46 protein-coding genes (2 of these 46 only partly in view) are annotated in these 57,671 nt (G+C 59.5%); 11 read left to right on the top strand and 35 right to left on the bottom strand.

The window, feature by feature from the left end; translation table 11 throughout:
• A protein-coding gene (locus tag ACP7AJ_RS16990; protein WP_426061387.1) for a 2-oxoglutarate dehydrogenase E1 component crosses the window boundary here: on the bottom strand, window positions 1-1,281 show its start. 1,656 nt of this gene lie to the left of the window's left edge; 1,281 of the gene's 2,937 nt are visible here — the first part of the coding sequence; the start codon lies at window positions 1,279-1,281; its stop codon lies beyond the left edge, outside the window.
• 443 nt (window positions 1,282-1,724) lie between these two features.
• Here ACP7AJ_RS16990 and ACP7AJ_RS16985 point away from each other — a divergent pair, with 443 nt between their 5' ends.
• Window positions 1,725-2,276, top strand: coding sequence for a hypothetical protein (locus tag ACP7AJ_RS16985; protein WP_426061386.1), 552 nt, complete (start codon window positions 1,725-1,727; stop codon window positions 2,274-2,276).
• Between the two features lie 98 nt (window positions 2,277-2,374).
• Here the strand turns inward: ACP7AJ_RS16985 and ACP7AJ_RS16980 are convergent, their stop codons facing one another.
• The 4 genes from ACP7AJ_RS16980 to ACP7AJ_RS16965 form a co-directional block, all read right to left on the bottom strand.
• Window positions 2,375-3,562, bottom strand: coding sequence for an SMP-30/gluconolactonase/LRE family protein (locus ACP7AJ_RS16980; RefSeq protein WP_426061385.1), 1,188 nt, complete (start codon window positions 3,560-3,562; stop codon window positions 2,375-2,377).
• A gap of 276 nt (window positions 3,563-3,838) precedes the next feature.
• On the bottom strand, window positions 3,839-4,912 hold the full coding sequence (locus ACP7AJ_RS16975; protein ID WP_426061384.1) for an SHOCT domain-containing protein: 1,074 nt from the start codon (window positions 4,910-4,912) through the stop codon (window positions 3,839-3,841).
• A 25-nt stretch (window positions 4,913-4,937) separates the two neighbouring features.
• Window positions 4,938-5,666: a hypothetical protein gene (locus ACP7AJ_RS16970; protein ID WP_426061383.1), complete on the bottom strand. Its 729-nt coding sequence runs from the start codon at window positions 5,664-5,666 to the stop codon at window positions 4,938-4,940.
• Window positions 5,667-5,693: 27 nt separating this feature from the next.
• Entirely contained in the window at window positions 5,694-5,948 is a 255-nt protein-coding gene (locus ACP7AJ_RS16965; protein ID WP_426061382.1) for a hypothetical protein, read from the bottom strand.
• 133 nt (window positions 5,949-6,081) lie between these two features.
• Between ACP7AJ_RS16965 and ACP7AJ_RS16960 the strand changes: the two genes are divergently transcribed.
• From ACP7AJ_RS16960 to ACP7AJ_RS16945, 4 genes are all read left to right on the top strand, one after another.
• Window positions 6,082-6,270, top strand: a complete 189-nt coding sequence (locus ACP7AJ_RS16960) for a hypothetical protein (RefSeq protein ID WP_426061381.1) — start codon at window positions 6,082-6,084, stop codon at window positions 6,268-6,270.
• A gap of 140 nt (window positions 6,271-6,410) precedes the next feature.
• Window positions 6,411-8,474: a prolyl oligopeptidase family serine peptidase gene (locus tag ACP7AJ_RS16955; RefSeq protein ID WP_426061380.1), complete on the top strand. Its 2,064-nt coding sequence runs from the start codon at window positions 6,411-6,413 to the stop codon at window positions 8,472-8,474.
• Window positions 8,475-8,819: 345 nt separating this feature from the next.
• Complete coding sequence (locus ACP7AJ_RS16950; protein WP_426061379.1) at window positions 8,820-11,570, top strand: S8 family peptidase; 2,751 nt, start codon at window positions 8,820-8,822, stop codon at window positions 11,568-11,570.
• Window positions 11,571-11,803: 233 nt separating this feature from the next.
• Window positions 11,804-13,744 carry a sensor histidine kinase gene (locus ACP7AJ_RS16945; protein ID WP_426061378.1) on the top strand — a complete coding sequence of 647 codons (1,941 nt, stop codon included), beginning with the start codon at window positions 11,804-11,806 and terminating at the stop codon, window positions 13,742-13,744.
• A gap of 40 nt (window positions 13,745-13,784) precedes the next feature.
• On the opposite strand, the gene ACP7AJ_RS16940 is transcribed toward ACP7AJ_RS16945, so the two are convergent.
• The 5 genes from ACP7AJ_RS16940 to ACP7AJ_RS16920 all read right to left on the bottom strand — a co-directional run bounded on the left by ACP7AJ_RS16940 (window position 13,785) and on the right by ACP7AJ_RS16920 (window position 20,348).
• A complete protein-coding gene (locus ACP7AJ_RS16940; protein WP_426061377.1) occupies window positions 13,785-15,938 on the bottom strand; it encodes an FUSC family membrane protein in 2,154 nt (717 codons plus the stop codon).
• A gap of 160 nt (window positions 15,939-16,098) precedes the next feature.
• A complete protein-coding gene (locus ACP7AJ_RS16935; protein WP_426061376.1) occupies window positions 16,099-16,971 on the bottom strand; it encodes a cyanophycinase in 873 nt (290 codons plus the stop codon).
• Window positions 16,972-17,014: 43 nt separating this feature from the next.
• Window positions 17,015-18,589: an FAD-dependent oxidoreductase gene (locus tag ACP7AJ_RS16930; RefSeq protein WP_426061375.1), complete on the bottom strand. Its 1,575-nt coding sequence runs from the start codon at window positions 18,587-18,589 to the stop codon at window positions 17,015-17,017.
• A gap of 172 nt (window positions 18,590-18,761) precedes the next feature.
• Window positions 18,762-19,685: a bestrophin family protein gene (locus tag ACP7AJ_RS16925; RefSeq protein WP_426061374.1), complete on the bottom strand. Its 924-nt coding sequence runs from the start codon at window positions 19,683-19,685 to the stop codon at window positions 18,762-18,764.
• Window positions 19,686-19,934: 249 nt separating this feature from the next.
• Window positions 19,935-20,348 carry a RidA family protein gene (locus ACP7AJ_RS16920; protein WP_426061373.1) on the bottom strand — a complete coding sequence of 138 codons (414 nt, stop codon included), beginning with the start codon at window positions 20,346-20,348 and terminating at the stop codon, window positions 19,935-19,937.
• Between the two features lie 182 nt (window positions 20,349-20,530).
• Between ACP7AJ_RS16920 and ACP7AJ_RS16915 the strand changes: the two genes are divergently transcribed.
• From ACP7AJ_RS16915 to ACP7AJ_RS16900, 4 genes are all read left to right on the top strand, one after another.
• Window positions 20,531-21,352 carry an energy transducer TonB gene (locus ACP7AJ_RS16915; protein WP_426061372.1) on the top strand — a complete coding sequence of 274 codons (822 nt, stop codon included), beginning with the start codon at window positions 20,531-20,533 and terminating at the stop codon, window positions 21,350-21,352.
• Between the two features lie 219 nt (window positions 21,353-21,571).
• The gene (locus ACP7AJ_RS16910; RefSeq protein ID WP_426061371.1) at window positions 21,572-23,077 is read left to right on the top strand and encodes a DNA integrity scanning protein DisA nucleotide-binding domain protein; all 1,506 of its coding nucleotides are present in this window, start codon (window positions 21,572-21,574) and stop codon (window positions 23,075-23,077) included.
• 95 nt (window positions 23,078-23,172) lie between these two features.
• Entirely contained in the window at window positions 23,173-24,261 is a 1,089-nt protein-coding gene (locus tag ACP7AJ_RS16905; RefSeq protein WP_426061370.1) for an alpha/beta fold hydrolase, read from the top strand.
• A 163-nt stretch (window positions 24,262-24,424) separates the two neighbouring features.
• Entirely contained in the window at window positions 24,425-27,646 is a 3,222-nt protein-coding gene (locus ACP7AJ_RS16900; protein ID WP_426061369.1) for a VPS10 domain-containing protein, read from the top strand.
• Window positions 27,647-27,733: 87 nt separating this feature from the next.
• Here ACP7AJ_RS16900 and ACP7AJ_RS16895 read toward each other — a convergent pair whose 3' ends face one another.
• The 7 genes from ACP7AJ_RS16895 to ACP7AJ_RS16865 all read right to left on the bottom strand — a co-directional run bounded on the left by ACP7AJ_RS16895 (window position 27,734) and on the right by ACP7AJ_RS16865 (window position 34,350).
• Window positions 27,734-29,335 (bottom strand): amidase, encoded by a 1,602-nt coding sequence (locus ACP7AJ_RS16895; protein ID WP_426061368.1) that lies wholly within the window; start codon window positions 29,333-29,335, stop codon window positions 27,734-27,736.
• A gap of 129 nt (window positions 29,336-29,464) precedes the next feature.
• A complete protein-coding gene (locus ACP7AJ_RS16890) occupies window positions 29,465-29,968 on the bottom strand; it encodes a DUF4442 domain-containing protein (RefSeq protein WP_426061367.1) in 504 nt (167 codons plus the stop codon).
• A gap of 393 nt (window positions 29,969-30,361) precedes the next feature.
• Complete coding sequence (locus tag ACP7AJ_RS16885; protein WP_426061366.1) at window positions 30,362-30,811, bottom strand: PPC domain-containing DNA-binding protein; 450 nt, start codon at window positions 30,809-30,811, stop codon at window positions 30,362-30,364.
• A gap of 192 nt (window positions 30,812-31,003) precedes the next feature.
• A complete protein-coding gene (locus ACP7AJ_RS16880; protein ID WP_426061365.1) occupies window positions 31,004-31,552 on the bottom strand; it encodes a hypothetical protein in 549 nt (182 codons plus the stop codon).
• A gap of 71 nt (window positions 31,553-31,623) precedes the next feature.
• Window positions 31,624-32,850: a hypothetical protein gene (locus tag ACP7AJ_RS16875; protein ID WP_426061364.1), complete on the bottom strand. Its 1,227-nt coding sequence runs from the start codon at window positions 32,848-32,850 to the stop codon at window positions 31,624-31,626.
• Between the two features lie 17 nt (window positions 32,851-32,867).
• Window positions 32,868-33,647: a hypothetical protein gene (locus ACP7AJ_RS16870; protein WP_426061363.1), complete on the bottom strand. Its 780-nt coding sequence runs from the start codon at window positions 33,645-33,647 to the stop codon at window positions 32,868-32,870.
• 124 nt (window positions 33,648-33,771) lie between these two features.
• Window positions 33,772-34,350: an RNA polymerase sigma factor gene (locus ACP7AJ_RS16865; protein WP_426061361.1), complete on the bottom strand. Its 579-nt coding sequence runs from the start codon at window positions 34,348-34,350 to the stop codon at window positions 33,772-33,774.
• Window positions 34,351-34,495: 145 nt separating this feature from the next.
• On the opposite strand from ACP7AJ_RS16865, the gene ACP7AJ_RS16860 reads away from it, so the two are divergent.
• Entirely contained in the window at window positions 34,496-34,669 is a 174-nt protein-coding gene (locus ACP7AJ_RS16860) for a hypothetical protein (protein ID WP_426061360.1), read from the top strand.
• A 413-nt stretch (window positions 34,670-35,082) separates the two neighbouring features.
• Here ACP7AJ_RS16860 and ACP7AJ_RS16855 read toward each other — a convergent pair whose 3' ends face one another.
• From ACP7AJ_RS16855 to deoC, 8 genes are all read right to left on the bottom strand, one after another.
• Window positions 35,083-36,690: an aldehyde dehydrogenase family protein gene (locus ACP7AJ_RS16855; RefSeq protein ID WP_426061359.1), complete on the bottom strand. Its 1,608-nt coding sequence runs from the start codon at window positions 36,688-36,690 to the stop codon at window positions 35,083-35,085.
• A 134-nt stretch (window positions 36,691-36,824) separates the two neighbouring features.
• Entirely contained in the window at window positions 36,825-37,280 is a 456-nt protein-coding gene (locus ACP7AJ_RS16850; RefSeq protein WP_426061358.1) for a hypothetical protein, read from the bottom strand.
• Window positions 37,281-37,500: 220 nt separating this feature from the next.
• The gene (locus ACP7AJ_RS16845) at window positions 37,501-39,003 is read right to left on the bottom strand and encodes a S1C family serine protease (RefSeq protein WP_426061356.1); all 1,503 of its coding nucleotides are present in this window, start codon (window positions 39,001-39,003) and stop codon (window positions 37,501-37,503) included.
• A gap of 235 nt (window positions 39,004-39,238) precedes the next feature.
• The gene (locus ACP7AJ_RS16840; RefSeq protein WP_426061355.1) at window positions 39,239-39,760 is read right to left on the bottom strand and encodes an Hsp20/alpha crystallin family protein; all 522 of its coding nucleotides are present in this window, start codon (window positions 39,758-39,760) and stop codon (window positions 39,239-39,241) included.
• Between the two features lie 241 nt (window positions 39,761-40,001).
• On the bottom strand, window positions 40,002-40,841 hold the full coding sequence (locus tag ACP7AJ_RS16835; protein ID WP_426061354.1) for a hypothetical protein: 840 nt from the start codon (window positions 40,839-40,841) through the stop codon (window positions 40,002-40,004).
• 38 nt (window positions 40,842-40,879) lie between these two features.
• Window positions 40,880-42,067 carry a M20 metallopeptidase family protein gene (locus ACP7AJ_RS16830; protein ID WP_426061353.1) on the bottom strand — a complete coding sequence of 396 codons (1,188 nt, stop codon included), beginning with the start codon at window positions 42,065-42,067 and terminating at the stop codon, window positions 40,880-40,882.
• A 60-nt stretch (window positions 42,068-42,127) separates the two neighbouring features.
• A complete protein-coding gene (locus tag ACP7AJ_RS16825) occupies window positions 42,128-42,694 on the bottom strand; it encodes a sporulation protein (protein WP_426061352.1) in 567 nt (188 codons plus the stop codon).
• Window positions 42,675-43,343 (bottom strand): deoxyribose-phosphate aldolase, encoded by a 669-nt coding sequence (deoC, locus tag ACP7AJ_RS16820; RefSeq protein WP_426061351.1) that lies wholly within the window; start codon window positions 43,341-43,343, stop codon window positions 42,675-42,677. Before deoC ends, ACP7AJ_RS16825 begins: the two co-directional genes overlap by 20 nt.
• A 124-nt stretch (window positions 43,344-43,467) precedes the next feature.
• Here deoC and ACP7AJ_RS16815 point away from each other — a divergent pair, with 124 nt between their 5' ends.
• A complete protein-coding gene (locus ACP7AJ_RS16815) occupies window positions 43,468-43,908 on the top strand; it encodes a hypothetical protein (protein WP_426061350.1) in 441 nt (146 codons plus the stop codon).
• A gap of 182 nt (window positions 43,909-44,090) precedes the next feature.
• On the opposite strand, the gene ACP7AJ_RS16810 is transcribed toward ACP7AJ_RS16815, so the two are convergent.
• From ACP7AJ_RS16810 to dapF, 10 genes are all read right to left on the bottom strand, one after another.
• Complete coding sequence (locus ACP7AJ_RS16810) at window positions 44,091-45,983, bottom strand: T9SS type A sorting domain-containing protein (protein WP_426061349.1); 1,893 nt, start codon at window positions 45,981-45,983, stop codon at window positions 44,091-44,093.
• Window positions 45,983-49,393 carry a preprotein translocase subunit SecA gene (gene secA / locus ACP7AJ_RS16805; protein ID WP_426061348.1) on the bottom strand — a complete coding sequence of 1,137 codons (3,411 nt, stop codon included), beginning with the start codon at window positions 49,391-49,393 and terminating at the stop codon, window positions 45,983-45,985. Before secA ends, ACP7AJ_RS16810 begins: the two co-directional genes overlap by 1 nt.
• A 159-nt stretch (window positions 49,394-49,552) precedes the next feature.
• Entirely contained in the window at window positions 49,553-50,485 is a 933-nt protein-coding gene (locus tag ACP7AJ_RS16800) for an SDR family oxidoreductase (protein WP_426061347.1), read from the bottom strand.
• Window positions 50,439-51,824, bottom strand: a complete 1,386-nt coding sequence (locus ACP7AJ_RS16795) for a family 1 glycosylhydrolase (protein ID WP_426061346.1) — start codon at window positions 51,822-51,824, stop codon at window positions 50,439-50,441. The genes ACP7AJ_RS16800 and ACP7AJ_RS16795 overlap by 47 nt, the downstream gene beginning before the upstream one ends.
• Before the next feature lie 102 nt (window positions 51,825-51,926).
• On the bottom strand, window positions 51,927-52,817 hold the full coding sequence (locus tag ACP7AJ_RS16790; protein ID WP_426061345.1) for an SDR family oxidoreductase: 891 nt from the start codon (window positions 52,815-52,817) through the stop codon (window positions 51,927-51,929).
• On the bottom strand, window positions 52,807-54,171 hold the full coding sequence (locus ACP7AJ_RS16785) for a glycoside hydrolase (RefSeq protein ID WP_426061344.1): 1,365 nt from the start codon (window positions 54,169-54,171) through the stop codon (window positions 52,807-52,809). Before ACP7AJ_RS16785 ends, ACP7AJ_RS16790 begins: the two co-directional genes overlap by 11 nt.
• Before the next feature lie 122 nt (window positions 54,172-54,293).
• Entirely contained in the window at window positions 54,294-55,472 is a 1,179-nt protein-coding gene (gene glf / locus ACP7AJ_RS16780) for a UDP-galactopyranose mutase (RefSeq protein ID WP_426061343.1), read from the bottom strand.
• A gap of 47 nt (window positions 55,473-55,519) precedes the next feature.
• The gene (locus ACP7AJ_RS16775; protein ID WP_426061342.1) at window positions 55,520-56,815 is read right to left on the bottom strand and encodes a glycosyltransferase family 1 protein; all 1,296 of its coding nucleotides are present in this window, start codon (window positions 56,813-56,815) and stop codon (window positions 55,520-55,522) included.
• Window positions 56,816-57,008: 193 nt separating this feature from the next.
• Window positions 57,009-57,524 carry a GNAT family N-acetyltransferase gene (locus tag ACP7AJ_RS16770; protein ID WP_426061341.1) on the bottom strand — a complete coding sequence of 172 codons (516 nt, stop codon included), beginning with the start codon at window positions 57,522-57,524 and terminating at the stop codon, window positions 57,009-57,011.
• Between the two features lie 52 nt (window positions 57,525-57,576).
• Window positions 57,577-57,671, bottom strand: partial view of a diaminopimelate epimerase gene (gene dapF, locus ACP7AJ_RS16765; RefSeq protein WP_426061340.1) — the 3' end only. 706 nt of this gene lie beyond the right edge of the window; the window shows 95 of its 801 coding nt (coding positions 707-801); its start codon lies beyond the right edge, outside the window; the stop codon is at window positions 57,577-57,579.

Raw genomic sequence — 57,671 nt, 5'->3', positions numbered from 1 at the left:
GTCTTCAAAGTCGGTGGTGAAACCAACCTGGTTGTTAATCACAAAGTGGATGGTGCCGCCCGTCTTGTAGCCTTCCAACAACGACATCTGAGTCAGCTCGTAGCCGATGCCCTGACCGGCTACCGCGGCGTCGCCGTGAATGAGAATGGGCAGGATTTTGCGGAAGTCGTCGCCGTACTGGTGCTCAATCTTGGCTCGCACGAAGCCTTCTACCACGGGGTTCACCGCCTCGAGGTGCGAGGGGTTGGGCGCCAGCTTCAGATTCACTTTCTGGCCGCCGCTGGCTTCTACCTCCGAGCTGTAGCCCATGTGGTACTTCACGTCGCCGTCGCCCATGGTGAGGTCGGGCACAGCGGTACCTTCAAACTCCGAGAAAATCTGCTCGTAGGTCTTGCCCATGATGTTGGCCAGCACGTTCAGACGGCCGCGGTGGGCCATGCCAATCATCACTTCTTCCACACCCAGCTCGGCACCTTTGCCAATGATGGCATCGAGGGCGGGAATAGTGGTTTCGCCGCCTTCCAGCGAGAAACGCTTCTGACCCAAGAATTTGGTATGCAAGAAGTTTTCGAAAACGACGGCCTCGTTGAGCTTCTTCAGGATGCGCTTTTTGTACTCCACGCCGGGATTGAACGACAGCGACGCCTGCTCCACCTTCTCGCGGAACCAGTCCAGCACCTGCGGGTCGCGGATGTACATGTACTCGAAGCCGATGGGGCCGGTGTAAATTTTCTCCAGCGCCGCCAGAATGTCGCGCAACGTGGCCTGGGTGCCCAAGCCCAGCACTTCGCCGTTCTTAAAAACGGTGTCCAAATCGGATTCGCCAAGGCCGAAATCACCGAGGTCGAGGCGGGGCTTACGGTCTTTGCGCTCGCGCACCGGATTGGTTTTGGCACGCAGGTGGCCGCGGCTGCGGTAGGCGTGGATGAGGTTCCTTACAGCGGTTTCCTTGTCATTGGCTACTACCCCGCTGCCGCTGATATTGCTTGGCGCGTTGTTAGTGGACGCATCCGTTTGCAGCACGCCGTACCCGTCGGCCTGGTCGCCGGTAGCGGCAGTCGACTTGGGCGCCGCGGCCGCACCATTTGAGGAGGTGCCGTTGGTGGCGCTACCGTTGCCGGGTACCAGCGGTGCACCTTCCGGGAATTGCTGGGAGAAATCGAAGCCTTCAAAAAACTTGCGCCAGCCAAAGTCAACCGACTCCGGGTTTTGCTGATAGGCTTGGTATAAGGTTTCAATGGCCGCCGCGTCGGCGTTGGCTATATACGAGTATGCGTCCATGAGAAATTCAACTTAGGTAAGGCTGCGTAAAAGTAGGGCGCTTAAAATTCAGGCAAAAACCTGAATTCGACTACGCGAATTCATCTGCTTTTCAACACAATAATAATCACTGCTTTTATAAGGCCTGTTGGGCTTGGCTGGCCAATTTATCAAAAAATGGGGGATGGCTGGGTATTGCTTACTCAGGTTGGCCTGAGATAATGTAAGCGCTGGCATTTAAACAACGGCACCAATCATGGCAAACTCCTGTATAACCTCGTTTCGTTCTATAAACTTTTGGCTAAGAAGGCGTGATAGGGCACGTCAGGCGCACTCAATTTGGATAATTTATTTTCAGCAAACTTATCTATCTGCCTAATCGTTAACACTTTTCCCCGAAATACAAACCCAGGGGACGCCGATACTGCCAGGCGAGGAATGGCGGACGAACGAAACCCTTTTAAATGAGTAGTGTACGGTTATTTCTAGACATCCTTTTAGCAGCCTCCGCATTAACAGCCCCTCTTTTCTCCTCGTCACCAGCCGATAACAGCACTAAAGCCGCCGGACTGGTTAAGTTTATTTCGCCGCTAGAAGTAAGCCGCCCCGCCGAGCGTCGGGTGGTGAAAGCAAAAGCCAAGTTTAAAAAGTCAAAAAAATACGTTAGCCAAAGCCTGACTTATCGGGTGACGGCCACGATTTATGAAGCTGTGCCGGGCCAAACGGACAGCGAGCCGTTCATCACGGCCGACAATTCGCGGATTAAGCCGCACTACGGGACCAAACAGCGCTGGATGGCATTGTCGCGCGATTTGCTAAAGCCCTGGGGCGGAGAATTCGAATACGGAGACACGGTGCGCGTCACCGGAATAAACGCAAAGCTGGATGGCGTCTACACCATCCATGACACTATGAACAAGCGGCACCGCCACTGCATGGATATCTTGGCTCACACCAGCGAGAACCTAGACATTTTTACCAAGGGCGTAAAAATTCAGAAGGTGACCTACCAATAGGTAGCCTGCGCTAATAGTTCTGCCCCTTATTCTACCCCAATAAAAAAGCCCCGCCAGTTGAAGGCGCGGCTTTTTTTGTGCTTATAAAAACGGGTCACCTACTTTGGCAGAGCCATTTTAAAGATGCGGAACGGTGGCCGGGGCTGGCCCACGCCCTTGTTCCAGCTGGGCATTTTGTGAATGGCCGAGTTGGCCACATACAAGTTACCGTCGGCGGTGAAGCTGTAGGTATCGGGCCACTGCAGGCGCGGGTCTTTCACGAGGGTTTCAATCTTGCCATCGGGCGTGCGCCGAACCAGCGCGCTCTGCTCGAAGGAAGTGAGGTAGACGTTGTTGGCCGCGTCGATTTCCATGCCATCGGTAGCCGGAATTGTGCCCAGGTTCTCTACCTGCTGCCCAAGCTGGGCAGCGCTGAGGGAAGCATCGCGCAGGGCCGCCGTTTTGATGCGGTAGAGCGTGTGGCCCGTGAGCGGGCAGTAATAGAGGTAGTTGTTGTCGGTGCTCAGGGCAATGCCGTCGGCGTGGAACTGAGCAGGCTTGCCCTGGGGGTCAACCATGGAGTGGCCTTCTGCTTTTAACACCAAGCCTTTTTCGGCCTTGGTAGACGGGTGGGAGTCGAGCAGGCGGCGCGACTTGTTGGTCTTCAAATCGACCACGACCAGGGCGCCGGTGCCAGACTCGGTGAGGTAGGCGTAGTTGTTCTGCAGGTCGATGCGCACATCGTTGAGGTAGGACTTGCGCGGGGCCACGCTCTCGGGAAACGGAACGGTGAGCAGCACACGGCGCGTTTTGGGGTCGGTTTTCACCAGTTTGGGGCCGCCGGGCACAGTGCCTTTGATGCCGGGCGAAGCAGGGTCGAGCACCCACACCATGCCCGATTTATCGGTGTGCACGGTTTGGGGGCATATCCAGTGCTTCTGGGGCTCGTTCTTCACCGAGTCGGTCCAGGTGCACCAGTTGGCATCTGGGTAGGGCGTGAGGGTATTGTTGGGGCCAACTTCGGCAATGGGGTACAAGGGGTTGTGGTCCCAGCGCGGGAAGCAGGCGAACACTTGGCCGCCGGGCGCCACGGCTACGCCCACCATTTGGGGGCCCGTAAACTCGGCCACTACTTGCAAGGGCGAGTTGGCGGGCGCTTTGTCGAACCTAGCATCCGTCGAATCGGGCCCGGCGGCCACGGCGATGCTTTGCGAATTGTTGTTGGGCGACGAGCAGCTGCCCAGCGTCATGCTGGCGGCAGCCAAGCCCACCAACAAGGCAGGCGGTAGAAGGTGAAAGAAAGCCATGAATAGCAGATGGATTGATGGAAAGAAAAAACCTCAGCCGCAGGGGCTGAGGTTTAGCATACGGCCTTGGGTTAGGGACGTTGAAAAGCGCTGACACAAATACATTAGCTTATGTGTAAAGCCGCGGTTTGCTGGGGTAAGAGTACGATGTAGAGACGCGACACTTCGCGTCTCGGCGATAAACGATGCAACAGCGGATAGCCCCAAACGGCGCGGACGCCGAGATGCGAAGTATCGCGTCTCTACATCGTTTTGAGTGAGCTAATTTCTTGTGCTTTATGGGGTATCTGTTGAGTCGGATGCTGCGGGAGCAGCTGGGGCCACGGCCACTGTATCCCGCCTTGGCGGTGCGGGCCGCCGCTGCACCGGCGGTGCGGGATTGGTTGGCATCACGCGGATGGTTTCGGGTTCGGCCACTGCTGCCGGAGTCAGCGGGTCAGCCTGCGGGCCTGTTTCAATGGAGGTGGCCACCGAGTCGGCAGCGGTTCGGCTTGTGCTGGACAAACGCTCGGACGGTGGCCGGTTGAGGGACAGGTACACCACTAAACCTAACAAGGCCAACAACCCTCCAATGGATAGAATAAGAGCTAGCGGACTGCGGGCCTTTGGCCTTTCCGACTCAGGAAACTCGTTTTCTGTCCAGCTTTCCTCGTCAGCCAGGGGTGCGGCATTAGGTAAAGGTGCGGGGGGAACATGCGGCGGCACCCTATTCACTTCGGGGGAGCGAGGCGGAACTGAGCCAACCGGCGTAGGGGGCGCCACGGGATTGAGAGGAGGAGAAAGCGGCCGGTTGCCAGTGGGCGCCTTATTGAGCGACTCTACAATCAGTTGAGATAGCGGCGTGGGTGTCGGCACAGAGGGGCCGGCCACCGGAGGCCGGGGGGAAGCAGGCGGATTTTGGCCCTCCTGCCCCGTTGGGGACGGGCCGCCAAGATTGGGCGAGCGCAGCTCCGTTATTATCTGCTGCTCGGGCCGGGCCGCGGGCGGTTCGAAAGGACGGGGCACCGGCGGTTCATAGCCAGATGGAGCCGGGGTAACTGGCGTGGGCGGAACCGAAGCAGACGAAAGCGGGGGAAAGGGCGATGAGGCAGGCACCACCGGAGTGGGCGGCACGGTCGTAAATGGTGACGGAGCAGGGGGCGCCGGTTCGGGTTCGGGCGGGGTACTTGGTGGTGAACTGGGAGCAGGCGGCGTTGGGGCAGTCGACGACGACGTAGACGGTGGAGTCGTCTGGTCGGCGAACACCAACCGCTTTTTCAGGGCCTCAAACTCGGTGGGCGTGAGGGCCCCGGCATCCAGCATCTCCTTGAGTTGGCGCAGGGTATCGAGGGGCGAAGATGGGTTTTCCATAGCCTGAGTACGGCGCGCGCTCCGGCTAGTTCTTACGGTCGAGCGCGGAAAGGCGGTCGCGGCGGCGCTGCAGCTGTATGCGGTTCAAATCGAGCACCTGACCGTTTTTGATGAGCGAAACCGAATCGGAGCGTATTTGCTGAAGATTATCGGCGTTTTTCTTCAGCAATTCCTCGATTTTGGCCAGGTTGGAAGTGGTATTGTTCTGGAGGTAAACCCGGTTCTTTTCGAGCTTCTCTTTTTCCTTCTCGGCAGTTTTCACGCCCTTTTCGGCTTCGGCAATCTGGTCGCGGTAGGCCTTGAGGCGGGCGGCGGTGGCAAAAGTCTGGGCCATCACCCGCATGGCGTTGTACTCGGTTGCGGTTTTGTCGGGGTCGAAAAAGGTGTTGTCGTCGAAGCCACCGAATACGGCCACCTCCGAGGTAGAGTCCGACGGGGCCACCACGGTGGCGTAAAGGTCTACCAGCTTCCCGGAGATGGAGTTGGCTGGTATTTGGCGGGCAACGAGGGCCTCGCTTTTGCTCAGGCCGAGCAAGCCGCCGTTCTTGAACTTGACGTTGTAATTCTTCTTCATCCAGTCCTGAAAGAACTCCCGCACGTCGGACGCTTTGCCGTCGACCTGCACCTTGAGGGCGGCGCGGGCCTTGCGGTCATAATTCACCTCGCTAGCGCGCACGTCGTAGAGCTGGGCCGAGGCTGGAGCTATGGTGAGCAGGCCCACCAGGGCCAGCATCAGAGCGAAGATTTTATGCATCGAAAAAGGATGTAGTAGTGGAGGAGCCTAGCGCAACTCCTGGCGGTCGAAGGCGGCCTGCAAATCGGTGCGCATGTCCTGGAAGCGCGCAATGGCCGCGGCCAGAAACTCCTCGTCCAGCAGCTCGCGCACTTCGGCGTCGGTACCGGTGAGCAGGTCCAGCTCCGCAACTTTATAAGTCTGCTCGAGGCTGCCCTGCTCTAGCTTGAGCAGGAACTTGCCGTTCCAGGCCAGGAGCGTGATTTTGACGGCGGGATGGGGAATGTCGGCGACGTGGCGCATAAGAGACTTTTTAAAGGCCAGAAGCGGGGCGAAGGTAGTAAGCTCCACCTAACTCCTCCCCTGCGGCCCGCGTAAAAATACGAGGGCCTGATGCCTCAGGCCCTCTTTCTTCCATCCTTTATCAGCAACTGCCATGCCCCAGGGAGATAAATCGAAATACACCGACAAGCAGAAGCGCCAGGCCGAGCACATTGAAGAAGGCTACGAAAAAAGAGGCGTACCCCAGGAAGAAGCCGAAGCTCGAGCGTGGGCTACGGTGAATAAAAACGACGGCGGCGGAAAACTTCCCGGCGGTGGGGGCCGTAAAAAAGCAAGCAAGTAAGATATGTTGCGCCTATGCGCTAGCCAGTGGCTATAACCCACAAAGAGAAGCCCCGCCAACTGAGTTGGTGGGGCTTCTCTTTTGCTCTCTATCGCGAATTACGGGCCCGCTGTACCTTGCGGCCCAATTAATTCCTGGTAATGAACAAACACTTTCTCACCGCTCTGGCCTTGCTGCCGTTGGCAGCAGCGGCCCAAAATCCCACCACTGTTCTCACCCCCGAAAAGCTGTGGCAACTGGGGCGCCTGGGCGAAATGCAGGTATCGCCCGACGGTAAAACCGTAGCTTATACTGTGACCCGCTACAGCCTGGCCGATAATAAAGGCAACGCCGACATCTACACCGTGCCGGTGGCCGGCGGCACCGCTAAAAAGCTGACCGACACGCCCAGCTCAGAAAACACCCTGAACTGGCGCCCCGATGGCAAGCTTACTTTCCTATCTGGCGAGAGCGGTACCGACCAGCTGTATGTGATGAACGCTGACGGCAGCGGCAAGCAGCAGCTCAGCAGCTTCCCCGACGAGGGGCTGGGCAACCTGAAGTACGCGCCCAAGGGCAACTTCATTCTCTACACCCAGGACGTGAAGGTGACGCCCGACACCAAGGACCTGTTTCCGGACCTGCCCAAGGCCGACGCCAAAATCATCGACGACCTGAACTACCGCCACTGGACCTCGTGGGACGACCACAAGGCTAGCCACGTTTTCTTCCAGCCCATTGGCAGCGACGGCAAGCCCCAGGGCTACGGCAAGGATATCATGGCCGGTGAGAAGTTCGACGCGCCCCTGATGCCCAGCGGCGGCGCCGAGCAGTTGGCCTTTGCGCCCGACGGCTACCGCATTGCCTATACCAGCCGCAAGCTCACGGGCAAGGCCGAAGCCGAAAGCACCAACTCCGACATCTACCTCTATGACGTGCGTACCGGCAAAACCGAAAACCTGAGCGAGGGCCTGCCGAGCTACGACACCGAGCCAGTGTTCTCGCCCGACGGCAGCAAAATCACTTGGCTGAGCATGGCCAAGCCGGGCTTTGAAGCCGACCGAAACGCCATTATCGTGCACGATTTCGCCACCAAAAAGCGGCAGGACGCCACCACCGGCTCGGAGTTGAGCGGGGCCAACGTGCGCTGGAGCGCCGATGGCAAAAGCCTCTACTTCGTATCGGTAGTGGCCGGGGCCGAGCAACTGTACGAAGTACCTGCCAAGGGCGGCAAAATTCGCCAAATCACGAAGGGCGCGCAGAACTACAACGCATTTGAGCTGGCCGGCAAAAACACTGCCGTAGCCAACCGCACTACCCTCAGCGCCTTTGCCGACATGGTGCGCATCGACTTGAAAACCGGCAGGGAAACCCCGCTTACAACCATCAACCAGGCCGACCTGGCCGGCATAAAAATGGGCAAGGTGGAAGACCGCCGCGTCACCACCACCGACGGCAAGCAGATGCAGGTATTCGTCATCTACCCGCCCGACTTTGACCCCGCCAAGAAGTACCCCACCCTGCTCTACTGCCAGGGCGGCCCCCAAAGCCCCATCACCCAAAGCCAGAGCTACCGCTGGAATTTCCAGCTGATGGCGGCCAACGGCTACATAGTGGTGGCACCCAACCGGCGCGGCCTGCCCGGCTTCGGCCGGGAGTGGAACGACCAGATTAGCGGCGACTGGGGCGGGCAGCCCATTCGCGACTACCTCTCAGCCATCGACAAAATCAGCGAGGAGCCTTACGTGGACAAAGACCGCCGCGGCTGCGTCGGCGCGTCCTACGGCGGCTATTCGGTATACTTCCTGGCCGGCAAGCACGAAGGCCGCTTCAAAACCTTCATTGCCCACGCGGGCCTCTACAACCTCACCAGCTGGTACCCCAGCACCGAGGAAATGTTCTTTGCCAAGCACGACATGGGCGGCACGCCCTGGGACGCCACGCCGCACAAGTCCTACACCGACTTCAACCCGCAATTATTTGCCAAAAACTGGGATACGCCCATGCTGGTCATTCACGGCGGCAAGGACTTCCGGGTGCCCGAGGGCCAGGGCATGGAAGCTTTCGGTACGGCGCAGCTGCGCGGCATTCCGAGCCGTTTTCTGTACTTCCCCAACGAAGGCCACTGGATACTGAAGCCACAAAACGCCGTGCTCTGGCAGCGGGTATTTTTCGACTGGCTGGGCCGCACGCTCAAGCCGGATGGTGGGAAGGCAGCGGAATAAACGCTGGCTTTAGCTAATAACAAAAAGCCCTTTCCACTATTGGGAAGGGTTTTTTGTTATGTGATTATACAAAAAAGTTTTATGAATTTTCGAATTGAGTCAGTAGTTGTTTAAAGACAAAGGGATTATGAATTGGCCACTTAGCCACAATTATTAAATCATTGTCTTACAAGTAATTGACACTATGTAAACCCACGTTCGAAAACAATAGATATAGATTTGTTTTTCGCAACAAAACAAGCTAAAACATAAAAATCTTATAATAATGCCGAAATCCACATCCCTGTTTACCCCGTAAATTGAGTCGTGTTTCACCATTCTCATAATACACGCTTCCCACGTTCTATGAAGAAAACCTTACTTCTGGCAATGCTCTTGACGAGCGGTGCCGGGGCCGCCACTCAGGCCCAAACACTTATCGACCCAGCCCTACAAACGGCGCTCACCACGAGCCCCGGGGTTCACCAGGTTATTGTTACTTTCGAAGGCACGGGAGCTCCTTCGGCCGCTGCGCTGCAAACGCTCCGCACACTTGGTATCACGGCTGGCGTTACGCTGCGAGAATTGCCCATCGCTGGTGTACTGGCCACCAACGCCCAGATTGCCCAGCTAGCCAACGACCCCAGCGTAGTTTCGCTGTTCCTCAACCGCTCGCTAAGTCTCGAAAACGAAGGCGCTACTGCCCTCACCGGGGCCCAGCGCGTGCGCAACGAAGCCAGCTTCACGCAGCGCAACGGCGGCTTGCCGGTTGCCGGCACCGGCATTGGCGTAGTAGTGAACGACAGTGGTGTCGACGGCACCCACCCCGACCTGAAGCTGGGCGCCAACCTTAAGCAAAACGTGTTGGGCACCACCAACCTGAACGCGCAGGACTCGATGCTGCCCGTTACCTACCTCGAAGACATTGCCAACACCGACAACAGCGGTGGCCACGGCACGCACGTGGCCGGCATTACGGGCGCTACCGGCGCGGCTTCCAATGGCAAGTACGCCGGTGTGGCACCCGGCGCGGGCATTGTGGGCTACGGCACCGGGGCCGGCCTGTTCATACTGGACGTAATCGGCGCGTTTGACTACGCCTTGGTGAACCAGTTCCGCTACAACATCCGCGTTATCACCAACTCGTTTGGCACCACCAGCGACATTGGCACCGACGTAGACCCCCGCGACCCCATCACCATGTCGACCAAGCGCTGCGTCGACCGCAACATTGTGGTGGTGTTCTCGGCCGGCAACTCAGGCTCGGGCTCGGGCACCATCACCGGCAAATACAAGAAAGCCCCCTGGGTTATTTCGGTGGCCAACTCTGATAAGGCTGGCGTGCTGGCTCCATCGTCGTCGCGTGGCCGCAAGGGCGTGGGTGGCACTTTCTCTACGGACGGGCAGACCTTCACCTGGCGCGATGAGCCCACGGTAACGGCTCCCGGCACCGATATTATCTCGGCCCGCGCCGTGTCGCCCATTGGCGCTCTGAGCACCCAGCAGGACATCAACTCGGGCATGGACCCCGCCCACCTGCCCTACTACACCCACCTCACCGGCACTTCCATGGCCGCGCCGCACGTAGCCGGCGTAGTGGCCCTGATGCTGGACGCCAACCCCGCGCTGACGCCTTTCCAAGTGAAAGCCATCATTGAAGAAACCGCCACTAACCTGCCCAACCGCGAGTCGTGGGAAGTGGGCCGCGGCATGGTGAATGCCTACGCCGCCGTGGACCGCGCCTTCCGCGCTGCACCCGGCTACGGAGCCTTCTCCAACGCCACCCGCGTGTTCAACAGCAGCGTGAACACCAGCACGGTGCGCAGCACCTTCTCTATTGACTTCAACCCCCTGACCACGGCCACCAATTCGCGCACCTTCTCGGTGCCTAGCGGTACCTCGTCGATGGAAGTAAACTGCAAAGTTGAAGGCCTGCTGGGCGAAACCGGCAACCCCATCAACCTCGTGCTCCTCTCGCCTACCGGCCGCCGCTTCGCTTCGGGCATCTCGGTGCTGTTTGCCATCAGCCCTGGCCGCGCCGTGGCCGTGGTATCGCCCGAGCCCGGCACTTGGACCGTGCGCCTCGACGGCCTGAACGGAGTTGCCTTCCCCGAAAAGGTGAACGGCAACATTGCCCTGAACCAAGCTACCGGCACCACCGGCCTGACCGACATTGCCGGCCACCCGGCCGAAGGCTCCATCAAGTTGGCCGTGAGCAAGCGCCTCGTCGATGGTCTGCCCTCCGGCTATGCTCCCGACCGCGACCTGACCCGCATTCAGCTGGCCGACTACCTAATGATGGGCCAGGCTATCCGCCAGTTCCTGCCCCTGGACGGCTCCATCTCCTTTGGCGATGTGAAGACCAGCGACCGCCTGTTGGCCGAATCGGTAACGGCCCAGGGCGCCGCCCTGCGCGACCGCGTCCAAAACAAGAACGGTGTGATGCTGCCCACTTCGGCTGGGGTATTTTCTCCCAACGCCGCCGTAACGCGGGCCAGCCTGGCCTACTCGCTGGTGCAAAGCCTGGGCCTGCAAAACAAAGCCCTCAGCAGCACCGACCCGGTAACAGTGTTGGTGAACGGCCAGCGCATTCCGATTGAGGACGCAGCCCAGATTCCGGCCGGCCTGGCTGGCTACGTGCAAGTAGCGCTGGATATGAACATCATGAACGCCTTCTTCACCGTGACGCAGGGCACCTTCGACCTGCAGCCCGTGATTCATGCCACCTTTAAGCCCGTGCAATCGGTGAAGCGCGGCGACTTCGCCGTGCTCGTGACCCGCACCCACGACCAGTGGAACTCGCCCACGGTTGCAGCCAACAGCGCGGCTGTCACGGCTGGCACCTCCACGCCGCAGGAAGCTGACTTGGTGACGGCCTCGCCCAACCCTTTCCAGCGCCAGACCGTGCTCACCTATACCCTTCCTCAGGACGGTGCCGTGCGCCTGGAAGTGTTCAACCTGCTGGGCCAGCGCGTGAAAACGCTGAGCAACGAAGTGCAGACGGCCGGCGTGCACACGCAGGTATTCGATGCAACTCAACTGTCGGCAGGCACTTACATCTATAAGCTCACCACTGGTACCAAAACGGCCAGCGGACGTGTAGTGCTGACGCGCTAGTATAGAAAATTGTTGTTAAAAAAGCCGGCTCAGTTTCCTGAGCCGGCTTTTTTGTGCCATCACACCCGCAGCAGACGACCGGAATGCTCATCCACATTAGTCTAAGCATCTGCTATTTCCAATACTTTAATCCATACTAAGCTTTTGACCAAAAGCCTATTGTTGATTTTTATTTTAAAAGAAGATGGATTTGTAGTTAATTGCTAGCCGAGCAGCACTTTTCCTTTTTACCTATGCGGTTTCACTTCTTCATTGCATTGATGCTGGGGTGGTGGCTTATGGGCAAGGGGGAAGTGCAGGCCGCAGCTAAGCCCGACCAAACGCTGCGCGATACGCTGCTTCTGAAAGACCCCAAGGGCGCCCACATTTCGGAAGCGTACCGCTACTACACCGAGAGCTTTGATGTGCCGCCCGACCCCGAGCAGGCTGAAGCCCAGTGGCTGGCGGGCAAGTTCCGGCCCGGCCCTTGGCACAAGCCCCTCAACTTAGGCACGCTGCACCAGCGCGTGTGGATGCGCCTGCCCGTGCGCAACACCGAAAGCCAGCGCCTGCGCTTTGTGTGGAGCATTTTCAACTTCACCGACAGTGCTTCGCTGTATTGCCGGCGGCAGGGCGAAACGAAGTTTACCCGCCTGGGCACCGCCAGCTCGTGGACGCCCGCTTCCGAACGAATATTCCCGGCCCGCTCGCTCAGCTTCCCGTTTACCATGGAGGCCGGCGAAGCCGCGGTGCTGTACCTGCGCGTCGACGTGCACACCGGCGGCGTGTATTTGCCCACCTACATCGAAACCACGGAGCATTTCCTCGGCTGGGAAATGGGCTTCCCTTTTGAGCGGCACTGGGTGTGGCTGCTGGGCTTTTACCTGAGCAGCGCCTTATTCAACCTGGTGCTCTTTGCCTTCCTGCGTGACCGCATTCACTTGTGGTACGTAGCCTACGTGGTGGGTGTCACGCTGTTTTTGATGATGGAAGACGGGCTGGATGCCATGCTGCTGCCGGCCTGGCTGTACCGCTTGGTGTGGTCGGTAGGCCAATTTAATTTTATTGTTTTGGCTGGGGCCGCGGGCATTCGCATCATGCAGTTGTTTCTGCGGCTGCACAGCGGCTGGCGGGGGCTGCACCGGGCCGGCAACTGGGTGGCAGGGGCGGCCGTGGGGTTTGTGGTAGTCTACTCCGTGCTGTTTCCGTGGGCGGTGCGCCATAGCCTGGCCTTGGTAGAAGCGCTGAATGGCGCCCGGGAGGTGCTGATGCTGCTGGTGTTCGGCTACGGCGGGGTCACGCTGGGGTCGCTGTTGCTGAGCAAGCGCCGTCGGCGGCTGGCCGCTTACTACGCCCTCACCTATTGTTTCTTCTTTATCGGTTTTGCTATTTTTTGGCTCAACCATTGGGGGCTTACCAGCTTCAACCCCGTTTACCCCAACCCGCTGGCGTGGGGCCTGTTCTTTGAGCTCCTGGTATTGAGCTCCTTGCTCACGGGCCGCTTCCGCCACACCTTAAGGCAAAATGCCCGGTTGCGCATTCGGGAGCTCCAGCAGCGCAACCAAGTGGGCCAGCGCCTTATTGCCGCCCAGGATGCCGAGCGCGAGCAGCTGGCCCGCGAGCTGCACGATGCCATGGGCCCCAACCTGGCAGCCCTGCACATGGCCTGGCAGAGCATGGCCGTGCGCGATGCGCTGGCGGCGGCGCCGGCGGCGGCGTCCATTGGCGAGCTAACCGAGGAAATTCTGGGGCAGCTCTACGCCCAGGTGCGGCAGCTTAGCCATGCGCTGCTGCCTTTCGAGCAGCTCACCAACCGGCTGACTACTTCCGTGGCCGTGCTGTGCCGCACGCTCAATATGCAGGGCACCCTGCGGGTGCATACTCACTTCGACGAAGACCTCGACTACCTGCCCCCGCCCGTGCAGTCGGCGGCCTACCGCATTGTGGCCGAGCTGGTAAACAATGCCATGCGCCACGCCCAGGCCCAGCACGTGCACGTGCATTTGCGCTGCCGCCCGCCCATGTTGGAAATGTGCGTAGAAGACGATGGCCGGGGGTTCGGCCACGGCGAGGACATCCCCATTATGGGCATAGGCCTGCGCAGCGTGCGCACCCGCGTGGCTTACCTGAATGGCAGCCTGAACATCGAAACGCCTGGAGTAGGCACCCGGGTGGTGGTGCAGCTGCCTTATTAGAGCAATGAAGAACGTCCTGCAGCGCCCAGCCACCTATCCCTCATTTTTCGATAACCAGTGCTTCCGTCACCTTACCAATATCGCCGCTGACCTTCTGTAGAAAGGCGAGTTGCTCCAGCAACGACTTATCGTCGGGGGCCACGGGCGCGGCGGCCTCGGCGGGGAGCAGCTCGGGTGCAGGAGCGGGGTCAGTGGGAGCAATGCGCGTCAGGCTTTTGTGCAGGGTGGCCAGAGCGCTGGTGAGGGCGCGGCGGCCCTCGGCGGGAAAGGGCGGCACGGCGGGCGCGGCCTCGCGTAGGGTGGCGGTGAGGGCCGCAATGTTGGACGAAAGAATGTGGTTCAGCACCACAAACTCGTGGGTTTTGGACGGCAGATGCTGCTTGCTCTTGGGCTCGTTGAGCATGCGCTGAAACGCAGCAGCGAGGTTGGCGCCGGTCACGTACACCTCTTTGCGTAGGAGGCGGTACTCGTTGGGCGGTAGGGGGCGGCCGGCGAGGCGGTTGGCCAGCTGGCGCAGGTAGGTCAGGTTGGCACGCAGGGCCGCGGCCATGTGGTCGGTGAGCTGTTCCGACTCCCAGTTAGGAAACAGAAAGTAACCCGCCGAAAACGCAATGGCGCAGCCAATCAGCGTGTCGGCAATTCGCTCTTCCACCACCCCCACATAGTTCAGGCCGAGGAAACTGAAGAGGATGAGCAAAAAGGCTGTCAGGAAGACCACCGTAACGAGGTACTTGGTGCGCTGAAAGCTATACGCCACCACCATAAACGCCACCAGAATGGCAAACTGTGCATCGGTCCAGGGCACCAGCCAGAGCACCGCCGCCCCCAGCGCCCCACCGGCTAGCGTGCCCAAAATGCGCTCGGTGTTGCGCTGCCGGGTGAGGCTGAAGCCGGGCTTGAGCATGATGGTCACGGTCATCAAAATCCAGTAGTCGTGCTCGCCGCGAGCCAGCCATTGCGCCACGCCAAACGCCACCAGACACGCCACCATCATGCGCAGGGAATGCCGGAACACGCCCGATTTCCGGGTCAGGTTCTGGCTCAGGGCTTGCAGCTCAATTTCCTGATGCGACACAAACTGGCCGTGCTCGGTGGCGCGCTCGGGCGCCGGCGTGGCGGCTAAGCTTTCATCAAAGTAGCGGCGAATGTTGCCCACTCGCCGAGTGATGTCGCGCAGGTTTACTAGAATTTTCTTCAGCACCAGCGTGCTGCCTTCGATGGCCGGGTCGGCGTCGAGGGCGCTGATGCGAACCTGTAGGCGAGCCAGCTCGGCGGTGAGGTCGGGGCCGATGCCGGCGTAGTGCCGGTTGGCCTGAATGGCCACGCCCAGATGGTCAAGCTCGGCAGCGAGGTGGCGGATGAGGGCGGCTACATCGGCCAGCACCCCGCTGGGGCCGTAGGTGGCGCGCACCACGTTGTAGTCGTAGTAGCCCGCAGTGATGCGCTCGTACAAGTCCACCGTTTCCACAAACGTGAGGACCAGACGCCGGCCGGTGCTGGTGGTTTCACTCACAATCTGGCGGGTGCGAAACAGCAGGTCGCGCGCGGCTTCCTGCTTCTCATTCACTACTACCTGCTGCGCCACCAGTTGCCGATAATCGTCGTCGAGGGCCGTTTGGGGGTTGTAGAACCGGGCTTTCAAGTCCAGGAAGCGCGCCAGGGCGTGAATGCACTCGCCCAGGGCCTGCTGGGCTGGCCGGTAGGGCCGCACCCGGTGCACCAGCACCGCCAAGCCCGCGTACCAGAGCCCGCCCAGCAGCAACAGGCCTGCGTGAGGTAGGACCTCCCCCAAGGCGGGCGGGTGGGCCAACACCAACACGGAATTGAGCAAAGCCGCCGTGCCCACGGCCCCGGCGCGGGCGCCCCAGACAAGCAGCATGGTCAGCCCGAAGCTGAGCCCTCCCACAGCCAGGCCCAGCAGCCACACGTTGGTCGCGGCCACGCCCATGAGCAAAGCCGTGGCCACCACTAACGCCAAGGCCGCTAGCATGCCGTTGCGGCGGTGGGCAACGGGCCCGGGCGTATCGGTCACGCTCAAACACAAGGCCCCTGTGGAGACCGTTATGCCAGCCTCAAACTGCCCCAGCTGCGCAAACACCAGCGCCGGCAGCAAAATGGCCAACGTGGTGCGCACCCCATCTGAAAAATTCTGCCCAAAAAAGAAGTACTGAAGGCGGCGCGTTTGGGTATTCATGCAGATGACCGGCAGGGGCAAGCGTTGCCACAAAATTGTCTCCGTACCTGCAAATAACCCATGAATTGTTACGAAGTCCCTTTAGCGCCTATTCGGCCAGGCCCTTGACAATTGGCTGTCATGCCGAGCCCAGCTTCTAGCCTGCCCCCAATTCCTTGCGCTAGCGGTGCATCACCTCCTGCACGGGCAGCGTGAAGCGCTGGCCACAGCCAAGGATGTGCACGTGCAGGTCGCGAATGCTGAAAGGCTCGCCCGGTTCGATGAGGTGAATGTTGGTTGAGGTAGCGTTATGGCCTTCTACCACAGTCACCACGCCGCTGCCAATCACCTCCATTTCGCGGCCCTCGGTAATGACCACACCGGTGTCTTCTTCCAATCCCAGCCCTATGCAGCCGGGGTTAGTGGCAATAATCTGGGCCATGCGAATGATGCGGCCCCGGGCCACAAAGTGCGTATCGATGGCCACGTCACGCAAAAACTGCAGGCCCGTGGTGATGTGAATTTCGTCCTTCAGCATGCCCTGGTTGTTGCGGCCCTGGTAAATCATGGGCGTGCTCATGGCCGCGGCGCCGGCGCTGGTGCCGGCTATCACCACCTCGTCATAAGTGTAGCGCTCCTTGAGGCGCACCAGCCAGGTGGTGCCACCTAGCAAGGCTGTGAGGCGGAGCTGGTCGCCGCCAGTGAACATGATGCCCGCCGCTTCGTCGAGCAGCTTCAGGTTTTGTTCGTCTTCGGCATCGGCCCGCTCCCGGGCATCGAACACCTCCACCCGCTTCACACCCAACGATTTGAACACGTCTACATAGTCCTGCGCGGCGGCTTTGGGCTCCTCCGAGGCCGTGGGTACCACTATCACGGGGCCTTTGCCGCGCAGCTCCTGCACAAACCGGCGCAGAATGGCATCGGGCGCGTTCTCGGCATCGGCCATAACGTCTGTATCGGGGTTCTTCTCTTCGTGTCCGCCAATGGCAATGAGCGTGCCCCGCGGCGCCGGGCAAGCGCTTGCGGTCGATTTTTTTCTACGGGTGGGCATAGAATGGGGGGTGATAAAAGACGGAGGAAGAGGCGCAACTCAATTAGGCTGGCGCCAGGCCGGTACCGGCGGGGCCGTTGAGGAGCTCGCCCAACGCGGTGAAGCGCGAGCCGTGGCAGGGGCAATCCCAGCTTTTTTCCAGACCATTCCAGTGCACCACGCAGTGCAGGTGCGGGCAAATGGCGGAGCATTCGTGGGTGGCGCCTTTTTCGTCTTTGTACACCGCCACTTTGGTGATACCGCGGCGCATCACCGCCCCCGAGCCGTTGGGAATCTCATCGACCGAGCTCACGTCGCCGCCCGTGAGCAGCTCGGTGTACTCGATGGCCACGTTCACGTTTTCCTTGATGTACTCTTGGGCGCTTTCGCGCTTGAGCGTGATGCGGCCCGGGTCGTAGAGCTTGGCCCAGGGGTTCTCCCGGTTCTCAATGAGGTCGGCCACAATCATGGGTCCCAACGTGCCGTGCGTCATGCCGTGGCCCGAGTCGCCGGTGATGATGAACACATTGTCGGAATCGAGGGGGTTACGACCAGCGTAGCCAAGGCCGTCGGTGGGCTCCATCACCTGGCCCGACCAGCGGTATTCAAAGTCCTGCACCATGGGAAACCGGTCGCGGGTCCATTCTTCCAGGCAGCGCAAGCGAGCTTCGGGGTCGTCGGCCTGGCCAGTTTTGTGGTCTTCGCCGCCCACTATGAGCAGGTCGTAGTTGACCTGGCCGCCACGCGGGCCGCTTTCCACTTCTTGCAGGCGCACGTAGTGGTAGGGGTCGGCCATGTCCCAATACAGGGCTTTGGTGACCGAGCCCTTGGGCACCCGCGCCCCCACCACGTAGGTGCGGTAGGGGTGCTGCTTGGTGTGCATCACTACCCGGTCGTTGAAGGGCGTATTGGTTGCCACCACAATGCCTTTCTTAGCCTTCACTTCAAACCCGTCTTGGGTCACAACGTGCGCGTGAGCGCCGCCGTGCACTTCGCTCACGCGGGTATGCGTGCAGATGCGTCCGCCCTGCATGACAATGGCCTGGGTGAGGCCGGTCAGGTATTTCAGAATATGAAATTGGCCCTGGCCCGGCCAGCGCAGGCATTCGCCGGGTTCGAAGCCCACTGTGCCAGCGTTGGTCAGCAGTTCTACGTCGGGCAGGCCGGCGCGATGGGCAGCTTCCAGCTCGTCGGTCAGGTCCTGGTGCGTGCCGTCGGCGTGAAGAAACATAAAGCCGTCGAGGCGGGTGAAGTCGCAGTCGATGTTCTCGGTCCGCACAATGTCCTCAATCATGTCCACGGCTGCCGAGTGGCTTTCGGCAGCCAGCCGGGCGCCCTCTTCGCCGAAAAGGTTCTCCAGGGTAGTGTAGTGGTCGTCGAGGGCAAACGAGAGGTGGGCCGTGGTACGGCCGGACTCACCGCTGGCCAACTCGCCGTCTTCCAGCAAAATCACCTTGCGGCCTTCCTTGCTCAGCAAATAAGCCGTGGTAAGGCCCGCAATCCCCCCGCCTATTATTACCACATCGGCCTTGGCGTTTTCGGCCAGGGGCTCGAAGGTGGGCAGGGGCGATGCCGTGCCGAACCACGACGAAATGGTAGCTCCAGAAGTACGGGCGGGATTGGGCAGTTTTGTGGGCATAAAAAGAAGGAAAAGGTGTGGAGTCCTTGCTTACGCCCGGTTGTGCTTCTGCGTTAGGTTGAGCTTACTTTTTTAGAAGAACGAGGAAGGTAGTGAAGTCTTGGAACGACCAACTCCCCTCCTTGGATAAGGAGGGGAGTTGGTCGTTCTTAATTTTTGCTTTTTGCTTCCTTTAATACATCACGTCGTTCACCGCGATGGTTTTAGGCGGCAGCTCAGTTTCGCCTAGCAGCTCGCGCAGGTCAATCTCGATGCTGCGGCAGATGGCCGTCATGGGCACGTCGTTGATTTGGTTGTCGAATGGGTTTTCGCTGGCGTGGCCCACCAGTTCGATGACGTTGAACACCCAGGACACAAGCATGGCAAACGGTACCATCAGCCAGACGTGGTACTGGCCCAGGGCCTCACGGTGGTCAAACTCCTCAACCAGGCCCAGGGGCAAAACGGCCGCAAAAATCCAGACGAAAACAAAACTGAAATAGGCATACTGGCGCGGAAACGGGGTATTCTTAATCCGCTCGCAGCCGCCCTGGGCATCAAACATGTCCTGAATGGTCTGCATTAAGGCCACGTGGCGGAACTCGCTAAGCAGGCCGCGCTGGTGCAGCATGCGCAACTCTTCGCTTTGGTGGCGCAGCAGGTGGGTGGGCGGGTTGCTCATGCGCCGGGCCTCTTCCGATTCGGCTGGGTCGAGAAGGAAAGGCGCGACTTCGGTTTCCCAGCCCTCGGCCGTTTGGCGGCGCAGGTGCAGGCGCAGGGCGTTGCACCAGCCAATCTGGCGGTAGAGCAGGCGGCGGTGCAAGTCCCGGAGTTCGCTCGGCTCGGGCTGCATCTCGTTGGGGGTGGGCTGCACGAAGTCGAACGCCCGAATGGCCCAGGTGCGGCTCACGTTTACGATGCTACCCCAGAGGCGACGGCCCTCCCAAAACCGGTCGTAGGACCCGTTGCTTTTGAAACCAATATAGAACGCCACGGCTGTGCCCAAAGTAGCAACCGGCTGCCATGGAATATCGAGAAAGTGAAAATTTAACTGACTGTACAGAAAGCAGATAAGAGTATCATACAGGAAAAAGAGCAGCAGCCCGTTGCGTGACATGCGCCAGACAACTGACAGCCGTAGATTTCTGTGAACGTACATGAATAGTTATTAAGTAAAGGAAAACGTGGCAGTGAAAGGCCTTGGCCTAGGCTAACAGGACCGGAGTCACGGCCAGGGGGTGCTTAAAAGAACGAATAATAAATAGCCGAGCAGTAAGCTAACAGCCAGCTAGCTCTTTATTAAATCATTACCTGTTGTATTAATAATTGCAGGCCCTGGCATCAAAACACAAAGTACCACAAACACCTAACAAGAAACCTGGGCAATACATTTAAGCTCGATAGCGATGGGCGTGGGTAGGCAATTTATTTCGAGCGTGGTGCGGCAGGGCTGGGCTGTGACGAAGTACTCGGCATACAGCCGGTTGTAGGCCGCAAAGTCGTCTTTCATATTGGTGAGAAAGACGGTAACGTCCACCAAATCGTCCCACTGGGCACCGGCTTCTTCTAGAATGTAGCGCACATTCTGAAACACCGCGTGGCACTGGCTTTCAAAGTCATAGGCCAGGATGTTGCCTTCTGCGTCGAGCTCCACGCCGGGAATGGCCTTCTGGCCACGCTGGCGTGGGCCCACGCCCGACAGAAACAGCAAGTTACCAACGCGGCGGGTGTAGGGGTATGCCCCAACGGGCTCGGGGGCGCGGGAGGTTTGGTCGGTCATGATATTTTTTGGGCACGAATAAAAATAAACCGCCCCAAAGAACGTCAGCCAGATTGATACCCGGCCGGGGCAGCCTTGGCAAGGTTTTTAGTGGCACGGCCTTCTAGTTGCCGTTCAGGTTGCCGATATTTGTTAAGGTGGCTCTCCCTTTTGCACGTGCTGCCGCTATGCCCCTGTTCCTTATGAAATCCCCACTCCTTCTCTTACTTGGCTGCTTCGGTCTATTTAGCTTCTTCGGCCCCGTTGCCCACGCGCAGAAGCGCAAGATGCCAGCCAAACCCTCGGCCACGGAGGTGTACGACTCGGTGGCTCAGCCCGCCGTGCCGCTGGGCGGCACCGAAAAGTATGCGCGCTTTCTGGGCGAGAACCAGCGCTACCCGGCTTCTGCCATGCAAAAAGGCATTCAAGGCACTGTCAAGGTGAGCTTTATTGTGGAGAAAACCGGCACCGTGAATGAGGTAAAAGTAGAAACCCCGGTTTCGCCGGAACTTGACGCCGAAGCCATCCGCCTCATCAAAAGCGGCCCCAAGTGGACGCCCGCCAAGCACCGCAACCAAGTGGTGCGCCAGCGCATCTACGTGCCCGTTTCGTTTGTAATGTCGCCCGGCAGCGAAACCGTAAAGCTCCCGGCCAAGGACCGCCCCATCACCACCTCTGCCGCCGACATCGCCGCCTCAGTCAACCCCGACCGCCCGGCCGTGGTGGCGCCCGACAAACCCACGCAGCCCGTGGGCGGCCCCCAGGCTTTTTTCGATTGGGTTGAAAAGAATCAGCAGTACCCCTTGCTGGCCCGTCAGCGCAAGATTCAAGGCAAAGTAATGGTCGAGTTCATGGTGCAAGCCGATGGCAGCCTGACCGATGCCCGCGTTATAAAAAAGATGGGCTCCGGCCTCGACGAGGAAGCCTTGCGCCTTATCAAGGCCGCCCCGAAATGGGAGCCTGCCACGTTTCAGGGCAAGCCATTAAAGCAAAAGATGGTGTTGCCTGTTCTGTTCCAGTTGTAATGATTTAGCGACCACTCCCCTCCTCATCTGAGGAGGGGATGTTTGAGCCGATGGCTCGAACGGGGGTGGTTGTAGGCGTTGAACGGTGGCCAAACGATTTCTGTGTGAGTCGTTCGGGTGTCGTTAAACGAATACAACCACCCCAGCTGGCACTTCGCGCCAGCGTCTCCTCCTTGATGTAAGGAGGGGAGTTTCTTGTTCTGCCCTCTTCTCCCTGCCATGACGCCTGTTCTTGCCCCCGCCCCCACCCTGCTCTGGCCGCATCAAGCCCGCTATCGCAAGGCGGCCCAGGCGCTGGCGCAAGACCTGTTCGATGCGCTGGACGAAGAACTGAAGCCCTACGTGGTGCTACTGGCCTTGCCTACTGCCCCAACCCTGCCCGCGCTCTGCCTCGAGCCGGAAGATTGTGGCCTGCCCGCTGAGGCATTCTCTGGGGTGGTGGCCCGCGGCCGCGCCATTCAAAACGCCACGCCCTGGCCCTACCCCGAGCGGGAAGACGTGACCCCGGCCATGCTGCGCCGCAAGCACGAGGGTCTGGGCGTGCGCGACGCCGTGCAGGAAACCCTTGACCAACTGGATGAGCAGGCCCTCTACCAGCACTTTGCCGGCTACCCCATCCAGATTCAGGGGTACTTTGTGGTTACGATTCTGCGCCTGCAGCGCAAACCCATCCGCGCCTATCCTTCGCTGCGCCCCCACCGCTTCTACACCGATGGCCGGTCGCTGGCGCCTTCCCTGTTGGTGGCGGCCATGTACCGCTTCAACGAGGAAAGCGTGAAGGCCCTGAGCGAGCCCGAGCCCGGCGCAGGCTTCATCATTCGCCCCCGCGAAAGTGAAGAGCTGCTGCGCGCCGCCGGCAAAAGCCTGATGGACACACCAGCTCAGGCCCTGGGTTTTGACCCGACTACTACCAAGCTGTTCGCCACCTGCAACACCATCAGCAGCTTGCGCTACGAAGGTGCCGAGGGCGTGGGCAAGCTGCTCTTGGCCCGCCGCGGCCACCCCAACATTGAGGAGATTTTCGCCCTTACCTGCCCCACCGAGCTTACCGACTACCGGGCCGTGCGCAAGCTGCTCGAGATGACCACGCCCGACATTCACCTGCTCGCCGACGGCGAAAGCGTGTATGCCCTGGGCCGCCAGGTGGGCAAGTATGACGCCGTGCGCGAGGATTTGTTCGTCATCAGCTTCGTTACGCACTATTCCTGGGAGCTGCAGCACGACCACCACGTATTGCTGCGCTCGCACTACGGCCTGCCCGGCTTGCCGCGCACCCTACTCAGCCGCACCGGCTTCCGGCGGGCCCTCAAGCGCACCTTTGCCCTCACCGACCCGCTGAAGGTCGAGCGCCTCTGGGACGTGGTACTCGAAGCCAGCCGCCAGAAGCACGGCACGTTGCTGGTCATCACCACTGAGGCTCTGGCCGAAGCCGACCGCCTCAAGCTGCAGTGCACGCTCATTGAGCCCGTGCCGCTCACGCCGCTCATCACCCGCCTCGTCACCAGCATCGACGGCGCCGTGCTGCTCGACCCCGAGGGCTATTGCTACTCCATCGGCGTCATCCTCGATGGCCGCGCTTCCGGCCGCGGCGACAGCACCCGCGGCGCCCGCTACAACTCGGCCCTGCGCTACGTGGAAAGCTCCGACTACCCCTGCCTCGCGGTAGTAGTGAGCGAAGACGGGCTGGTAGATGTCATTACTTCAGTGGAGGAACCCGCAACGTAACGCCTCGCTGGAAATCCGCTTTTTCTGCGCGTCATTTGGGAGATGCTCGGGCTTTGGCCGAGCTTGCTCTTGCTCCTACCCTCCGCAGAATTCCCATGGCCTTATTTCGGCTTCCCCTTTTGCTGTTTTTCTGGCTGGTGCTGGCTGTGGCTTCTGGCCAAGCCCAGCCGCGCTACCCAACCCCGGTGGAAGGCGATTTCGTCCTCCCGAAATTTCGTTTTGAGAGCGGCGAAACCCTCCCGGCCCTAAACCGGCACTACACCACCGTGGGGCAGCCCCGCAAAGACAAAAGCGGCAAAGTGGTCAACGCGGTGCTGGTGATGCACGGCACCACGGGCACCGGCCAGGGCTTTTTGAGCGAGCTGTTTGCCGGCCACCTGTTTGGCCCGGGCCAGCTGCTGGACGCCGCCAAGTATTACATCATCCTGCCCGATGCCATTGGGCACGGCAAGTCGAGCAAGCCCAGCGAGGGCCTGCGCATGCAGTTCCCGAAGTATACCTACGACGACATGGTGGTGGCCGACTACCGGCTGCTCACCGAAAAGCTGGGCGTGGGCCGCCTGCGCTTGGTGATGGGCACCTCCATGGGCGGCATGGAAACCTGGGTATGGGGCTACAAATACCCCGACTTTATGGATGCGCTGATGCCCCTAGCCAGCCTGCCCGTGGAAATAGCCGGCCGCAACCGCATGCTGCGCAAAGCAGCCATCGACCTTATTAAAATGGACCCGGAATGGAAGGGCGGCACCTACACCACCCAGCCCAAAACCGGCCTCACCGGCGCCGCGTCTATGCTGATGGTGATGACAAGCAGCCCCCGCCAGATGCAGCGCGCGGCTCCTACCCGCGAGCTGTCGGAAACAGCGCTGGACAAAATGATGGTCCGTTTCCTAGGCTACTTGGACGCAAATGATTTCATCTACCAGTTCGATGCCTCGCGCAACTACAACCCGGCCCCGCACTTGGCATCCATCAAAGCGCCGCTGTTCGCCATCAACTCAGCCGATGACCAAGTGAACCCGCCGGAGCTTGGTATCCTGGAAACTGAAATTAAGAAGGTGCCGAAAGGACGCTACATCTTGCTGCCCATAACCGACCAGACCACCGGCCACGGCACTCACTCTAACCCGACTATCTGGGGCAGCTACCTACAGGAACTACTGACTATGACGGAGAAAAAGTAAGCACTTTTTTTTACTCAACCTTACTCTATCACAGCCTCACCTGAACGTCATGCTGAGCGCAGTCGAAGCATCTCTACCGCTTCGTTGAGCCAATTGGATTACTTGCACAGTAGAGATGCTTCGACTGCGCTCAGCATGACGTTCTTTTTCAACCCTAACCTCCATGACCCACCCCTACGCTTCCCTGAAAAGCACCTTGCTGCTTTTGCTAATGCTGGCCGTCACGGCCACCGGCTTTGGACAAACCAAGACCAAGCGCCAAGACAAACCCGCTAAAGCCGGCGTGGGCGTACTCGACTCGGCGTTGTACAACGGCCTGAAATGGCGCTCCATCGGTCCGTACCGGGGCGGGCGCTCCTGCACCGTAACCGGTGTATCCGGCCAGCCCAACCTCTACTATATGGGCGCCACGGGCGGCGGCGTGTGGCGCACCAAAGACGGCGGCGGCACCTGGGAAAATATCTCGGACGGCTTTTTCGGCGGCTCCATTGGGGCGGTGGCCGTGAGCGAGGCCGACCCTAACGTGCTGTACGTGGGCGAAGGCGAGAAAACGGTGCGCGGCAACGTGTCATCGGGCTTTGGGGTGTGGAAATCGACCGACGCGGGCAAGAGCTGGCAGAACGTGGGCCTAAAGGATTCGCGCCACATCGGCCGCATCCGCATTCACCCGCGCAACCCCGATTTGGTGTACGTGGCCGCCATGGGCGACCTCTACCAGCCCAGCGACATGCGCGGCGTGTACCGCAGCAAGGACGGCGGCAAAACCTGGCAGCGGGTGCTGTTTGCCAATAAGGACGCCGGTGCTGTCGACCTGACCTTTGACCCCAGCAACCCACGCATTCTGTACGCCACCACCTGGAACGTGCGGCGCACGCCCTACGGCTTCTCGTCGGGTGGCCCCGGTTCGGGCCTGTGGAAAAGCACTGACGGCGGCGACACCTGGAAAGATATTTCGCGCCACGACGGCCTGCCCAAGGGCACGCTTGGCATTGGTGGCGTCACGGTTTCGCCGGTCAACTCCAACCGCGTGTGGGTGCTGCTGGAAGCCGAAAACGGCGGCCTGTTCCGCTCCGACGACGCCGGCCAGACCTGGAAAAAAACCAGCGACGACCGCAACCTGCGCCAGCGGGCCTGGTACTACACCCGCATCTACGCCGACCCCAAGGACGAGGACGTGATGTACGTCATGAATGTGTCGTACCACAAAAGCAAAGACGGCGGTCGCACCTTCGAGGCTCGCAACGCCCCGCACGGCGACCACCACGACCTGTGGATAGCGCCCGAAAACTCGAACCGCATGATTATCGCCGACGACGGCGGGGCTCAAATCAGCAGCGACGGCGGCCTGAACTGGACCACCTACTTCAACCAACCCACCGCCCAGTTCTACCGTGTGGTGACCGACAACCACTTCCCCTACCGCATCTACGGCGCCCAGCAGGACAACTCCACGGTGCGTATTCTGCACCGCACCAGCGGTAACACCATTGGTGAGCGCGACTGGGAAGTTACCGCCGGCTCGGAAAGCGCCCACCTGGCCGTTGACCCCACCAACCCCGACATCGTGTACGGCGGCAGCTACGGCGGTCTGCTCACCCGCGTAGACCACAGCACCGACCAGACGCGCGCCATTAACGTGTGGCCCGACAACCCCATGGGCCACGGCGCCGTGGACTCGAAGTTCCGCTTTCAATGGAACTACCCCATTCTGTTTTCGCCCCACGACCCCAAAAAGCTATACACCGGCTCGAACCACCTGCACGTGAGCACCAACGAGGGCCAGTCGTGGACGGCCATCAGCCCCGACCTGACGCGCAACGACCCCAAAACCCAGCAATCGTCGGGCGGGCCGCTCACGCAAGACAACACCAGCGTGGAGTACTACGGCACCGTCTTCGCCATTGCCGAGTCGCCAGTGGAGCAGGGCATTATCTGGACCGGTTCCGACGACGGCTTGGTGCAAGTGACCCGCAACGGGGGCAAAGCCTGGAGCAACGTGACGCCCAAGGGCCTGCCCGAGTGGAGCCAAATCAACAGCATCGAAGCCCACCCTATCGCCAAGGGCACGGCCTACATCGCCGCCACCCGCTACAAGGCCGGTGACTTCCGGCCCTACCTCTACCGCACCACTGACTACGGCCGCAGCTGGAAAAACATCTCCACCGGCATCCCAGCCACGCACTTTACCCGCGTGGTGCGCGCCGACCCCAAGCGCGCCGGCTTGCTCTATGCCGGCACCGAGTACGGTCTGTACGTATCGTTCAACGACGGCGGCAACTGGCAGCCCTTCCAGATGAACCTGCCCCTGGTGCCCATCACCGACCTCACCCTGAAAAATGACAACCTGATTGCTGCCACCCAAGGCCGTGGCTTCTGGCTGATTGACGACCTCACGCCCCTGCACCAGCTCACGCCCGCCGTGGCCACCAGCAAGCTGCACCTGTTCAAGCCCATGCCCAGCTACCGGCTGGAGGGCTCCGGCACCCCCACCATTCCCAAAACCGCGGGCCAGAACCACCCCGGCGGCGTGCTGCTGCACTACTACCTGCCCCAGAAGGTCGACACTGCCAGCACCCTCAAGCTCGAGATGTTTGATGCCAGCGGCAAGCTCATTCGGGCCTTCACCAACAAGCTTAAAGTTGACAAAGACAAAAAGCCCCTGCCCGGCGCCGAGAAAGACCAACTAGCCACCAAAAAAGGCCTAAACCGCTTTGTGTGGGACATGCGCTACCCCGAGGCCAGCAAATTTGACGGCATGATACTCTGGGGCGGCGGCACTCAGGGCCCCCAGGCCGTGCCCGGCACCTACCGCGCCCACCTCACCCTCAACAAGGAAACACCCCAGGAAACGGAAGTAGTCATCCTAGCTGACCCGCGCGCCAAAGCCACCCCCGAGGACCTACAGGCTCAATTCAATTTCCTGCAGGAAGTGCGCGAAAAGCTCACCGAAACCAACGACGCGGTGCGCGACATCCGCACCCTACGCGGCCAGCTTAAAGCCCTGACCACGCCGCTAAAGGCCGATGCTGCCTACCGCGAAATCGTGCAGGCCGCCGAGGCCATCGACAAAAAGATGACCACGGTAGAGGAAAACCTGTACCAGACCAAAAACCGCAGCGGCCAGGACCCACTCAACTACCCAATTCGTCTGAATAACAAGCTCGCCAACTTGGTAGGCCACGTCAGCGAAGGCAACTACCAGCCCACCGAGCAAGCCATCGCTGTGAAAAAGGAAATTACCGAGCAGATAGACCAGCAATTGGGTGTGCTGCGGCAGCTGCGCGAGCAGGACGTGCCGGCTCTAAACAAGCTGATTCGCGATAAGGCGGTGGATGTCATTACGGTACCAAAGGCAAAGTCAGCCGTGGCGCCTGCCTCACTGTGAGTCCATTGCCTTGTTTATCGCAGAACGTCATGCTGAGCTTGCCGAACGATTGATAGACAGAACCGACGTTAGCACTAGAAACTGCAGCTACTTACCGCCCGCACCCGTCACCGGCAGCGCCGGAAACAACGCCGGCGCCTTGCGATGCCGCGTGGCCTGTTCGTAGGCAAAGGCATACTTTATCAGCGTAGCCTCGTCAAAGGAGCGGCCCAGAAACTGCAGGCCCGCGGGTAGGTTCTCATAAGTAAAGCCCATGGGCACGGTGAAGGCCGGTTGGCCCGTGTGCGGCGCGATGAGCTGGCTGTTGTCGCCCTTATAGCCTTTGAAGTCGCCAACTTTAGCGGGCGGGTGGTTCCAGGTGGGATACACCAACGCACCCACTTGGTAGCGGTCCATCACAGCCGTGACGGCGTTGCGGAAGGCAATGCGGCGCGGGTCGGTATAGGCCTCGCCGCAGCCTTCCGTAGCCACATCAGTTGAGGCAACGCCATTGGCAAGCTCATTTTGCAGGTTTTCTTTGATGTAGGCCGAATATTTACCCGAGGCTAGCACTTCGTTGATGTTTTTCACGGGCGAGGTGGGTCCTAGTTCGGCCAGGTAGGCATTGACATCGCGCTTGAAGACCGAGCACCACTGGTCTTTGCTGACTTTCGCAAAGTCCGGAATTTCCACATCGATTACCTCGGCGCCAGCTTGGCGCAGGTCGGCCACGGCCTTTTCGAACAGAGCCTTCACCTGCGGGTCGGGGCTGCACTCACTCAGGGTGCGCAACACGCCAATGCGGGCTCCTTTCAGACCGTTCTTATCCATGAATTGGCGGTAGCCGCCCTGCGGAACTTTGCCCGCGCTGTAAGCAGTGAGCGGGTCGGCAGGGTCGGGCCCGACCATAACTTCGAGTAGCTGGGTGGCATCGGCCACGGTGCGCGTCATGGGGCCACCGGTGTCGTTGCGCAGGTAAAGCGGGGTGATGCCAGCCCGACTCAGCAAACCCAGTGTGGGTCGGAAACCCACTAAAGCGTTGTGTGACGACGGCCCACGGATGGAGTTGCCAGTATCGGTACCAAGCCCTACGGTGCCCAGGCTAGCCGCTACAGCGGCCGCCGTGCCGCCGCTCGACCCAGCCGGCACATGGTCGAGGTTGTACGGGTTTCGGGTTTCGCCCGCAATGGAGCTGATGGTGACCATGGGGCTGAAGGCCCATTCGGCCATGTTGGACTTGGCCAGCACGATGGCGCCGGCCGCCTTCAGCGACTTCACCATCGTGGCATCGGTGGTGGGCGCAAACCCTTTGAGGGCGGCCGAGCCGGCTGCGGTTTGCAGCCCCGCGGTATTATAATTGTCTTTCACAATCACGGGAATACAGTGCAGTGGGCGCAGCTTTTTAGTGCGGCGGTATTCCGCATCAAGCTGCCGGGCCGTCTCCAGCGCTGCCGGGTTGGTGACCACAATGGAATTGAGCTTGGTGGGCTGGTCGTAGGCCGCAATGCGGGCCAGGTAGGCGCTTACCACCTGCTCGCAATTGCAGTCGCCCCGCTTCAGGGCGGCGTGAACGTCCTCAATAGAGACTTCCGTTACTTCAAACACCTGCTTTTTGTCTTCTTGCTTATGAGGTGATGCAGTACAACTGCTCAGCCACGCAGTAGCTAGCGCGAGCAGGAATGAAAACCAGGACTTGGAAAGTGCGCGCATAAGAACAGACCGGAACGGTGGCAATGGACGAGACAGGTGGACGTCGGCCAAAAGTAACGGCTGATTTCCCTAATAGCGCGGCATCATTTCCAGTCTAAAGCTATTCCAGGTTCGTGTAAGAAAGACAAATCAGACGGCCTGACGCTTTGCTTTAAATGACCAGGTGATGCGAAACACCGCTACTATGTCGCCGGCCTCGTCGAAACCAGTGCTCGTGCACACCACGGTGCGTCCTTCGCCGGTTGCGCGGCTTTCGGCAATGGCCTGGGCTATTAGCGGGCCATCGGCCGAGGTGAAGGAAATCAGGCCGACGGCTTTCTTAGTGAAGTCCGCTTCCATCTTGGTCACCAGCATCGACACGGGGCTGCCGGCCTGCACGTGCATCATGGCCTGAATGCCACTGGCGAATTCAGCAGCCATGGCCAGGCAGGCAAAGTAGATGCTGCGAAACGGGTTTTGGGTAAGAAACTTAAACCCTATGGTAACCACGGCCTGCTCTGGCGTGAGCTGCGTAAGGCGCAAGCCCGCCAGCCACGCCATGGGCAGCTTCCGCATCAGAAACAGGTGCAGCTTGACGGGGCTCAGTACCTGGCGGCGAAAAGTGGCGGCTTGGGGCGTTTCGGTAACAGTCATAATCTCGAAGGCAAACTACTACAGAAGCTACCGCCATTGCGGCGCTGGACGGCATTGGCTTTTCTTGTCTAGTACCAATACCACTTTGTTAAAGTTGACCTTGTTTACCACGGACATCCTCTGCAAGCGGCGCCCGAATGTGCCAGCCAAGCGGCACGACGGCTATTTCCGCAATGAAAGTTACTTAATGCTGGTGCAAAAGCATTCGTCCCATTAAGAACGTCATGCTGAGCTTGTCGAAGCATCTCTACTACGCAAGTAATTCCAACATTAGAGGTTAGTTACGCAGTAGAGATGCTTCGACAAGCTCAGCATGACCATTCTTATTTTATTCGGTTACTTCTGCATCAGCACTTAGAACGCCCCGTAGCGCTTATAGCTTCATTAATTCTTCTACTTCTTCCGGGTGGCGCGCTTGGGGGCCGGAGCCGGATGCACTACTAGCTCCCGGTAGCCAAACGCAGGGTCGGCTTCGCGCTTAAATTCCAGCGCGGGCAGTTCGCCGAGCACAATCTCGGCCGTGGTATACACCACGCAGCCATCGAGCAAGTGCCCGCCAATGGTGCGTCCTGTGCTGTCGGAAACGGCCAGGTGCAGGTGCGAGCCGTTGGTGGAAAGGGTACCCACCAAGGACACTATCTCGAAATGGCCCCGGTACACGGTGGGTCCTTCATGGTTGGCCAACCGCAGGGTGGTTACGGTGAGGCTGCCCACGCACGTGAGCAGGGCACCGGCCCGAATGTGGTTCGTCTGCACAAAAGCGGTCAGCTGTTGGCGTAGGTCATCGCCGGACCGCAGGCGCAAAGCATAGGTTTTCAAGGGCGAATGCAAAGCAGCAGACACGGCGGAGGGGGCTTGGGCATTGACTGGACCGGCACAAAACCCAAGCAACGGCAGTAATAGGAAGGGACGGAACACGCCGCAAGGTAGGCTGGCCAAGAAGCACACGGGCCGGTTACCCCTGCGCGTAGCCCAAACCGACATCGTCGCTTTCGCCGGCTACTGGTACCGCTTTCAGTTCGCCATCGGTTTCACCTACTGGACTACGGGCTGGGTCAGGTCGAAATCGGCCTGAAACCGGAGCTGGCCGCCGCGCTTTAGAATGTAGCTAAAGGTTTTCTGGTCTTCGCTCAACACGGTTTCCCATTCGTTGGTGGCCGCGGCGGGCAGCAGCTTGGCCGTGTAGTCGTCGGCTGGAAAGCTCTGGCGGTAGGCCGTGCCGCCGGCTTTGGCATAGCCGCCGTACATCGTCACCGAATCGGGCGTGCCATCGGGGTGGCGGTGGTCGTGCTTCAAAAGCAAGCCCTGGGGGCTTTTGGTGAACACCCAGGTGCGGGACTTATTTTCTCCCACCTGAAACGGCACCCGAATTTCGGTATCGGAGCAGCTCTGCACGCGCATCAGCAGCAACTGGCCGGCAAATGGGTCTTTTCCGCCTTCCGGAAACACAGCTTTGCCGCGGTACGTCTGGTTGCACAGGGCACCCAGGCGACCAAAGAAATCGGTGGGCACCGTCGTGGCAGCTCTCCGGGAGCTGACGCAGCCAACGGCCAGCACAGCCAGGAGCAGTAGTAGGTTTTTCATGCGGAAGAAGTGATTTGAGGCGCCAGCCCCAGCATTGCTACTAGGGAGTTGGCAACGTGACTACCGCAAACCTACTTGCAAAACCGCACAGTACCGTAGCGCACCTTGATGTTGACGTTGCCGGCGTTACGGGCCGGGGCCTCGCCACCAAACACGCCGAGCACGTCGCTGGTCTGGGGGCCGTTTTCCTGCGAAAGCACTCGCACCATGTCTTTATCAACCAGCAGCTGGCCCTGCTCGGTGCTCACGTCGAATCGGAAGCTGGGCGACTCGGCAAAGCCCAGCCGGATGGTACTGAAGCCCCCATCGAGGTTTACCTGCTGGAAATTCGGCCCCATGTCGCGCACCACAAAGTCGGGGCAGTAGCGCAGGGCCATGTCCAAAGCCTGGTCAAGCTTGTCGACGGTGAAGCGCGTGTAGCCTGATGACCCGCGCAGGTTGCGCACCGTGCCCAGGGCCACGTCGCCGTACTTGCTGTGAATGGTCAGGTCCTGCACCTTGCCAATTTCAATGTCAGAATGATTGTTTCGCAGGTCGACCGCCGTGCCTTGTTCGAGGCGCAGGCGGGCATAGCTGGCATCAATGCTGGCCGAGCCAGCGTAAGGGATGCTGCAGTTACCGTTGGCGATACGCACCAAGTTGTGTTTCCCCTCCAGGCGGCCGGTGCGCAGGGCCCCGTACTCCACGGCCAGGTCGGTGTTCCCGCTCAGGGCGCCGTTAATGGTCACTTCACCGAAGTTGTTGTAAATACTCAGGGCTGTGGTACGGGGCAGCCACACGGTGTAGTTCACTTCGTAGCGGCAGCCGCCGGCCCGTCCGCGCAGCAAGGGCCCAAACTGGGTGCTCACGGCCACACCACCGGTTTTGGCATCGTAGTCCAGCCATTGCACGCCCAGGGCGTCCAGCACCTGCCGGGCACCGGCTTCGGTTTCGGAGCGGGCCACCAATTCAGCTTCTACTTTAATCTCGCTCTTGCCCCAGGGGTTTACCTGCACCCGGCCGTAGCGCGTGCTCAGCGAAAACGCCCGACCTCCCTTGGGCACGTCATAGCTGCGGGTGACGCGCCGACGCTGCTCGGCCTGCAGCACCGAAACTTCCTGACCGGGTTGGTCGGGCTGCTGCGGGTTTTGGGACGCGCCAAACGAAAACTCATCGGCGGTAAAAGTTTGTATTTCCATCACTCGCACGCTCATGCCGGGGCTAGGCGCAGCCAACTGGCTGCCTTGGGCCACGGCCCCCAGCGGGGGCAGCAGTCCGGCCACTGCCAGCAAGGCCAAGCCCAAGGCCTGCCAAATCATACGAGGGATTAGTAGTGTCATTTGGCGTGGTGCTTGCTGTCAGCCAGCACGTAAGAGCTTGGGTTGCGGTCAGCTTCGGCAGCGGCGCCCAGGTGCAGTTGCTGGTCCAGTATATCGAGGCGAACCTGCAGGTTGCGGTTCATGGCGGTAAGCACGGCGTCGGGCTGCGGGTGGTGCAGCAGGTCTTGCTTCAGCTCGCGGTAGCTCGAGTCGAGCGCCACCAACTCGCGCTTCCAGTCGGCCCGCATAGCCGCCATGCCGGGGCCGCTGAGCTTATGCAGCTCACTCTGGCGGCGGGCCAGCTGGTTAGTATAATAGGCCTCCATGCCCCGTACGGCCCGCACCAGCTGGCTGTCGGCCCCGGCCGAGCGGTCGGCGGCGGTCATCGCAATGGGGGTAGCAGCTTGATAGAGGGCCGCATCGGGAGCCTCAATGGCGTTGCTGTTGCCAACAGAATTGATAGCGAGAGTCTGTTCTTCGACTTTTTGGCGCGATTTCCAGGCCTCGCTGGCCCCAGCGGCAAATACCAACAGCGCCAGTGAAGCGGCCACGCCGTAGCGCTGCAGCCAGCCGCCCCGCACATGGGTAGAAGCTGCGCCTCCACCCGCAACGGGGACAGAAATAGTAGTTTCGGCCACGCCCGTCAGGCGCATTACCGGGGTGGCAGACGTAGCAACGGGTTCGGACAACTGCTGCTCGAGCGCCGCCCAAAGGTCGGGGCGCGGCTCGTGCGTGTCGAAATCGGCACGGTGCCGCTCGACGAAGTTTTCCAGTGAATTGTTCTTATTAGAGTCCATGAATGAGGAGCAGACGCACAGTTCTTCCAGTTTAAAGGGGGCGCGGGGCTATAGTGAAACCGCGACCGGGCGAAAAAGGATGAAGGGTAGTGAAGAAATGATAACGATGTTAAACAATAGATAATTAACTCAGGCCACGCTGGGCGGCCAACTCACGCAACCGGACCCGCGCCCGGCTGTATTGGGATTTGGAGGTAGACTCGGAGATGCCCATAATGCTGGCAATTTCGAGGTGGTCGTAGCCTTCCAGCAAGTACAGGCTCAGCACCACGCGGTAGCCGTCGGGCAGCTCCTGAATGCAGCGGCGCAGCACGTCGGCGCGGTAGTGAGTATCGGCCTCGTCATCGTAGGAAACGCTGCTCAGGTCGGCCGGTTCCTCGTGGTGCTGCTCGCCCAGTGGCACCAGCGACAGCCGCCGCTGACGCAAACAATTTATACTCTTGTTGACCACAATGCGTTTCAGCCACGCCCCAAACGAGGAGTCGCCTTTGTAGCTGCTTAGCTCCCGGAAGGCGCTCAGGAACGACTCCTGCAGCACGTCTTCCGCCTCGGCGTAGTCACCGGTGATACGCAGGGCCGCGTTGAACATGGCCTTGGCGTAGCGACGGTAAATTTCGGCCTGAGCTTGGCGGTCATTCAGGCGGCAACGCTCCACGAGAGGAGCGTTGATGTCAACATAGGCGGAGGTAGCGAGAGCTTCCATGCAGAAAGAAGGAGTTAAGCGGCTTAAGCAAGTAAAAGACTACGCGGCCGGGATGAGGGTTGCACCCCGGCCAGGGGTTGTGCACATGGGTAAATTTAACTGCCAACTACCTTTGTTCAAGTACATTCCTTAATTCTTATTTTTCGTGCTGCGTCAACTACCCCTTGTCCTTTTATTGTTCTCGCTGCTGGCCTGCAGCAAGTCAAATTCCAGCCCTACCATAAACTTTGGCCAGGGCGGAGGCATTACTTACCGCGACGGCAGCAACCGGCCCGCTGGCCCCGGCGACCCCACCGATTGGACATCAGATGCAACCTAGAACCAGCAGGAACAAGCATTATTCCAATCTCTGGGGGTTGATTTAAATAGTACGGCGCAAGGTCAGGCAGGCATTACAGGAGCCTACCCCAACCCGGCGTCTCAGTCGACAATCTTTGGGTATTCAACACCGCTTATGGTGGCATGCAAAATCGTCGTTGTCAACGCGAGCTATCGGGTGATTACTGAATCCGGCTCAACAACTCCCACCCGCGAACTAACACTCATGGTTGACCTTACCCGCAATGGATTTTCCAATGGGCAACGGTACCGGCTTTACTATGTACTCTACAACGGCTCGACGCTTTACTACAAAGGGCATGGTGACATCAAAAAAGTCTAATAGAAAAAGCCCCGCTAGTATTTAGCGGGGCTTTTTCTATTCAGCCATTTAGTTGGGGTAAGACCGACGCACTACACGTCGAATTTAATACCCTGTGCCAGCGGCAACTCCGTGGAATAGTTGATGGTGTTGGTCTGGCGGCGCATGTAGATTTTCCAGGCGTCGGAGCCAGACTCGCGGCCGCCACCCGTTTCCTTTTCGCCACCAAACGCGCCGCCGATTTCGGCGCCGCTCGTGCCGATGTTCACGTTGGCAATGCCGCAGTCGGAACCGTTGGCCGCCAGGAAGGCCTCGGCCTCGCGCATGTTGAGAGTGAAAATGCTACTCGACAGGCCCTGGCGCACGTCGTTCTGCAGCGCGATGGCATTTTCCACGCCGCCGCTGTAGCGGATGAGGTACAGAATGGGCGCGAAGGTTTCTTCCTGCACCGTGTGGTAGTGGTTTTCCACCTCTACCAGGGCGGGCTGCACGTAGTGGCCGCCGTGCAGCTCGGCGCTGCTCAGCACTTGGCCGCCGGTGAGCAGCTTGCCGCCTTCGGCCTGCACCTTGGTCAGCGCTTCGCTGAACGTCTTCACCGCGTCACCGTCAATCAGCGGGCCAACCAGCGTGCCTTCCTGCAGCGGGTGGCCAATGGGCAGCTTAGGGTAAATACTCAGCAAGCGGGTCTTCACCTCATCAAAAATGCTGTCTTCGATGATGACGCGGCGGGTGCTGGTGCAGCGTTGCCCGGCCGTGCCCACGGCCCCGAACACGATGGCGCGAATGGCAATGTCAAGGTCGGCGTTTTTGGTGACGATGATGGCGTTGTTGCCACCCAGCTCCAGCAGGGCACGGCCCAGTCGGGCGCCTACTACCTCCCCTACTTTGCGGCCCATGCGGGTGCTGCCCGTCGCCGATACCAGCGGCACGCGCCGGTCGGCGGCCATGGCAGCGCCAATGTCAGCCCCGCCAATAATGACGCTGAACACGCCCTCGGGAATATCGTTTTCAACCAGCACGTCGTCAATGATGTGCTGCACGGCCACGGCTGTGAGGGGCGTTTTCTCAGAAGGCTTCCAGATGCTCACGTCGCCGCACACAGCGGCCAGCATGGCGTTCCAGCTCCACACGGCCACCGGGAAGTTGAAGGCCGAGATAATGCCCACTAGGCCCAGGGGCTGGTACTGCTCATACATGCGGTGCGCAGGGCGCTCCGAGTGCATGGTGAAGCCGTGCAGTTGGCGCGAAAGGCCCACTGCAAAGTCGCAGATGTCAATCATTTCCTGCACCTCGCCGAGGCCTTCCTGCAGGATTTTGCCCATTTCGGCGCTCACCAGCTTGCCCAGCGGCTCCTTGTATTCGCGGAGCTTGTTACCAATCTGGCGCACGATTTCGCCCCGTTTGGGCGCAGGCACCAGGCTCCAAGTTTTGAATGCTTCCTGGGCGGTTTTTACTACAGTGTCGTAGTCTTCCACAGTGGCAAAGGCTACACTGGCAATGCGGCGGCCATCGGCAGGAGCGTTAATGGTGCGGCGCTCGGTATTGGCGCTGCCACCCCAGTTGCGGCCGGTGCTGTAGGCAGCGTTTTCAGCTTCTACGCCCAACTGGCGCAGCACGTCCTGAATGCCGTGGGGGTCTTCGTGCGGGTGCGGTACGGTTACGTCGGCAGCCGAAGTGGCTTCTTCGAGAGCTTGCTTCATGGGAAGAGATGGAAATGCGGTGGGATATTGCTTGCACAAAGCTACGGAAACCCTCGGCCACCCCCGAAGCGGGGCGCGGGCCGGCAGCGGTTCCCACTATGGCACTGGCCGTTTGGGTCTTTGCCCGGAGCCGGTTAGCGCGTTGGCGCGCTATCGCGCACTTGCATACCGGCCCGTTCCTGCTGGTCCTTCAGCCAGCCCATGGCCTCGGCTTCGTCGTCGTAGAACAGCGGATAAGAATCGAGCGTGGCGGCGTGGCGGAGGTGAAGCTTTATTTCGGCGCTTTCGGCGGCCAGGCGCTGGTGCGGGCCGGCCAGGTAAGCGGTGAAAAGCGGACCTTCCAACGCTGCCGCTACCTGCGGCGAAAACTGGTCCCGGAACCACTCGTTCAGGTCGGGTCCAGCCAACGGGCGCCGGCGCAAGTCCAGCAGCCAAAAGCGGCAGTTGCCATTCTTCCGGGCCGCCGACAGCATGGCCTGGTAGGTACCCTGCAGCTCGGGCGGAGGCAGGGCCTGCAGCCAACGGCCGATAAGAATCCCGAGGTCGGGACGATACTCTAACGAAAAGGCGTCGGTTGAGAATGTCGACACAGATGAGCGGATGAGTCTAATAATAAAAGCCTATACGGCAGCTTGAATAAGGAAGTTAATGCTTAGCAGCGCTATGGAGGCACTATTTCTTTGAAAAACAGGCCCAAATGATTCCGTTGCACCCGTTCAGCTTACCCGTGTTGCCGTATACTAAGGGCCCAAAAAAAGCCCCTGCCAATAACTGGCAGGGGCTTGAATTTGCAGGAATCAGCAAGGTCACTTATTCCTGACCAATGGGGTAGTACGCCTTGCGGCCGTCGGGGTAAAGACCTTCCACAAGGGCGCCGGATTTCTCACGGGCCTGGTCGAGATAACGCTTGACGTCGGCGGGCTTGGTCACCTCGTTCTTGTCGATGCGGGTGATGATGAAGCCATCGGCCATGCCCGTCTCGCGGAAGTTGCTGCCTTTGATGCCGCTGATTTTAGCGCCGCCTTCCAGGCCCAGCTTGGCCTGCTCGCGGGCAGGTACCGGGCTGAGCGTAGCGCCTTCGTACTTGATGGAGGCTGAGGCAGGCTCTTCGCGCACCACGCTAGTAGTGCCTGTTGCGTTGCGTAGCACGGCGGTTACCTCATTCGACTTGTCGCCGCGCAGGAAAGTCACCTTGATTTTGTCGCCAGGACGGAAACGGGCCACCTGCTCCTGCAGCTGCGAAGACGTGTTCACGTTCACGCCGTTGATTTTGGTAATCACGTCGCCGGTTTTCAGGCCAGCCACGGCGGCGGCGCTGCTCTCGCTGAGACCTTGCACGTACACGCCGTTTAGGGTATTCAGTTTCTTCTCAGAGGCCAGCTTGGCATCTACTTCCTGAATCTGCACCCCGAGCAGGGCACGCTGCACCACTTTATACTTCAGCAAGTCGTCGACTACTTTGCTGGCCAGCGAGCTGGGAATGGCGAAGGCGTAGCCTTCAAACGAGCCAGTATGCGAAGCAATGGCCGAGTTGATGCCAATCAGGTCGCCGTTGAGATTCACGAGGGCACCGCCCGAGTTGCCGGGGTTTACCACGGCATCGGTCTGGATGAACGACTCGATGCCCATGTTGTCCTTGCGGCGCAAGATGTCGATGTTCCGGCCTTTGGCCGAGATAATGCCCGCCGTAACAGTCGAGTTCAGGTTGAAGGGGTTGCCTACGGCCAGTACCCACTCTCCTACTTTCACGTCGTCGGAGTTGCCGTACTTCACGAAAGGCAGGTTGTCGGCTTTCACCTTGAGCACGGCCAGGTCGGTGTTGGGGTCGGCGCCCACCAGCTCGGCTTCGAACTTGCGCTTGTCGTCGAGCACCACCTCAATTTTAGAGGCTTTGTCGATAACGTGGTTGTTGGTGACGATGTAGCCGTTGGCAGCGATGATGACACCCGAGCCGGAGCCCTGGCCACCGCCGCGGGGCTGCGGCCCGTGGAACTGCTCCAGCTGGTCGCCAAAGAACTGGCGCAGGAAAGGGTCCATTTGCATCCGGCGCTGGTCTACGGCGGGGGCAGCGTATTCAGTCATTACGTGCACCACGGCCGGGGTCACGGCCGCAGCGGCCGCTACGAAGTTCATGCCTTCGGGCACTGCATAAGTGCTGCGGCGCATCTCAGAAGTATATCGAACCTGGGGGTCGGCAGCTACAGCCTGGGGGGCCACAGGGGCCGGCTCCAACAGCTTATACCCCCCCACGGCCACGCCTCCACCAAGGATGGCAGAACCGAACAGGCCGAGCATCATTTGTTTTGCTTGCATGGGTAAGGGAAAAAGGTGGTTTGGTTAATTGAAGTACCTAAATTTAACAAGTCGGGTTTAAAAAACGACCGGTTAATAGCTAGTAATATTTTGGGCAACGCTGGAAGGATTCAATTTCTTGCCTCTGGGTTGCTTTCAGCAGAAAATGGGCCAATCTGGGTGCTTGGTATGGTAACAAAGGTGGCGGCAAAAAAGGCACCTCTCGGGGTGCCTTTTTTGCAAAACCACTCAGGAATTAGCGGATTTCGATGTGCTGCTTGGTCACCTTCTCGGTGTCGAAGGGCAGCACGAGGCGCAGGATGCCGTCGGTCAGTTCGGCGCTGATAGCCTTCACGTTCACCGTCTCAGGCAGCCGGAAACTGCGGGTGAAGCTGCCGTAGTTGGTTTCAACGCGGCGGAATTTGGGCGTAGCCGGAGCCTCGGGGGCTACCACGGCCGGCTTGTTCTCCTCGTTGGCGTTGTCTTCGGTAGCGGTAGCAGCGGCTTCTTTAGCAGCGGCGGCAGGATTGGGGCGGTCGCCGGAAATCACGAGCTGGCCGTCGAGGAATTCAATGTTAACCGCTTCTTTTTTCACACCGGGCAGGGCCAGGTGCAGTTCAAAGCCCTCAGCCGTTTCGAGAACGTCGGTGGCGGGGGCAAAAGCGGGAGTGGGTTGTGCGGGAGCCGCCTTCGGTTCGCGGAGCATGTCGGCAAGCATCACGCTCAAAGCGCGGCTGGGACGCAGGGAAGGGCGGGTGTTATACAGCAAAGTTGCCATGGTGATGATGATAGATTAAGGTTGTTGGTAAAGGTGAACCGCACTGCGGTACGCCATTCCCTCCTTAAAATCTATACCAATCCCGCCACAATATCAAATAACGACATTTTGTCTTTATTTCAGCTAATCCCCAAAAGCAAAACTGACAACAACAGCAACCGAAATGCCATTTTTGCAACCTCAGAGCACTTTGATAAGTAATCCAACAACCGCCAATTTGTCGCAGTCGGATTGTAAATGGCTAATGTTGGGTGGGTAACTGCTTGCGCTCCGCAGACGGTTCGCCTCGGAAAAGAGTCAGGCGCACATCGAACCCAACCACAGGCACCACCAGATTCACACGGCCGCCACCAGTTAGGTTGCCGTTGGCATCGAACTGGGGAAGGGCATTGAGAAAAATTGTTTGTGAACTGGCCCAGGGTGTCACGTCGAACTGGGGCGACAGGCGCAGCCCAAGCTCGGCTCGCAGGCTGGCAAAATCCACCACTCGCTCCTGATTAGCCCCTTCTGGGCGCTGCAGCCGCAAGAAAACCACTGGCTCGTAACTGAGCCGCGGGCGCAAAACCACGGCCGCGCCCAAGGCAAACTGCCGCTCTACGTCCAGGCGCAACCGCGCTAGCGCCCGACTGCGATTTATACTATTGGGGCCATGCACGGTGTTGTCGAACGTCATGGCGTATTCTGCCCCCAGGCGCTGCCCAAACGTGAATCCTCCCATTTGGCTGGTGTGCCGCAGCAACAAGCCCGGGATGACGTTGCCGGGCATGCCCACAATATCGCCGTATCCGGCAATGCTTCTATCGCCCCGAAGCGCCCGGAATGTACCTCCCCAGCTCCAGCGCTCGTTCCAGAAATGCTCGTAGCCTAGCCGCAGCTGCCCTCCAATTAAAACGGTGCCTGGGCTATTAGTCGAGAAGAGAACATTGACGCCTGCCAAAACATAATCGTTTCCCTGCAGGGCTACTTCTACCTGCCCTTCCGGCTGTATCGCCAAATCGCCAATGGTGCGGCGTTGGGCAGCGGCGGTCGTGGCTAAAATCAAGCCGCTAGCAGCCAGGAGTAGACGGAAATATGTGGGCATTAGGGAAGACTGGATTTATTAAAAACTCATTGTAGACACTACTGGGCCAGTTCCTTGATAGCCAACCATGCCATAAGGCCTGGGCCGGTGGCCAGGGCCTTCTCATCAATGTCGAAGGTGGGGGTGTGCACCGAGGAGGCAAACCGGCCGTCTTCGTGCCGGGTACCCAAACGGTAGAAGCACGACGGAGCAGCCTGCGAGAAGTAAGCAAAGTCTTCAGCGGCCATCCACTGGTCCAGCTCCACCACGTTTTCGGGGCCGAGGTATTCCTGCGCAGCTGCCTTGACGCGAGCCGTGAGCTGCGGCTCGTTTTCGAGGTACGGGTAGCCGCGACGAATTTCCAGCTCGCACACCGCGCCCATGCTGTCGGCCAAGCCCTCGCAGAGGCGGCGCAGGTGCTGGTGGGCTTCGTCGCGCCATTCCTCGTTCAGGGTCCGGAACGTGCCTTCAATGTAGACTTCGTTGGGAATAACGTTGGTAGCGCCGTTGGCGATGACCTTGCCGAAGCTCAGCACCGACGGAATCTTGGGGCTGGAGCGGCGGCTCACAATCTGCTGCGCAGCCACGATGATGTGGGCCGCCACCAGCACGGGGTCAAGGTTCATTTCGGGCATGGCACCGTGGCCGCCCTTGCCGCGCACGGTTAGGTACAGCTCGTCGGTGCTGGCCATGTAGCGGCCCGAGCGCAGCCCCACCTTGCCTGCGGGCAGATGCGGAAACACGTGCTGCCCGAGCACATTGGACACGGCCGGATTTTCCAGTATTCCTTCCTTAATCATCAGCGACGCACCACCCGGCAACCGCTCCTCGCCCGGCTGAAACATGAGTTTGATGTTGCCCTGAAATTCACCTTTTAGCTCGTTGAGAATGCGGGCTGCCCCCAGCAGGGAGGCCGTGTGCACGTCGTGACCGCAGGCGTGCATCACGCCGGGATTAGTCGATTTATAAGGCACGTCGTTCGCCTCCAGAATAGGTAGAGCGTCCATATCGGCCCGCAGGGCGATGGTGGGGCCGCCGGGCTGCCCCTCAATCAGGGCCACTACGCCCGTGTTGGCAATAGGTTGGGGCTGCAATCCCAGCTTCTTTAGCTCCTCGGTAACGAAGGCGGCAGTGTTGGTTTCTTCAAACGACAGCTCCGGGTGGGCGTGCAAGTGGCGGCGCACAGCTACGGTGTCGGCGGCGTACTGAGCGGCCAGCTGCTGAATCTGGGGGATGAGGTCGGGCATGAGCGGGGCAATAGGACGCGGCCGTCCACGCCTGAGTCAGACGCAGACCGCTGCTTTTTTTTAAGGATTCTTGTTCAACAGCACCTGTGTGGCCTCCAGCTCCAGCTTAGGAGTGAGGCCCCGAAGCCGGGCCATGCCCTGGGCTGCTTCCAGCTTGGTGAGGTAATCGCCGATGTACAACCGGTAAACCGGCGACTTGAACGTGATGTAGTCGGTTTCGTCGGGGTAGCGGCCGATGATGGTGCGGCGAATGACCATCACCTGGTCGCGCTCCAGCCCGAGGTACACCAGAATGCGGTAGCCTTGGGTATACTTCACGTTCTGGTTGGTGTAGGCCTGGTCGCGCAGGCGCTGCTCTACCTGCGCATTCACGTGGTTGGTGGGCGTCACCGTAGTTTTGGCAGGCGCGGCGGCAGACGCTGGCGTTGCCTTAGGAGCAGTGAACACGGGGCGGTACTTGGTCACGTCCTCGGCCGGCATGGTGGGCGAGGACGTGGCCGTAGTCGTGGACTTTTTTGTCGTATCAGCCGGCGTGCTGGCGCGCGGGGTTTGCGTGGCAGTACTGGCGCAGGCGGCCAGGGCCAGCAGCGAAGGGGCCAATAGCATCTTAGGCAGCAGTCGTTTCATCGGTTTCATTAATCAGGGCCACACTGTTGGAAGAGCCGATGCGGTCGGCGCCGGCAGCTACCAGGGCCAGGGCAGCTTCGCGGGTGCGAATACCACCGGCGGCTTTGATGCGTACGTTTTCCGGCAGCACCCGGCGCATCAGCGCCACATCTTCAACCGAAGCGCCGCGGCTAGCGAAGCCAGTGGAAGTCTTCACAAAATCCGCTTCCCCGCCCACGCATAGCTGGCAGGCCAGCTCGATTTCCTCCTCCGTGAGCAGCGCAGTTTCGATGATGACCTTGAGCAGCGCTTGGTGCACGTGGCAGAGGTCAGCCAGGTCGAGAATTTCAGCCTGAATAGCCTCCGTTTTCCCCGACTTCAAGGCCGAGATGTTGATAACCATGTCCAGTTCGGTGGCACCATTGTAGAGAGCGACTTCGGCTTCTTTGAACTTGACATTAGTGGAAGTGTACCCGAGCGGAAACCCAATCACCGTGCAGATGCCCGTGGTGGTATCGGCCAGTTTTTCGGCGGCTAAGGCCACGTAGCACGGTGGCACACACACGCTGGCAAAGCCGTGAGCCAGGGCCTCCTCACAAAGCTGGGTAATTTGTGCCTCGGTACAGTCGGGGCGTAGTTGCGTGTGGTCTATTCGGGCGGCAAGGGTCATGAGGCAAAGGTAGCGGGGAATGCAGGATGCACAGGGCAATACCCAAGCTCGTGCCGCCTCTTGGCTGCGAAAGCTTATTGCCGCTGCAACGGCTGTACCTTTGGCAGCCTCAGCCCTCACCTTCATGCCCACGGTTTTCTCAGAAGTTTTTTCCCTCGATTACGAGGCAGCCCCAAACCTGCTTGTGGGCCGTTGGCTGACCAACGTGCCCGACCACACACTACACCCGCCGCAGCAAGAACTGCTAAGTGCGGCTCTGCAAAATAGTCGCTGCCGATTCTGGCTGCTCGACATGCGCACTCAGAACGAGTTTTCCCTTGCCCTCCTCGACTGGCTCAAGGAGTTACTGGCCGAGCAGGTGGTGATGGTGCTCGGCTCGCCCGTGTTTCTGGCCTGCGTGGCTAGCGAAAGCCACCGCGACGAAATCGATAGTATCGGAACCGAAACGCTGCTGCGCCAGCAGGCCCAGCACGAGTTCTACCCCTATTTCTTCAACAACGAGGAGGCCGCCCGCGAATGGCTTGCCGAAAGCCAGTCGCATGAGCACAGCCCGCCGCGGCGCTAGAGCTCATCTGGTTTCATGAAAAGCCCAAATTGCTCAAGTGGGGTTTTTCAGGGGAATTATAAAAATTATGGAGAGAAGGAAGACAACAATGCTTCTGTTATTCGATTATTTGCAATTCTAAACCTGCAGGGTAAAGAGAGTCAAAAAAGTAATGTTGCCGGCGCTGCCAATGTCCTTCAGCCCTATTCGACTGCTAAACGGCGGGTTGCTACTTGTGTACCGGCTTCCACACGCACGCCGTAGAGACCGGCTGACAGGCGGGTCAAATCCAATTCATAAGGCAGACCAGCAGCAGGCAGCGCTATGGTATGAGTGCGTACCAGACGGCCCATCGCATCGACCACAGTGAGGGTAGCCTTTACGGCACTCGGGCTAGGCGGAAGTTGCACTATGACGCGGCCATGGGCCGGATTGGGTAATAAATTGATGACCAAGCCATTAGCCAAGGGTGTATTGGCAGTAGCAGTAGCCTCGTTTAGTGAGGCCAGGTAAATGCTGGGGACCGAGGTCCCACCAAGGGACAGACTGCCGAATTGAGCAGGTGGCGTAGCTAGTCCGACTACGTACACGCGGCCGCTATTGCCAACGGCTAAAGCGTCTGCGCCGTCGTTCTCAGGGCCGCCGGCGGCCTTAGCCCAAATGCTGCTACCGTCCGAGCTGGCGAATTTGGCGACGAACAAATCGTTAGTATTCGGAGCCGCACCTGGGGTCTGCGTTAGGGAATTATTGCCAAAACTCAGGACCGCTCCGCTGAATCCACCGGCCACGTACACGCCCGAATTGGTAACTGCGATGGCATCACCACCCGCAGAGCCGCCAGCGGATGGCGGTACGGCTTGCACCCATCGAAAAGTGGCGGTGGCCCCTGCATCCGTAAGCTTCGTCACCAACAAGCTAGTAGCGTTGGGAGAAGACACCACCGTACTGCCAAACGTGAGCCTGCCACTGAAGCCGCCAGCGGTGTACACATCCGAACCACTCACGGCCAAACCATTGGTATAACTAACACCAGAGTTTGGGTCTCGGTCGTAGGTTCTACCCTGACCAGTTCTCGCTGTCCAGATGGCACTGGCACTAGTTCCGGCTTCCGTCAGCTTCGCGATGAAACCTCCAGGGTCTCCGCCTCCCATGTTAATGTAGGTCGGTGTGCTATCAAACCCAACGCCAGTATAGCCATGAGTCCCGCCTACATATACGTTTGAGTTAGCCACGGCAATAGCATTTACCATGAGCCTGCCGTAAATCCCTAGCCCCCATATCACCTCAGCACTAGTGCCCAAATCATTAAGACGGGTCACAAATCCGTACGGGACTCCAAACTGACTCCTGAGCACAGCGGTTCCGAGTGCAAGCGTAGGGCTCTCATACATCCCGGTTACGTACACGGCCGAGCCGTTCACGGCGATTGCTCTTCCGTCGTCAGGGAGCGAACCGCCTACTCGCTGCACCCAGTTCCAGGTGGCACTGGAACCGGCATCCGTTAGCTTCGCTACAAACGCATCGCCGAGCAGTTGGTCGGGACCCGCAGTATTGGTAATGGTTCCAAAAATGGTCGGGCTGCTAAGACAAAAGCCGGTTATATACACGCTGGTACCGCTCGCGGCAATCCCGTTGACAGTTGCCCCACTTAGGTGTTGGGCCCAGACATAGCTGCTAGTCGCAGGGCTCCATTTGGCGATGAAGCCGTCGTGGGTGCTCCCGCTCACCAGTGTGGTGCTCCCGAAAGTGATGGTTCCATTAAAATACCCGATTGTGTACACGTTTCCATTTGCATCGATGGCAACACCCCGTTTAATATAATAAGTAACGCTGCCGTTGGCTTGAGGGGTAATAACCGTTTGCCAAATAGGGCTCTGTGCACGGGCTGGCTCCACAACCAGCACCAAGCAGAGCAGACCGAGCAAGAAGCCAAAGGGAAAGTGTAAAAAGTCTTTCATAGGAAAAGCCTGGCTTACAAGGAGCAAGTCGCTCTTAAACATTACTCGGTAAATATATACATCGTTCTGAAAGCCACAGAAAAAGAAACGCCCCGACCAGCCGGCCGGGGCGTTTCTTTTTCTGTCACAAAACAGCATTAGTCCACCAGCACACAGCGGTTGCTCAGCACGTCCTGCTCCACGGTCTTGTACTTCACGTCGCGCACCACGCGGCCGTCCATGTACTGCACGCTCACTTTGTCGTTGCGGTTGGCCACTTTCTGGCTGCGCACGGGCACTTGCTTTTCCGCTACCTGTGGGTTCTGGTAATCGGGACCAAAGTCCTCGGGGCCGGCGCCCAAGGAGTCGAGGTTGCTTTCGTGCTCCACAGTGAGTTGGGGCTGGGGCTCCTCGTCTTCGAGGTAGTAGTCGGGCTCCTCATTGGTGCCTACCATGCTCTGCTGCACGGGCACATCGGCGTGGAACAGGAACGAAGTGGTTTCTTCGTTCACCTTGCCAATCATGCGCTTAAACAGCTCGAAGCTCTCAAACTTGTACACCAACAGCGGGTCTTTCTGCTCGTACACCGCGTTTTGCACCACCTGCTTCAGGTCGTCCATCTGGCGCAGATGCTGGGTCCAGGCCGTGTCAATCACACTTAGCACCACTACTTTCTCCATCTGACGGAGGATGTCGTGGCCGCCGGTGGCCTGGGCTTTTTTCAGGTTGGCAATGGCTTGCACCTGCTTTTTGCCGTCGGTGAAGGGCACGGCGATGTTCTCGTAGGGCGAGCCGTTGTTCAGCAGGTCGTTCACCAGCGGCAGGGCGTTGGTGGCGATGTGCTCGTTCTTGCTTTGGAAATAGCCAAGGGCTTCTTCGTAGAGCTTCTGGGTAAGCTGCGGCAGCTGTAGGCTGTTGAGTTCCTGCGCCGTGATATAGGTATCGTAACCAAACACCTTGATGATGGCTAGCTTGAAATCCTCGAAATCGCCCGTGATTTTGTGACCGGCGGCGATGTCCTCGCTCACGTCATAAATCATGTTGAGGATGTCGACTTCCATGCGGTCGCCGTGCAGGGCGTTGCGGCGGCGCTTGTACACCACTTCGCGCTGGGCATTCATCACGTCATCGTACTCCAGCAGGCGCTTGCGCGTGCCGAAGTTGTTTTCCTCTACTTTCTTCTGGGCCCGCTCGATGGAGTTGGTAATCATCGAGTGCTGAATCACCTCGCCCTCTTCCATGCCCATGCGGTCCATCAGCTTGGCAATCCGGTCGGAGCCGAATAGGCGCATCAGGTTGTCCTCCAGGCTCACGAAGAACTGCGACGTACCGGGGTCGCCCTGGCGGCCGGCACGACCACGCAGCTGGCGGTCAACCCGGCGCGATTCGTGGCGTTCCGTGCCAATGATGGCCAGGCCACCAGCTTCTTTCGAGGTCTCCCGCAGCTTAATGTCGGTACCCCGGCCGGCCATGTTGGTGGCAATGGTCACGGTGCCGGGGAAACCGGCGGCGGCCACAATCTCGGCTTCGCGTTGGTTCTGCTTGGCGTTCAGCACTTGGTGCGGAATGCCGCGTAGCTTCAGCATCCGCGACATCAATTCGGAGATTTCCACCGACGTGGTGCCCACTAGCACGGGGCGGCCGGCTTCCACCAGCTTTTGGATTTCCAGGGCCACGGCGTTGTATTTCTCACGCACCGTTTTGTACACTTGGTCGTCGGAGTCCTTGCGCGAAATCACCCGATTGGTGGGAATCACCACTACGTCGAGCTTGTAGATTTCCCAGAACTCGCCGGCTTCGGTTTCGGCCGTGCCGGTCATGCCGGCCAGCTTGTGGTACATGCGGAAGTAGTTCTGCAAGGTCACCGTGGCGTAGGTCTGGGTGGCGTCTTCCACGCGCACGTTTTCCTTGGCCTCTATGGCTTGGTGCAGGCCATCAGAATAGCGACGGCCTTCCATGACGCGGCCGGTCTGCTCGTCCACGATTTTCACCTTGCCATCGTCAGTCAGGATGTATTGGTCGTCCTTCTCAAACAGCGTATAGGCCTTTAGCAGCTGGTTTACGGTGTGCACCCGCTCGCTTTTCTCGTTGTAGTCGCTCATCAGCTTTTCCTTCTGATGCAGCTTGTCTTCGGCCGAAAGCGTAGCGTTTTTCTCAATGTCGGCCACCGCCATGCCGATGTCGGGCATGATGAACAGCTGCGGGTCTTCGCCCTGAGCCGTAATCAGGTCAATGCCTTTTTCGGTCAACTCAATCTGGTTGTTCTTCTCGTCGATGGTAAAGAACAGCGGCTCGTCGGCCTTGGGCATCTGGCGCGAATTATCGGCCAGGTAATGATTCTCGGTGGCTTGCAGCACCGCCCGGATACCGGGTTCCGACAAGAACTTGATGAGTGGTTTGCTCTTGGGCAGGCCGCGGTGGGCGCGGAACAGCATCAGGCCGCCCTCGCCGTTTTTGTCGCCCTCTTCCACGCCGGTTTTGCCTTCGGCAATGAGCTTGCGGGCCTGCACGAGGTAGTTCTGCACTACTTTTTTCTGCTCGTCGACCAGACGCTGAATGCGCGGCTTGAGTTGGTAGAACTCGTGTACGTCGCCGCGCGGTACCGGGCCGGAGATGATGAGCGGCGTCCGCGCATCGTCAATCAGCACGGAGTCCACTTCGTCGACCATGGCGTAGTGGTGCTTGCGCTGCACCAGTTCCTCGGGGTCGCGCGCCATGTTGTCGCGCAGGTAGTCGAAGCCGAATTCGTTGTTGGTGCCGTAGGTGATGTCGGCCTGGTAGGCCTTGCGGCGCTCGGGCGTGTTGGGCTGGTGCTTATCGATGCAGTCCACGGTGATGCCGTGGAACTCGAACAGCGGCGCGTTCCATTCGGAGTCACGCTTGGCCAGGTAATCGTTGACGGTTACGAGGTGCACGCCTCGTTTGGACAAGGCATTCAGGAACGACGGCAGGGTCGAAACCAGCGTCTTGCCTTCACCCGTGGCCATTTCGGCAATCTTACCCTGGTGCAGCACTACGCCGCCGATGAGCTGCACGTCGTAATGCACCATGTCCCACACAATTTCGGCACCAGCCGCCAGCCACTTGTTGCTCCAAATAGCTTGGTCGCCCTGAATCACGCAGTTGGCGTGCGTGGTGGCGTATTCGCGGTCGTGGGCATTGGCGGTTACCACCAGCTGGCCGTTTTCCTTGTAGCGGCGGGCGGTTTCCTTCACGATGGCGAAGGTCTGGGGCAGTACCTCCAGCAGCACGGCTTCGAGGTCTTTATTGCGTTGCTTCTCCAGCGCGTCAATCTGCTCAAACATCACCTCTTTCTGGGCAACATCGAGCTGGGGCTGGCTATCAATTTGCTGATGCAAGCCGGCAATCTGGCCATCGAGGCCCGCAAGGCGCTCATCGATGCGCGCACGGACAATTTGTGTCTGCTCGCGGAGTTGGTCGTCGGTGAGGCCGGCCAGTTTGGCATACTCGGCGTTAATCAGCGCCACGTAGGGCACGATATCTTTCAAATCGCGCTCCGACTTGGAGCCAAATATTTTGGCGACGGTCTTGCCTAGGAATTCAAACATCAGGAAGTAGTTTAGCGAATAGCGCCGGGGCGCACCCCAAATTTACGGAGCCTTCCGCTAAAACCGTCCCAAAACAAAAAATACGACAGCCTGACAGAGGACCAGGAGATAAACCGTGGGGCAAGCTTGGTAGTTCACCCCTGCCCGGCAGGAACGGAGTTAGGCTGATATCGGATGCCGCTCCATTTCCCGCACACAGCGGTCCAGAGCGTGCTCCAGTGTATGCAGCACTATACCCTTTTCACTCACCAGCACGCTTTGAGGGGGGCGGGCAGCGGGCAGGCCGAAATGGGCCATGGGGCGCGGCACCACCAAACCCGACGAAAAGCCGGCGCGCTCGATGGACATGCGGGCCAGTTCGGCCCAGGTGCAGGAACCGTGGTTGGTAACGTGCCAGATGCCGGCGGCATCGTCCAGCAGTAAATCCAACGAAGCATTCACCAAATCGGGCACAAAGGTGGGCGAAATGCGTACGTCATCGGCTGCTTCGAATTGCTCGCCGCGGCGGGCAGCCTGCACGGCAAAATGAACAAAATTGTATTCGTCCCAACTGCTGAAAAAGGCGCTGGTGCGCACCACCAGGGCCTGGGGGTGCACGGCCAGCACGCGCTGCTCAGCGGCCAGCTTGCTGCGGCCGTACACGTTCAGCGGGTTGGGTTTCGACGACTCGGTGTAAGGGTCGTTCTGCTCACCATCGAACACCAAATCTGAGGAAAAGGTGAGAAAGGGCAGGTTGCGGGCAGCACAGGCCGTGGCTAACACCGAGGGGCCGGTGGCGTTTTCGCTGAAGCAGAGGCCAGCGTCGGCTTCGGCGGCGTCGACGCGTACGTAGCCAGCGGTGTTCACCACGGCCCAGGGGCGCACGACATCCAAGGATTTCTCCACCGACACCGGGCTGGTTACGTCCATTTCGGTCCGGCCCAGCGCGACGGTTACCAAGCCCCGGGTGTGGCAGATGCGTTCCACCGCTCGCCCGAGCGTACCGTGGGCCCCGGCTATGAGCAGAGGCCGGATAGCACGCTCGGGGATGTGGTCAGGCACAAAATCAGGCCGCATATTCGAGTTCTTGTTGTTCGTCGTGGCGCGAAGCATAAGTAGCTTTCACTCGATTTTTTACGGCTTTGAGTACGCGGGGTTGAGCCGGCGCCGTGCTGGGTTGAAACAGCACGCGGCTGGGGCGCTGCCACCACCCGAGGCTCTGCACTACGGGGTGTTCAAATTTCTGGCCGTGGGCCAGATGGCGGACCAGCTTGGCCAGCATAGTGGGCCGGAGCTGGCCGCTGCGCACGTCGAAGACGCCGGTTTCGTAGCTGTCCACATTGCGGGTGAGCAGGCTGTCCCAATCGAAGGTGCCGAACAGCGACCAGACTGTGACGGCGCGCACGTCGGCGCCTTGCTCTTGGGCAGCTTTGGCTTCGTTCCACACGTAGTGCAGCCAACGCACCTGCTCCTCGCGGGTACAGTTGAGATGGGCTTCGGTGATGCTAACGGGCAACTTATAGCGCTGCCAAGCTTGCATGAGGAGGCTGCACACTCCGGCCATTTTTATGGTACCCACGCGCACAGCTTCCACATCGGCATAGCGCTGGCGACCGTTGTTGGCTGCGTGGCATTCCCAGTAATTGTTCATTTCTTCATCCAAAAATCGCTCGCTGGTGAGGTAGTGATTCAGGCCCATGACGTCGGGCGGGCAGGGGTCATCGAGCCAGGTTTGCAGCTCGGCCTCACTGGCGCCGTGCTCGCGCAGATAGTGCCAAAACAAATGCTCGGGCGTAACGCGCCCACACAGCAAATCGAAGCTGAGCCAGCGGCGCAGGTTCTCAAAATCGGCTTGGTAGCGCAAAGCGGGCGTGCTGTGCACTTGAGCTAGGTCTTCGGTTTGCACCAGTTGGGCGTGCGGAATAATTTTCCGGATGGCCTTCATGGAAAGCCGGGTGGCTTCCAGTTGGTTGAGCAGGGCCCGCACGAAGGTGCGGTCGTCGGCGGTGTGCGGGTACCAGTGGCCGTAGAGGGCGCTGAAGCGGGCGGTGGTCAGCGGCTCATTCACGGGGGTGAAGTGGGTGAGCCAGGGGTAGCGTTCGGCCACTCTGGCCGCGTGCTGGGCCAGGCCGGTGGCGAAGTTCTCTTCGTGCAGGGCGGTGTAGCGGGGACCGCTGCCGTGGTGCACGAGGCCAATGATGGGGTTGATACCAAGCTCGCGCAGGCGCGGCAGCCGGATGTCGGGCCAGGCCCAGTCGCAAGTGTCCGGATTATCGGGGCAGGTGTGCTCCCAAAGGAGTGGGTAACGCAGAGTTTTCAGGCCGAGGTCGGCCAGTGCGTCAAGGTCATCGAGGCGATGCCAGTGGCCGTTACGGGTGAGTTGGTCAGAGTACGTATCCCCCACCCGGCAGTGGCTGCATTCGATGCCGCCCCAGATATCTAGTTGGTTCATAGCGTTGGTAGTCGGTGGAACAATGGCCTGCCCAAGCGTCCTGCGTGGGGCAAGCTTAAATTCATGCTTTTATATGCAATACGAGCGCATTCGGGGTTTTGGCTAAATTGGTACTGGTACTGTGGCGATGCCCAGCTCAGCAAGACACCGCTCCAAGGCATCGTCAATACTGGGCTGTATCATTCCTTTTTCGCTCGTTAGCACGCTTTGGCGGGGCCGGGCGGCGGCCAAACCAAGCTCGGCTGCCGGGCGTGGAATTATGAATTCTTCGGAGAGTCCTGCCATGCGGGCGGCCAGCCGAGCCAGTTCCGCCCAGGTGCAGCCGCTGGGGCAGGCCAAGTGCCAGATGCCATCGGCCTCGTCGAGGAGCAGGTCCAAGGCAGCATTGACTAAATCGGGCACGTAACTAGGCGAGATGCGGATGTCATCGGCTGCTTCGAAGGGCTGGTTGTTGCGGCCAGCTTCCAGGGCAAAGTGAACAAAGTTGTACTTATCCCAAGCACTGAAAAAAGCACTGGTGCGAATGACCAGCGCCGCCGGATAGGCTGCCAGCACGGCTTGCTCGCCAGCCAGCTTGCTACGGCCATACACGTTCAGCGGGTTGGGCGCCGACGACTCGGTGTAGGCTCCCTCCTGCTCGCCATCGAATACCAAATCAGAGGAAAAAGTGAGAAAAGGCAAGTCGCACTCGGCGCAGGCCGCCGCGAGCACAGCCGGGCCCGTGGCATTCTCGCGAAAGCACCGTTCCTCGTCCGTTTCCGCGTCGTCGACGCGCACGTAGCCGGCGGCGTTCACCACGGCCCAAGGGCGGTATTTGCCAAGGGCTTTGGCTACGGATTCCGGGTCGGCAATGTCCATGTCGGCCCGGCTCAGGGCTACGGCGTGCAGGCCGCGCACGCCGCACAGGCGGCTCAGAGCTTGGCCTAGCGTGCCGTGTGCCCCCGCAATGAGCAGGGGCACCGGCGGGGTTCCGTTATTATGCTTAAGCTGCATGGTCTAGTTTGTGTACTGACGCCTGGGCCTGATTTAGCTGGTTTTCTTCGTACATGCTCTTGGTTTCTGCCAAGTGAGGGCGGTAGAGCACGCGTTGGGGCCGCAGCCACCAGCCCGGGGTTTGCATTACCGGATGGCGGAACCTTTTGCCCTGCGCTAGCGTGCGCACCAGCTTGGCCAGCAGCGTGGGCCGGAGCTGGCCGCTGCGCACGTCAAAGGGCCCAGGCTCGTAGTAGCCCACGTTGCAAGTCAGGAGCTTGTTCCAGTCGTAGCTGCCCAGTATCGACCAGACCGTGACGGCGCACACGTCGGCGCCAAGCTGGCGGGCTTCCTGAGCGGCCTCCCACACGTGGTGCAGCCAGCGTACTTGCTCGTCGCGGGTGCCATTGAGATGCGCTTCGGTCACGGCGATGGGCAGGCGGTAGCGCTGCCAGGTTTGCAGCAGCAGGTTGGCGATGCCCATCGTTTGCACGCCCCCCACGTTGATGGCTTCGGTGTCGGAGTAGGTCAGGCCGTCGTTGACGGTAACGGTGCGCGCGGGGTAGTGCTCCATGGCCTCATCCAGAAACCGCTCGCTGCTGAGGTAATGATTGATGCCCAACACGCTGGGTGGACAAGGGTCGTCGACCCAGCTCTGCAATTCGGCTTCGGTGGCACCGTGCTCCGTGAGGTAGCCCCACAGCGGATGCGCAGCCGTCACGCGGCCGCACAGTAGGTCGAGGCTGAGCCAGCGACGGTGATTTTCAAACTCAGCCCGGGCGCGCAAAGCGGGCGTGCTGTGCGCCTGGCCTAGGTCTTCGGTTTGCACCAGCTTTGCGCGCGGGATGATTTTGCGGATGGCCTGCATAGAAAGCCGGGTGGCTTCGAGTTGGTTGAGCAGGGCCCGCACGAAGGTGCGGTGACAGGTGGTGTGCGGGTACCAGTGCCCGTAGAGGCAGCTGAAGCGGGCGGTGGTCAGCGGCTCATTCACGGGGGTGAAGTGGGTGAGCCAGGGGTAGCGTTCGGCCACTCTGGCCGCGTGCTGGGCCAGGCCGGTGGCAAAGTTGTCTTTGTGAAGAGCCGTGTAAGTTGGCCCGCTGCCGTGGTGCACCAAGCCAATGATGGGGTTGATACCAAGCTCGCGCAGGCGTGGCAGTCGTTCGTCGGGCCAGGTCCAGTCGCAAGTCTCGGGGCTGTCGGGGGCGGTGTGCTCCCAGAGCAGCGGATAACGTAAGGTTTTGATGCCAAGGTCGGCAATGGCATCCAGGTCACTAATTCGCTCCCAGTGTCCGTTACGGGAGAGTTGGTTATAATATCCATCGCCCACCCGGCATTGGCTGCATTCAATGCCGCCCCATATCTCAAGTTGATTCATATGAAGGAATAATAGATAAAAGATTGCCCTGCCAATGCTCAGCTTGGTTCGGACTTAAATCAAACTGCCACCCCGTGCTAGTGCGTGAGGTGGCAGTTTGTAGGTTTTAAGCAGCAGTTTTACTACTCCTGCTTAGGGGAACGGCTCACCAGTTTTTCAACAAGGGACGTGCTGCCCGAGATGGCAGGACGGGCGGGCTTGGCCGCGTTCTCACGTTCGGTGAGCCTCTTGTAAAGCGTCAGGGCCTGGGCCACTACCTGGTCCATGTTGTAATACTTATAGGTTGCCAAGCGGCCTACGAAATGCACATTGGGCGTTTCATCGGCCAGCTTCTTGTACTTGTTGTACAACTCGGCGTTTTCCGGCATCGGAATGGGGTAGTATGGGTCGCCCTCGGCCTGTGGGTACTCGTACACGATGGCCGTTTTCGGGTGCTCCTGGCCAGTGAGGGCCTTAAACTCCGTGATGCGTGTGTAGAGGTTCTCATTGGGGTAGTTCACCACGGGCGCAGCCAAGTGCTTTTCCTTGCTCAGGGTCTCGTGCTTAAACTCGAGCGAGCGATAGGGCAGCTTACCAAACTTAAAGTCGAAATACTCGTCGACCGGGCCGGTGAAAATCATCTCCTTGAAGGGAATGAAGTCCATCACCTCATGGTAGTCGGTGTTAAGCATCACCTTGATGTTCGGATGGTCGAGCATCTTCTCAAACATCCGAGTGTAGCCGTGCAGGGGCATGGCTTGGTAGGTATCGGTGAAGTAGCGGTCGTCGCGGTTGGTACGAGTGGGCACTCGGCTGGTCACTGACTTGTCGAGCTGCGAGGGGTCGAGGCCCCATTGCTTGTTGGTGTAGTTCTTAAAGAACTTGTTGTACAGTTCGCGGCCTACTTTGCTCACCACTACGTCTTCCGACGTTTTAATGACGTCCACTTTTTCGGCCATCGACTCGAAGAACTGCTCCACCTCGAAGCTGGTCAAGTTCAAGCCATACAGCTTGTTAATGGTGTCGAGGTTAATGGGCATGGGCACCATTTGGCCATCTACCGAGGCTAGTACGCGGTGCTCGTAGGGGCGCCAGTCGGTGAAGTTGCCGAGATAATCAAAGACATCCTTCGAATTGGTATGGAAGATGTGCGGGCCATACTTGTGCACCAGAATGCCTTCTTCATTATAATGGTCGTAAGCATTGCCAGCAATGTGGTTGCGCTTATCGATAATGAGGACCTTCTTATTGCTGCGGGTGGCCAGCCGCTCGGCTAGCACGCTGCCGGCAAAACCGGCCCCAACGATGAGGTAATCGAACATGGTGCGAGGAGTATGGAATGTAGAAGGGACTGACTAAATAAGTTGGGCTAAATGCGCGGAGCCGAAGCCGCGGAGTTTCCGTCCGAAGCGCTGTCGGCTAGTTGGTTGCCTGCGGCGGTGGCCGCATCGGGATTTTTCGCAGCGAGACGCTGCTGCATCAGGTCGACCATGCCCTGCCAGGTTTGGTCCCAGGAGATGGTGGCCAGGTAGTCGTCGGTGCGCCGCCGCCAATCGGCGTCGTCGCGCTGGGTAAGGGCCTTTTCGATGGCCACGCCGAAATCAGTGGCGTTGTCCGCAATCTGCACAAGGTTCAGGTCGCCGTAGGGGCGCACCACATCGCGAATTGGTGTGCTCACTACGGGGTTGCCGGCCGCCAGATATTCCGGGGTTTTGGTCGGCGAAATGAATTTAGTGCTTTCGTTATCTGCGAATAGTAATGTTGCTACTTCCCAACCCTTCAAATAGGCTGGGAGTTCCTTGTAGTCCTTACCGCCGAGGTAATGCACGTTGGCGGTGCGGGGCAAAATAGCGGGGTCAATCTTGACCACGGGTCCGATAATGACAAATTGCCATTCGGGATGATTTTGGGACAATTCGCGCAGCAGTTCGATGTCGAGCCGCTCATCTACCACTCCAAAGAAGCCAACGCGCGGGTGCGCAATGGCGGCCTGGTCAGCGGGCTCGGCCAGCGGGCCCCGGGCCTGGCCGAAGTGGGCCTTGTCGATGCTGCTGGGGAAGGCATGCGCGTCAGAATGCTGCTCGCGCTTGGCTTCGTACAGCGTTTGGCCGCCCGTGAACACGAGGTCGGCCTTCTGGAACAACTCCTGTTCGCGCTTCTTCAACTCGGGGTGGGCAAACTTGAAGTTGGCCAGCTCATCCATGCAGTCGTACACGGTGAGCACCGGGGTGAAATGTCGCGACTTGCCTATCGCCATGGGCGTATAGTACCAGGAAACGTATTTCGTAATGTGTTGCTCCGTAAAGTATTCGCTTAAGACTTCAGATTGAACCTGCTCGCTGGCGGTCTCATCGTCGCGCAAGCGCTGGGGCAGGTGCACCACCACCACTTTCACGCCGTTGTCCCGGTCTTTTATTTCGACGTGTGGCTCAATTAGGTTGTCGTTGTGATAAAAGGCATCCTCGACATAAAAAACGCGCCCGTGCTCGGCGAAGCGTGAAAACAAATGCTGGGGGCGCTGCCATACAAAGTCCCAGTGCAAATGCGCAAAGCAAACCAGGTCTGGCAAGGTATATGCGGTAGAATTTTCGGCAGCTGATGCGCTGGGCCGGGCAGCGGTGGAGGAGGCACGCAGGGGTGCTTCCGCCGTCGACGATGGTGGCATGGAAATCAACAAGAAGATTAGATTTCGCGCCGCGCCGGAATAGCAACGAGTATAGATGTCCGGGGCGCTTGCCACCCTATACGGTCCCGTAGTGGCGAAGGATATGGTTGAGCTTAGTTTGCGAATGTGCCACGCTTTAAATCTATATATGCTAAGTATAAATAATGTTTATGCGGCTAAAAGCGTAAATAAGCTATAGCAGGCACTGCCATTCAACGGCATCTTCCCACCCGTTGGCGGTGCGCAGCCACTGGTGGCGCGTGCCCACGCGCCGGAACCCAGCGGCCCGGAACAGCCTCAAACTAGGGCTATTACCGGCGCCCACCGTGGCATACAATTGATGCAGACGCAGCACTTGGCGAGCATGAACTTTGAGCAGTTCCAGCGCTTGCCGGGCGTAGCCGTGGCGCCGTTGGCTGGCCAAAATTGTGACGCCAATTCCGGCCCGCTGGTGCAACGGGTCGTACTCAAACAGGTCGACCACGCCAATTGGCGTGCTACTAATTTCAGTAATAACCACGAGCCTTGATTGTCTAACTACGTAGAAGTCGGCAGTAGCGTGCGTCAAATACTCACGCAGTGCGTGTTTGGACACCGGACCCATAGTATCCGATACGCCCCAGATGTCCGGGTCGTTCTCTAAAGAGAATAGGAAATCAAGGTCTTCGGGCTCGAGGGCACGAAGGCAAATGCTAGCTTTCAGGAACATAGGTGCAATTGTAACTCCTGCTGGCCGAACCTCACCCCTACCGGGCCTGGCTCTATTCCAGCACCCCGCTGAACACGCGCACCGCCGGCCCGCTCAGCCACACGTTGGTAAAACCGCCATCGGACTGCTTGTCGAAGGACACCTCCA

Source organism: Hymenobacter sp. B1770 (genome assembly GCF_049896385.1).
Lineage (GTDB): Bacteria > Bacteroidota > Bacteroidia > Cytophagales > Hymenobacteraceae > Hymenobacter.
Note: the sequence above shows the minus strand (reverse complement) of the source record. Positions and strands in the feature narration are given on the sequence as shown.

Excerpts from the sequence above, each read along its gene's own strand:
- ACP7AJ_RS16985 (WP_426061386.1), top strand. The coding sequence starts at position 1,725 with ATGAGTAGTGTACGGTTATTTCTAGACATCCTTTTAGCAGCCTCCGCA.
- ACP7AJ_RS16980 (WP_426061385.1), bottom strand. The coding sequence starts at position 3,562 with ATGGCTTTCTTTCACCTTCTACCGCCTGCCTTGTTGGTGGGCTTGGCT.
- ACP7AJ_RS16975 (WP_426061384.1), bottom strand. The coding sequence starts at position 4,912 with ATGGAAAACCCATCTTCGCCCCTCGATACCCTGCGCCAACTCAAGGAG.
- ACP7AJ_RS16970 (WP_426061383.1), bottom strand. The coding sequence starts at position 5,666 with ATGCATAAAATCTTCGCTCTGATGCTGGCCCTGGTGGGCCTGCTCACC.
- ACP7AJ_RS16965 (WP_426061382.1), bottom strand. The coding sequence starts at position 5,948 with ATGCGCCACGTCGCCGACATTCCCCATCCCGCCGTCAAAATCACGCTC.
- ACP7AJ_RS16960 (WP_426061381.1), top strand. The coding sequence starts at position 6,082 with ATGCCCCAGGGAGATAAATCGAAATACACCGACAAGCAGAAGCGCCAG.
- ACP7AJ_RS16955 (WP_426061380.1), top strand. The coding sequence starts at position 6,411 with ATGAACAAACACTTTCTCACCGCTCTGGCCTTGCTGCCGTTGGCAGCA.
- ACP7AJ_RS16950 (WP_426061379.1), top strand. The coding sequence starts at position 8,820 with ATGAAGAAAACCTTACTTCTGGCAATGCTCTTGACGAGCGGTGCCGGG.
- ACP7AJ_RS16945 (WP_426061378.1), top strand. The coding sequence starts at position 11,804 with ATGCGGTTTCACTTCTTCATTGCATTGATGCTGGGGTGGTGGCTTATG.
- ACP7AJ_RS16940 (WP_426061377.1), bottom strand. The coding sequence starts at position 15,938 with ATGAATACCCAAACGCGCCGCCTTCAGTACTTCTTTTTTGGGCAGAAT.
- ACP7AJ_RS16935 (WP_426061376.1), bottom strand. The coding sequence starts at position 16,971 with ATGCCCACCCGTAGAAAAAAATCGACCGCAAGCGCTTGCCCGGCGCCG.
- ACP7AJ_RS16930 (WP_426061375.1), bottom strand. The coding sequence starts at position 18,589 with ATGCCCACAAAACTGCCCAATCCCGCCCGTACTTCTGGAGCTACCATT.
- ACP7AJ_RS16925 (WP_426061374.1), bottom strand. The coding sequence starts at position 19,685 with ATGTCACGCAACGGGCTGCTGCTCTTTTTCCTGTATGATACTCTTATC.
- ACP7AJ_RS16920 (WP_426061373.1), bottom strand. The coding sequence starts at position 20,348 with ATGACCGACCAAACCTCCCGCGCCCCCGAGCCCGTTGGGGCATACCCC.
- ACP7AJ_RS16915 (WP_426061372.1), top strand. The coding sequence starts at position 20,531 with ATGAAATCCCCACTCCTTCTCTTACTTGGCTGCTTCGGTCTATTTAGC.
- ACP7AJ_RS16910 (WP_426061371.1), top strand. The coding sequence starts at position 21,572 with ATGACGCCTGTTCTTGCCCCCGCCCCCACCCTGCTCTGGCCGCATCAA.
- ACP7AJ_RS16905 (WP_426061370.1), top strand. The coding sequence starts at position 23,173 with ATGGCCTTATTTCGGCTTCCCCTTTTGCTGTTTTTCTGGCTGGTGCTG.
- ACP7AJ_RS16900 (WP_426061369.1), top strand. The coding sequence starts at position 24,425 with ATGACCCACCCCTACGCTTCCCTGAAAAGCACCTTGCTGCTTTTGCTA.
- ACP7AJ_RS16895 (WP_426061368.1), bottom strand. The coding sequence starts at position 29,335 with ATGCGCGCACTTTCCAAGTCCTGGTTTTCATTCCTGCTCGCGCTAGCT.
- ACP7AJ_RS16890 (WP_426061367.1), bottom strand. The coding sequence starts at position 29,968 with ATGACTGTTACCGAAACGCCCCAAGCCGCCACTTTTCGCCGCCAGGTA.
- ACP7AJ_RS16880 (WP_426061365.1), bottom strand. The coding sequence starts at position 31,552 with ATGAAAAACCTACTACTGCTCCTGGCTGTGCTGGCCGTTGGCTGCGTC.
- ACP7AJ_RS16875 (WP_426061364.1), bottom strand. The coding sequence starts at position 32,850 with ATGATTTGGCAGGCCTTGGGCTTGGCCTTGCTGGCAGTGGCCGGACTG.
- ACP7AJ_RS16870 (WP_426061363.1), bottom strand. The coding sequence starts at position 33,647 with ATGGACTCTAATAAGAACAATTCACTGGAAAACTTCGTCGAGCGGCAC.
- ACP7AJ_RS16865 (WP_426061361.1), bottom strand. The coding sequence starts at position 34,350 with ATGGAAGCTCTCGCTACCTCCGCCTATGTTGACATCAACGCTCCTCTC.
- ACP7AJ_RS16855 (WP_426061359.1), bottom strand. The coding sequence starts at position 36,690 with ATGAAGCAAGCTCTCGAAGAAGCCACTTCGGCTGCCGACGTAACCGTA.
- ACP7AJ_RS16845 (WP_426061356.1), bottom strand. The coding sequence starts at position 39,003 with ATGCAAGCAAAACAAATGATGCTCGGCCTGTTCGGTTCTGCCATCCTT.
- ACP7AJ_RS16840 (WP_426061355.1), bottom strand. The coding sequence starts at position 39,760 with ATGGCAACTTTGCTGTATAACACCCGCCCTTCCCTGCGTCCCAGCCGC.
- ACP7AJ_RS16835 (WP_426061354.1), bottom strand. The coding sequence starts at position 40,841 with ATGCCCACATATTTCCGTCTACTCCTGGCTGCTAGCGGCTTGATTTTA.
- ACP7AJ_RS16830 (WP_426061353.1), bottom strand. The coding sequence starts at position 42,067 with ATGCCCGACCTCATCCCCCAGATTCAGCAGCTGGCCGCTCAGTACGCC.
- ACP7AJ_RS16825 (WP_426061352.1), bottom strand. The coding sequence starts at position 42,694 with ATGAAACGACTGCTGCCTAAGATGCTATTGGCCCCTTCGCTGCTGGCC.
- deoC (WP_426061351.1), bottom strand. The coding sequence starts at position 43,343 with ATGACCCTTGCCGCCCGAATAGACCACACGCAACTACGCCCCGACTGT.
- ACP7AJ_RS16815 (WP_426061350.1), top strand. The coding sequence starts at position 43,468 with ATGCCCACGGTTTTCTCAGAAGTTTTTTCCCTCGATTACGAGGCAGCC.
- ACP7AJ_RS16810 (WP_426061349.1), bottom strand. The coding sequence starts at position 45,983 with ATGCTGTTTTGTGACAGAAAAAGAAACGCCCCGGCCGGCTGGTCGGGG.
- secA (WP_426061348.1), bottom strand. The coding sequence starts at position 49,393 with ATGTTTGAATTCCTAGGCAAGACCGTCGCCAAAATATTTGGCTCCAAG.
- ACP7AJ_RS16800 (WP_426061347.1), bottom strand. The coding sequence starts at position 50,485 with ATGCTTCGCGCCACGACGAACAACAAGAACTCGAATATGCGGCCTGAT.
- ACP7AJ_RS16795 (WP_426061346.1), bottom strand. The coding sequence starts at position 51,824 with ATGAACCAACTAGATATCTGGGGCGGCATCGAATGCAGCCACTGCCGG.
- ACP7AJ_RS16790 (WP_426061345.1), bottom strand. The coding sequence starts at position 52,817 with ATGCAGCTTAAGCATAATAACGGAACCCCGCCGGTGCCCCTGCTCATT.
- ACP7AJ_RS16785 (WP_426061344.1), bottom strand. The coding sequence starts at position 54,171 with ATGAATCAACTTGAGATATGGGGCGGCATTGAATGCAGCCAATGCCGG.
- glf (WP_426061343.1), bottom strand. The coding sequence starts at position 55,472 with ATGTTCGATTACCTCATCGTTGGGGCCGGTTTTGCCGGCAGCGTGCTA.
- ACP7AJ_RS16775 (WP_426061342.1), bottom strand. The coding sequence starts at position 56,815 with ATGCCACCATCGTCGACGGCGGAAGCACCCCTGCGTGCCTCCTCCACC.
- ACP7AJ_RS16770 (WP_426061341.1), bottom strand. The coding sequence starts at position 57,524 with ATGTTCCTGAAAGCTAGCATTTGCCTTCGTGCCCTCGAGCCCGAAGAC.